This is a genomic window from Sulfitobacter sp. AS59, from assembly GCF_038899995.1.
Classification (GTDB): Bacteria; Pseudomonadota; Alphaproteobacteria; order Rhodobacterales; family Rhodobacteraceae; genus Sulfitobacter.
This window is the reverse complement of record NZ_JBBMQK010000011.1, coordinates 1-53,273: the sequence shown is the minus strand read 5'-3', so window position 1 is coordinate 53,273 and position 53,273 is coordinate 1. Positions and strand designations below refer to the sequence as shown.

Annotated in this window: 51 protein-coding genes and 1 pseudogene; 31 read left to right on the top strand and 21 right to left on the bottom strand. The window is 57.7% G+C overall.

The features are described from left to right. From WNY39_RS17210 to WNY39_RS17200, 3 genes and pseudogenes are all read right to left on the bottom strand, one after another. Positions 1-212, bottom strand: a pseudogene (locus WNY39_RS17210) (alpha-amylase); the annotation flags it as partial. A 146-nt stretch (positions 213-358) separates the two neighbouring features. Further along, positions 359-1,162 carry a CpsD/CapB family tyrosine-protein kinase gene (locus WNY39_RS17205; RefSeq protein WP_342847523.1) on the bottom strand — a complete coding sequence of 268 codons (804 nt, stop codon included), beginning with the start codon at positions 1,160-1,162 and terminating at the stop codon, positions 359-361. A gap of 9 nt (positions 1,163-1,171) precedes the next feature. Beyond that, positions 1,172-2,563: a lipopolysaccharide biosynthesis protein gene (locus tag WNY39_RS17200; protein WP_342847521.1), complete on the bottom strand. Its 1,392-nt coding sequence runs from the start codon at positions 2,561-2,563 to the stop codon at positions 1,172-1,174. A gap of 329 nt (positions 2,564-2,892) precedes the next feature. Between WNY39_RS17200 and WNY39_RS17195 the strand changes: the two genes are divergently transcribed. Both WNY39_RS17195 and WNY39_RS17190 read left to right on the top strand, forming a co-directional pair. Further along, the gene (locus WNY39_RS17195; protein ID WP_342847519.1) at positions 2,893-3,594 is read left to right on the top strand and encodes a sugar transferase; all 702 of its coding nucleotides are present in this window, start codon (positions 2,893-2,895) and stop codon (positions 3,592-3,594) included. After that, positions 3,584-4,522 (top strand): glycosyltransferase family 2 protein, encoded by a 939-nt coding sequence (locus WNY39_RS17190; protein WP_342847517.1) that lies wholly within the window; start codon positions 3,584-3,586, stop codon positions 4,520-4,522. Before WNY39_RS17195 ends, WNY39_RS17190 begins: the two co-directional genes overlap by 11 nt. Here the strand turns inward: WNY39_RS17190 and WNY39_RS17185 are convergent. Beyond that, on the bottom strand, positions 4,513-5,478 hold the full coding sequence (locus WNY39_RS17185; protein WP_342847516.1) for a NodZ family protein: 966 nt from the start codon (positions 5,476-5,478) through the stop codon (positions 4,513-4,515). The two genes, WNY39_RS17190 and WNY39_RS17185, sit on opposite strands and share 10 nt — an antisense overlap. Before the next feature lie 126 nt (positions 5,479-5,604). Here WNY39_RS17185 and WNY39_RS17180 point away from each other — a divergent pair, with 126 nt between their 5' ends. Beyond that, positions 5,605-6,225 carry a polysaccharide biosynthesis/export family protein gene (locus tag WNY39_RS17180; protein ID WP_342847514.1) on the top strand — a complete coding sequence of 207 codons (621 nt, stop codon included), beginning with the start codon at positions 5,605-5,607 and terminating at the stop codon, positions 6,223-6,225. Next, complete coding sequence (locus WNY39_RS17175; RefSeq protein ID WP_342847512.1) at positions 6,218-7,489, top strand: hypothetical protein; 1,272 nt, start codon at positions 6,218-6,220, stop codon at positions 7,487-7,489. The genes WNY39_RS17180 and WNY39_RS17175 overlap by 8 nt, the downstream gene beginning before the upstream one ends. Here the strand turns inward: WNY39_RS17175 and WNY39_RS17170 are convergent. Further along, positions 7,486-8,436, bottom strand: coding sequence for a glycosyltransferase family 4 protein (locus WNY39_RS17170; RefSeq protein WP_342847510.1), 951 nt, complete (start codon positions 8,434-8,436; stop codon positions 7,486-7,488). The two genes, WNY39_RS17175 and WNY39_RS17170, sit on opposite strands and share 4 nt — an antisense overlap. Next, a complete protein-coding gene (locus WNY39_RS17165) occupies positions 8,403-8,687 on the bottom strand; it encodes a hypothetical protein (RefSeq protein WP_342847508.1) in 285 nt (94 codons plus the stop codon). The genes WNY39_RS17170 and WNY39_RS17165 overlap by 34 nt, the downstream gene beginning before the upstream one ends. Positions 8,688-8,878: 191 nt before the next feature. On the opposite strand from WNY39_RS17165, the gene WNY39_RS17160 reads away from it, so the two are divergent. From WNY39_RS17160 to WNY39_RS17145, 4 genes are read left to right on the top strand one after another with little or no spacing between them, the layout of a single operon-like run. Beyond that, the gene (locus WNY39_RS17160) at positions 8,879-10,198 is read left to right on the top strand and encodes an HlyD family type I secretion periplasmic adaptor subunit (RefSeq protein ID WP_342847506.1); all 1,320 of its coding nucleotides are present in this window, start codon (positions 8,879-8,881) and stop codon (positions 10,196-10,198) included. A 58-nt stretch (positions 10,199-10,256) separates the two neighbouring features. Further along, positions 10,257-11,180, top strand: coding sequence for a glycosyltransferase (locus WNY39_RS17155; protein ID WP_342847505.1), 924 nt, complete (start codon positions 10,257-10,259; stop codon positions 11,178-11,180). A gap of 6 nt (positions 11,181-11,186) precedes the next feature. After that, entirely contained in the window at positions 11,187-12,584 is a 1,398-nt protein-coding gene (locus WNY39_RS17150) for an oligosaccharide flippase family protein (protein ID WP_342847503.1), read from the top strand. Beyond that, on the top strand, positions 12,470-13,654 hold the full coding sequence (locus WNY39_RS17145) for an acyltransferase (protein WP_342847501.1): 1,185 nt from the start codon (positions 12,470-12,472) through the stop codon (positions 13,652-13,654). The genes WNY39_RS17150 and WNY39_RS17145 overlap by 115 nt, the downstream gene beginning before the upstream one ends. On the opposite strand, the gene WNY39_RS17140 is transcribed toward WNY39_RS17145, so the two are convergent. Continuing rightward, positions 13,638-15,716, bottom strand: coding sequence for a hypothetical protein (locus WNY39_RS17140; RefSeq protein WP_342847499.1), 2,079 nt, complete (start codon positions 15,714-15,716; stop codon positions 13,638-13,640). The genes WNY39_RS17145 and WNY39_RS17140 overlap by 17 nt on opposite strands. Before the next feature lie 178 nt (positions 15,717-15,894). On the opposite strand from WNY39_RS17140, the gene WNY39_RS17135 reads away from it, so the two are divergent. Together WNY39_RS17135 and WNY39_RS17130 are read left to right on the top strand one after the other, a co-directional pair. Next, positions 15,895-17,319, top strand: coding sequence for an O-antigen ligase family protein (locus WNY39_RS17135; protein WP_342847497.1), 1,425 nt, complete (start codon positions 15,895-15,897; stop codon positions 17,317-17,319). Between the two features lie 105 nt (positions 17,320-17,424). After that, complete coding sequence (locus WNY39_RS17130; protein WP_342847495.1) at positions 17,425-19,167, top strand: type I secretion system permease/ATPase; 1,743 nt, start codon at positions 17,425-17,427, stop codon at positions 19,165-19,167. A 45-nt stretch (positions 19,168-19,212) separates the two neighbouring features. Here the strand turns inward: WNY39_RS17130 and WNY39_RS17125 are convergent, their stop codons facing one another. The 3 genes from WNY39_RS17125 to WNY39_RS17115 form a co-directional block, all read right to left on the bottom strand. Next, positions 19,213-20,058 carry a fumarylacetoacetate hydrolase family protein gene (locus tag WNY39_RS17125; RefSeq protein ID WP_342847493.1) on the bottom strand — a complete coding sequence of 282 codons (846 nt, stop codon included), beginning with the start codon at positions 20,056-20,058 and terminating at the stop codon, positions 19,213-19,215. A gap of 159 nt (positions 20,059-20,217) precedes the next feature. Continuing rightward, entirely contained in the window at positions 20,218-21,072 is an 855-nt protein-coding gene (locus WNY39_RS17120; protein WP_342847491.1) for a universal stress protein, read from the bottom strand. A gap of 27 nt (positions 21,073-21,099) precedes the next feature. Further along, positions 21,100-21,444, bottom strand: a complete 345-nt coding sequence (locus WNY39_RS17115) for a phasin family protein (RefSeq protein WP_342847489.1) — start codon at positions 21,442-21,444, stop codon at positions 21,100-21,102. Between the two features lie 292 nt (positions 21,445-21,736). Between WNY39_RS17115 and arcD the strand changes: the two genes are divergently transcribed. From arcD to WNY39_RS17050, 13 genes are read left to right on the top strand one after another with little or no spacing between them, the layout of a single operon-like run. After that, positions 21,737-23,206 carry an arginine-ornithine antiporter gene (gene arcD, locus WNY39_RS17110; protein ID WP_342847487.1) on the top strand — a complete coding sequence of 490 codons (1,470 nt, stop codon included), beginning with the start codon at positions 21,737-21,739 and terminating at the stop codon, positions 23,204-23,206. 26 nt (positions 23,207-23,232) lie between these two features. Further along, entirely contained in the window at positions 23,233-24,465 is a 1,233-nt protein-coding gene (locus tag WNY39_RS17105; RefSeq protein ID WP_342847486.1) for an arginine deiminase, read from the top strand. 15 nt (positions 24,466-24,480) lie between these two features. After that, entirely contained in the window at positions 24,481-25,482 is a 1,002-nt protein-coding gene (argF, locus tag WNY39_RS17100; protein ID WP_341236057.1) for an ornithine carbamoyltransferase, read from the top strand. A gap of 1 nt (position 25,483) precedes the next feature. Further along, the gene (arcC, locus tag WNY39_RS17095) at positions 25,484-26,407 is read left to right on the top strand and encodes a carbamate kinase (RefSeq protein WP_342847484.1); all 924 of its coding nucleotides are present in this window, start codon (positions 25,484-25,486) and stop codon (positions 26,405-26,407) included. Beyond that, entirely contained in the window at positions 26,404-27,798 is a 1,395-nt protein-coding gene (gene atpD, locus WNY39_RS17090; protein ID WP_342847482.1) for a F0F1 ATP synthase subunit beta, read from the top strand. Before arcC ends, atpD begins: the two co-directional genes overlap by 4 nt. After that, positions 27,795-28,205, top strand: a complete 411-nt coding sequence (locus WNY39_RS17085; RefSeq protein ID WP_342847480.1) for an ATPase — start codon at positions 27,795-27,797, stop codon at positions 28,203-28,205. Before atpD ends, WNY39_RS17085 begins: the two co-directional genes overlap by 4 nt. Further along, a complete protein-coding gene (locus WNY39_RS17080; RefSeq protein WP_341236061.1) occupies positions 28,202-28,489 on the top strand; it encodes an AtpZ/AtpI family protein in 288 nt (95 codons plus the stop codon). Before WNY39_RS17085 ends, WNY39_RS17080 begins: the two co-directional genes overlap by 4 nt. Further along, positions 28,486-28,785, top strand: a complete 300-nt coding sequence (locus tag WNY39_RS17075) for an ATP synthase subunit I (protein WP_342847478.1) — start codon at positions 28,486-28,488, stop codon at positions 28,783-28,785. Before WNY39_RS17080 ends, WNY39_RS17075 begins: the two co-directional genes overlap by 4 nt. After that, a complete protein-coding gene (locus tag WNY39_RS17070) occupies positions 28,782-29,471 on the top strand; it encodes a F0F1 ATP synthase subunit A (protein ID WP_342847476.1) in 690 nt (229 codons plus the stop codon). The genes WNY39_RS17075 and WNY39_RS17070 overlap by 4 nt, the downstream gene beginning before the upstream one ends. Then, positions 29,468-29,755 carry a F0F1 ATP synthase subunit C gene (locus tag WNY39_RS17065; protein ID WP_341236064.1) on the top strand — a complete coding sequence of 96 codons (288 nt, stop codon included), beginning with the start codon at positions 29,468-29,470 and terminating at the stop codon, positions 29,753-29,755. Before WNY39_RS17070 ends, WNY39_RS17065 begins: the two co-directional genes overlap by 4 nt. A 3-nt stretch (positions 29,756-29,758) precedes the next feature. Beyond that, on the top strand, positions 29,759-30,529 hold the full coding sequence (locus WNY39_RS17060; protein WP_342847474.1) for a F0F1 ATP synthase subunit B: 771 nt from the start codon (positions 29,759-29,761) through the stop codon (positions 30,527-30,529). Further along, positions 30,519-32,057, top strand: coding sequence for a F0F1 ATP synthase subunit alpha (locus tag WNY39_RS17055; protein WP_342847472.1), 1,539 nt, complete (start codon positions 30,519-30,521; stop codon positions 32,055-32,057). Before WNY39_RS17060 ends, WNY39_RS17055 begins: the two co-directional genes overlap by 11 nt. Then, positions 32,041-32,946: a FoF1 ATP synthase subunit gamma gene (locus WNY39_RS17050; protein ID WP_342847470.1), complete on the top strand. Its 906-nt coding sequence runs from the start codon at positions 32,041-32,043 to the stop codon at positions 32,944-32,946. Before WNY39_RS17055 ends, WNY39_RS17050 begins: the two co-directional genes overlap by 17 nt. 41 nt (positions 32,947-32,987) lie before the next feature. Here the strand turns inward: WNY39_RS17050 and WNY39_RS17045 are convergent, their stop codons facing one another. Next, positions 32,988-33,422: a hypothetical protein gene (locus tag WNY39_RS17045; protein WP_342847468.1), complete on the bottom strand. Its 435-nt coding sequence runs from the start codon at positions 33,420-33,422 to the stop codon at positions 32,988-32,990. A 295-nt stretch (positions 33,423-33,717) separates the two neighbouring features. Here WNY39_RS17045 and WNY39_RS17040 point away from each other — a divergent pair, with 295 nt between their 5' ends. Together WNY39_RS17040 and WNY39_RS17035 are read left to right on the top strand one after the other, a co-directional pair. Further along, a complete protein-coding gene (locus WNY39_RS17040; protein WP_341236069.1) occupies positions 33,718-34,158 on the top strand; it encodes a hypothetical protein in 441 nt (146 codons plus the stop codon). A gap of 112 nt (positions 34,159-34,270) precedes the next feature. Next, entirely contained in the window at positions 34,271-34,744 is a 474-nt protein-coding gene (locus tag WNY39_RS17035; protein WP_093917422.1) for a DNA starvation/stationary phase protection protein, read from the top strand. 30 nt (positions 34,745-34,774) lie between these two features. On the opposite strand, the gene WNY39_RS17030 is transcribed toward WNY39_RS17035, so the two are convergent. Both WNY39_RS17030 and WNY39_RS17025 read right to left on the bottom strand, forming a co-directional pair. After that, positions 34,775-35,020 carry a DUF1289 domain-containing protein gene (locus WNY39_RS17030; protein ID WP_341236070.1) on the bottom strand — a complete coding sequence of 82 codons (246 nt, stop codon included), beginning with the start codon at positions 35,018-35,020 and terminating at the stop codon, positions 34,775-34,777. Between the two features lie 152 nt (positions 35,021-35,172). After that, on the bottom strand, positions 35,173-35,364 hold the full coding sequence (locus WNY39_RS17025) for a hypothetical protein (protein WP_342847465.1): 192 nt from the start codon (positions 35,362-35,364) through the stop codon (positions 35,173-35,175). 332 nt (positions 35,365-35,696) lie between these two features. Here WNY39_RS17025 and WNY39_RS17020 point away from each other — a divergent pair, with 332 nt between their 5' ends. Continuing rightward, positions 35,697-36,566 (top strand): MBL fold metallo-hydrolase, encoded by an 870-nt coding sequence (locus WNY39_RS17020; RefSeq protein ID WP_342847463.1) that lies wholly within the window; start codon positions 35,697-35,699, stop codon positions 36,564-36,566. An 84-nt stretch (positions 36,567-36,650) separates the two neighbouring features. Here WNY39_RS17020 and WNY39_RS17015 read toward each other — a convergent pair whose 3' ends face one another. From WNY39_RS17015 to WNY39_RS16990, 6 genes are all read right to left on the bottom strand, one after another. Then, positions 36,651-37,574, bottom strand: a complete 924-nt coding sequence (locus tag WNY39_RS17015; RefSeq protein ID WP_342847461.1) for a hypothetical protein — start codon at positions 37,572-37,574, stop codon at positions 36,651-36,653. After that, positions 37,571-39,412, bottom strand: a complete 1,842-nt coding sequence (locus WNY39_RS17010; protein WP_342847459.1) for a glycosyltransferase family 2 protein — start codon at positions 39,410-39,412, stop codon at positions 37,571-37,573. Before WNY39_RS17010 ends, WNY39_RS17015 begins: the two co-directional genes overlap by 4 nt. Next, on the bottom strand, positions 39,409-40,980 hold the full coding sequence (locus WNY39_RS17005; RefSeq protein WP_342847457.1) for a cellulose biosynthesis cyclic di-GMP-binding regulatory protein BcsB: 1,572 nt from the start codon (positions 40,978-40,980) through the stop codon (positions 39,409-39,411). Before WNY39_RS17005 ends, WNY39_RS17010 begins: the two co-directional genes overlap by 4 nt. A 74-nt stretch (positions 40,981-41,054) precedes the next feature. Then, complete coding sequence (locus WNY39_RS17000) at positions 41,055-42,278, bottom strand: NAD-dependent epimerase/dehydratase family protein (protein WP_342847455.1); 1,224 nt, start codon at positions 42,276-42,278, stop codon at positions 41,055-41,057. Positions 42,279-42,625: 347 nt separating this feature from the next. After that, positions 42,626-43,750 carry a Hint domain-containing protein gene (locus WNY39_RS16995; RefSeq protein WP_342847453.1) on the bottom strand — a complete coding sequence of 375 codons (1,125 nt, stop codon included), beginning with the start codon at positions 43,748-43,750 and terminating at the stop codon, positions 42,626-42,628. Positions 43,751-43,871: 121 nt separating this feature from the next. Beyond that, positions 43,872-45,122, bottom strand: coding sequence for an ATP-binding protein (locus tag WNY39_RS16990; RefSeq protein ID WP_342847452.1), 1,251 nt, complete (start codon positions 45,120-45,122; stop codon positions 43,872-43,874). A gap of 340 nt (positions 45,123-45,462) precedes the next feature. Here WNY39_RS16990 and WNY39_RS16985 point away from each other — a divergent pair, with 340 nt between their 5' ends. Beyond that, entirely contained in the window at positions 45,463-45,891 is a 429-nt protein-coding gene (locus tag WNY39_RS16985; RefSeq protein WP_342847450.1) for a BLUF domain-containing protein, read from the top strand. A 7-nt stretch (positions 45,892-45,898) separates the two neighbouring features. Here the strand turns inward: WNY39_RS16985 and WNY39_RS16980 are convergent, their stop codons facing one another. Next, on the bottom strand, positions 45,899-46,597 hold the full coding sequence (locus tag WNY39_RS16980; RefSeq protein ID WP_342847449.1) for a DnaA N-terminal domain-containing protein: 699 nt from the start codon (positions 46,595-46,597) through the stop codon (positions 45,899-45,901). Between the two features lie 390 nt (positions 46,598-46,987). On the opposite strand from WNY39_RS16980, the gene WNY39_RS16975 reads away from it, so the two are divergent. The 4 genes from WNY39_RS16975 (at position 46,988) to WNY39_RS16960 (ending at position 51,664) form a co-directional block, all read left to right on the top strand. Beyond that, entirely contained in the window at positions 46,988-48,298 is a 1,311-nt protein-coding gene (locus WNY39_RS16975) for an AAA family ATPase (RefSeq protein WP_341236077.1), read from the top strand. Continuing rightward, a complete protein-coding gene (locus tag WNY39_RS16970) occupies positions 48,295-49,359 on the top strand; it encodes a ParB N-terminal domain-containing protein (RefSeq protein WP_342847445.1) in 1,065 nt (354 codons plus the stop codon). Before WNY39_RS16975 ends, WNY39_RS16970 begins: the two co-directional genes overlap by 4 nt. Positions 49,360-49,639: 280 nt before the next feature. Beyond that, a complete protein-coding gene (locus tag WNY39_RS16965; RefSeq protein WP_342847443.1) occupies positions 49,640-50,431 on the top strand; it encodes an HAD hydrolase family protein in 792 nt (263 codons plus the stop codon). A 12-nt stretch (positions 50,432-50,443) separates the two neighbouring features. Next, a complete protein-coding gene (locus WNY39_RS16960; RefSeq protein ID WP_342847441.1) occupies positions 50,444-51,664 on the top strand; it encodes a glycosyl transferase in 1,221 nt (406 codons plus the stop codon). On the opposite strand, the gene WNY39_RS16955 is transcribed toward WNY39_RS16960, so the two are convergent. Beyond that, the coding region (locus WNY39_RS16955) for an alpha-amylase family glycosyl hydrolase (RefSeq protein WP_342847439.1) at positions 51,657-53,273 on the bottom strand (1,617 nt) is incomplete at its 5' end. The two genes, WNY39_RS16960 and WNY39_RS16955, sit on opposite strands and share 8 nt — an antisense overlap.

The window sequence follows — 53,273 nt, the reverse complement described above, 5'->3', positions numbered from 1 at the left end:
TCAATGATCGAATTGCCGTAGGTGATGATTAATGCGTCTTTTTCAGACCACAGATTGTTGCCCGGGGCGCGGCCCCGTTTGCGGCGCGGGGCTTGGGCCGGCCAAAAGGCGTCAACAACCAGACTGGCAAGAACATTGGCGTCTTGATCGGGATAGATATCCTGAACGATCCGCGCGATTTTCACGCTAAGGGGCGGTGTCTTGTCTGCCATGAAGGGTTTGCCTGATTAATGAAATGTGCTGCGATTTTAACCAGACTGTGCAAAAAGCAAAAGGTTTCAAAGGGATCGCGCCGGAATCAGCGCGTTTATGCGGGGCGGATGGCCTAACGATTGGGCAGTTTGATCACGGGCGTTGGTTAATCATATCCACCATAGCCGATACCCGCCCCCTGATGGCGGCATTTGTTCAAGACCACGCCCAGCATTTGCGCCTGACCAGACAGTTCACGTTCGCATTGGGCGATCTCATCTGTTGTTGTCACATCGGCGGCGGCGACGATCAGGACGCAATCGACGTGGCTGGCAATGGCCATCACGTCGTGGCTTTGCAGCATGGGCGGGGTATCAAGGATCATCATCTCGGGGGCGTAAGTCTTCTGGATATCGTCGAGGGCGAGGGGCAGATAGCGGCTGGCCAAGATCGGTGCCGCATCGGGGGCGGGGGCGCTGTTGGTTGCGATGGCCAGATTGCTGCCAATGCGCATTGCGGCAGGGCCGAAAGCACGATCCCCGCGCAGAAAATGCGCCAAATCAACGGGCGGTGCGATGCCCATCATATCGGCAAGGGAGGGGCGGCGCATGTCCATTTCCAACAGAATGCTATGGCGATCGCGCAGGCGTTGCAGGCTTAGCGCGAGGTTCAGCGCAAGGGTGCTTTTGCCGCATTCTGCCGTGGGCGAGGTGATGGCCACGCGCCGCCAGCGGTTATCGCGCATATGCCGGATCAGGCGGCTGCGCAGCATGTCGTAAGGCATGGCATCCAGACCGGAGCCATGGGCAAAAATACGGTTTGAGGACAGGTGATCGGGGTCAAGCGTGCCGGGCGTCAGCGCATCCCAAGCGGCGTGAAAGGCACGGGTTTCCTGCACCGACGGAATGGGTTTCAAACGCAGGTTCAGGGGCAACCTTGGCGGAACATCTATGGGGCGCGGGGCGGTCACCTTGGGCGGTTATCCTTGTGGCTGGGCTGTGGCGGCATGGGCGCGGCTGCGTTGATAGGGCAGGGTGGCAAAAGGCGTGATGCCCAACGCGGCGTTGATGTCTGCGGGGCGGCGAATGCGTTTGCTGAAATGATCCCTGAGGACGACGAAAACCAACCCGCTCAACAGGCCAAGCGCAAGGCCGGCAGCCAAGGCGACAAACCGGCTGGGCCCTTGGGGGTGCAACGGGGGCACGGCCGCCTCGAACAGGGAAATATGCTGCCCTTGGCGCAGGGTTTCGATCATCTTGCCCGTTTGCGCGCGGACCTTGTTAGCAACGGCCTGATCATGTTGCAGGCGCGTATTGGCCTGCGCGCGTTCAAGGTTGCCAAGGGTGATGGCGTTCGATGGTGTTGCCTGGATCGACGACGCAAGTGCGGCCATCGAGGCATGTATGCGGGTTTTGCGGGCGGTCAGTTCGGCCAGATCGGCTTCAATCTCGGCGCGTTCAACGTGGTAACTGGTTAACGGATCAGGGGAGGTTTCATCGGGCGACGTGATCCGCTGGCGAAGCCCCTTTAACTGAGACAGTAACATTTTCACCCTCGGATTATCGGGCGACAGCAGGGCAGATTGGGTCGCGAGGTCTTCTTCAAGCTGGGCCAGTTGCTGGGCCTCGGTTGATGGGGAAACCGTCGGTGTTTTTGCGGCAAGAGCGTTCTGACGCTGCTGCACCTTGGCCTTGCGGTCTTGCAGGTCGCCGATTTGCCGTTCGACCTGTAGCAGACGTTCCTGACCGGTGGTTTGCTGGCTGCGACGAAACGCGAGGCTGTCTGGCAAGGCGTCTGCGTTTTGCTGCCGAAACGCCAGAATTTCAGCATCTTGCGCGGCCAGCTCTGCCTCCAGCCTGGCAACGTCTTGGGTGAAAAACGCCAATGTTTTGCGCGCGGTTTGCGTGCGCGTGGCGATGTCTTCTTGCAAGATCATCTGCGCAATATCATTCGCGACATCTGCCGCGAGCTGGGCAGATGGCCCCTGAAAACTGATGCTGACAAGGGGGGCTGCATCGCGGCCGGGGGCGTGGGTCATTTCGATTCTGGTGCGAAGATCGCGGATCAGATCATCGGGTGACAACGCGGCGGTTTGATTGATGCCCCGACGCGCGGCCAGCTGCAAAAGAGTGTCGCGGGCAAGAATGCGTTGCAAGGCAAGCTCCAACTGCGCAAGCGCTTGCAGACGGACGGTTGAGGGGGCGAGATCGCCGGGGATTTGTTCCGATTCCACCAAGATGCGCGCGGTCGCCACATAGGTCGGGGCGCGCAATTCCATGATTGCGGCAGCACCCGCCAACCCCAACAGACCGAACATCAAAACCCAATGCAGCTGTCGCACCAGCCGGGCCATATGAAACCAGATATCCACGGCCTAACCCTGAACCCGCGCGGGTCGGTGGGCGATGGGCAACGGCCGGTTGTTGGTCATAGGCGCGGGTGCTTTCGGTTCGGTGAAATGTGAACAAGAGGTGTACCAATCGCCCTTTAGTTGGGCCGCATAGTGTTAAATCGTAGTTAACGGCGCAGCGGCTTTCGGACCTCTGTCGGCTGACCTGCGCGGTGCCGGATTTACTTCGTTAATTTAACCTTCTGGTAACCGTCCTGCGCCTAGCAATCTGGCAGCGATTAACCACAACAGGGTCCCGATTGACCGGATCCAGGCTGGTCTTACAGACCTAAAAAGGAGGGCGCTGCGATATGATTTTTCAAGACTTTGACACTGCATCCAGCGCGTTTAGCATCGCCCGTGCGCACCCGCTGCAGCCTTACAAGGTTGGTGATGATGGCCCACGCGGTCTGTACCGGAATGGCGGGAAACGCCTGTTTGATATGCTGGTTTGTCTGGCCATCGCACCGCTGGTGATTCCGCTTGTGGGGCTATGTGCCGGGCTGATTTGGTTAACCGGGCATCGTCCGTTTTATGCGCAGTTCAGGGTCGGGCTGAATGGCCGGGTTTTCAAGATGTGGAAGCTGCGTTCTATGGTTAACAACGGCGATAAAATCCTCGCCCGACATCTGGCCCGCGATCCTGTGGCAAAGCTGGAATGGCATTGCCTTCAAAAACTGAAACGCGACCCTAGGGTGACCCGTTTGGGGGCCTTTTTGCGGCGCACGTCCTTGGATGAATTGCCGCAAATCTGGAACGTTATAAAGGGCGAGATGAGCCTTGTCGGGCCACGTCCGATGATGATTTGCCAAGAGCCGCTTTATCACGGGCGGGACTATTACGATCTGGTGCCGGGGATCAGCGGGAACTGGCAGGTGTCGGCGCGCAATCAGGTGGATTTTGCCGATCGTGCGGCGTTCGACAGCGCCTATTCCTCGACGCTGTCGTGGCGGGGCGATCTGGGGATTTTGGCCAAAACCGTTCGCGTGGTTCTAAGGGCCAATGGCCACTGAAACGCGCGCCGAGGTGACGGTGATTATCGTCAGCTACAACACGGCACGGCTGACGATTAAGGCGATCGAAACCCTATACGCCAACACGCGTGAGACGATATTCGATTGCGTGGTGTTCGACAACGCGTCGCAGGATAATTCGGCGGCGTTGATCCGCGCGGCATTCCCCCACGTGCGCGTCATCGCATCGGATCAGAACATTGGATTTGCGGCGGCGAATAACCATGTGGCTGGGGCCAGCGTGACGCCATATTTTCTGCTGCTGAATCCGGATACGGAAACCCACCCCGGCGCGGTGGATGCGCTGGTGAGGTTTGCCAAATCGCGGCCAAACGCAGGTATCTGGGGCGGGCGGACCGTCTTTGCCGACGGATCGCTGAACATCGCGTCCTGCTGGGCGATACCGTCCCTTCGCAGTCTGTTTTTCCGGGCGTTTGGCATCTCTGCGGTGTTTAGGCGATCCGCATTTGCGAACCCCGAGGCCTATGGCGGCTGGCAACGCGATTCGATCCGCGAGGTTGATATCGTCGTGGGGTGCTTTTTGCTGATTGGCCGCCCGCTGTGGCAGGAACTGGGTGGCTTTCAGCGCAAATATTACATGTACGGAGAGGACGCGGATCTGTGTTTGCGGGCGCGTGGTCTGGGCTATCGGCCTTGCATGGCGCCGGATGCGCAGATCACCCACCATGTCGGGGCATCCACCCGGCAAAGCGAGGAGAAAACGATACTGGTGATGAAGGCGCGCGCGTCGATCATTCGTGATCATTGGCCGCTTTGGAAGGTTGGGCCCGGGATCGCATTGATGTGGTTATGGGCCGCTTTGCGGTATGTGGCCTCGCGCCCATTCACGAGGTGCCGGCGCGCGTCGGCGGATCATTGGCGCGCGGTTTGGGCGCGGCGGGCGGAATGGTTGCAAGGTTATGCGTAGGCCTGAATCCACCGTTTCGCGATGACGGTCGGGGACCAGCGATCAACGTCATGCAGCTGTGCGCGGTTCATACCTCCCAGATAGGACGCGGTCACCGAAAAGGTCGAATGGCGCGAATAAATCAGGTGATCACAACGGGATAAAAGCCACATGTCGGTCAGGGCATTTTCGGCCTCGCGCAGTTTTTCGATATCGGATGTCGGCCAATGCAACCTGCTGCCATCGGCTGGCAGGTATTTGTCGATGTGCTGCACATTACTGAATTCCGACGCGATCTGTGTCTGAACCTCTGCGTTATCGGTGGCCAGAAAAATCGACGCGTCTGGCATGTGAAGTAATTTTTGTCTCAGCGCTTTTTTGACGGGGCTTAGTGGAATTTTACGATCCGTATACCGGATATGTACGCCGATATTGGGTGAGGTGAGAGTGGCGGTAGCGCTATCTATCGGTTGCAAAATCCGCCGGTTTGGCGTGAAAAATTGCGCAAGATACCCCGCGATGATGTCTTTTTCGGACCTTGTGGCGAAATTTGAGTCGCGTCGCAGATGTCTGGCGATCCGTTTGAATTTCGGCAGATAAGACCAGAACACAGCGACATCCTCGGGCGTGTCAGGCCGGGCGAGGTTTATGCAAAACCTGCGATAGGCGACGGGGTTTGAATGGCTGCGCGGCGCGAATTTTTCAATCATCTGTTGGGGGGTAAGGTCCAGATTTCCGGCCCAAATGGCGGGCGTGACCGAGGTCGCCACCCCGTCATATGTTTCGCATTTCTGGGTGATGGGCGTTTGAAAAAGAAGCGGATAAGCGTTGGTGCCAATGGGGGCATAGCTGCCATCGCGCCAATCGATGATCGGGGTGCGGCCGGTTAGATCGGCAAGGGCAAGGCCGCAGACGGCCGACAGCATGCGGTTGCCCAAGCCGCCTTTCCCCTTGATCAGCAATATTGGTTTGACCATTGCCCGCCCAGTTTTTTTCCCCGCGCAAGCCGCGCTTGGGGTCAGGATCATGGTTAACCATTTACATTTCTTTAACCGCTAAAGGGCCAAGCTAAGGCAATCACAGTCAGGTTATGGGGAGAGAAAATGCGCCGCTTCAGTGCTTGGAAAACAGACAATCTGTGGCGGATCGCCTTGCTGTGGCTTGTGATGGTTTGGGGGGTAAGCGGTGCTATGGCACAGCCCTATCACATCAGGCCGGGCGACGTTCTGCGGATCGAAGTGCTGGAAGACCCTGAGTTGAACCGGTCGGTTTTGGTGACGCCGGATGGGCGCATATCGGTGCCAATGGCCGGCACCATGCGCGCGTCGGGGCAACCGATTGAAGCTGTTCAACGTGGCTTGGCCGGGCGTCTGGCCGCCGCCTTTACCAACCCGCCCAATGTTTTCGTATCGGTCGAGCGGTTGGCCGATCCGCGTTTGGATGTGGGGCACGCAGGCGCGCCGGAGTTGATTTCTGTTTATGTCATGGGAGAGGCGAACAGCCCGGGCCTGTTGAAAATACCGCCCAATACCAGCGTTTTGCAGGCCTTTGCCGCGATGGGCGGTTTCACCAAATTTGCGGCGATCAAACGCATTCAACTGCGGCGGGCGGCGCAGATCGTGCCGCTGAACTATCGGCACATCGAAGCGGGGTCGCAAGCGGCGCATATGAAACTGCGCGAGGGCGATGTGATTGTCGTGCCCCAAAGACGGTTGTTTGAATAAGGCTAGCGCCGTGATCGGCTGCGTCTTGCGGCGTTGGGGGGCGGCGGCGTGCTTACTTGGGTTGCCCGCATTGGCGCAAGGGGCCGGGTCGGGTGGTATTGCGCTGGACATGGCGTTTGAAACCTTTGCCGAGGGGCGATCAAACCCCCAATTGGACGGGGCAAATCCGCAGCATTTGAACCAAATCGGCAGCGCGTTCAGTTTTGGTGTGTTGACCCAAACCCGCAGCCAGGAATTATCGTTAACGGGGGGCGTATCCCTGCACGCGACGGATGGGCCGGGCAGAGAGAGCATGGCAAATGGTGTCGTCGACCCATTTCTGGCTCTGCGCTATTCGCGGCAGGCGCGGGATGCGTCGTTGTCCTTTGATCTGCGGTTTCAAGAGACGGATCTGGTGGAGACGGCACCCGGTGCATTCGGGGCCAGCATCCAAACCGGCACGGCGAAACGGCGGGAGGTTGGCGCGGAAATTGGCCTGAAATGGAGAGAGACCGCGCCCCTTGGGTTTGGTGTTTTGGCCAGCGTTCAAAAGACTGCGTTCATGGATGGGACCGCCTTTGGCCAGGGGGGGCAGGTGTTGCGCGGGACCACGCGGCACCGGCTTGAAGCGCAGGCGCGGCTTGATCTGGATGCGGCACATCATGTGATCGCGACCATCGGATACCGTGCCTTTCGGCAAGAGGCCACGACGGGTCGCCGCGAGAGTTTTCACCTTGATAATATGTATCAGATCGACAGGCCGCGGGGGCCGTTCGCGGTTAATTTGAGGTATACCAAAACAGAAGCCGGGCACCGGTTCAGCGGGATGGTGCGCCGTGAGTTAACCTTGCCCGATGGCATTGCGCGCGCGGGTATTGGTGCCGCACGCGGGGCGACAGGGGGCCGATATGTGACCGGCAATCTGGGATACAAGACAGCGCTGGCGCGGGGAAGTTTTGAGGCGCGCCTGCGCAGAGATCTGACGAGTAGCGATCAGGATGACAGCGAACAAATCAACACCTCGATAGGGGTGCGGTATAAGTTTGATGCGACGCCTTTGGATGGGATCACCGTTGATATTGACTGGGCGGAGGCCAAAAACACCCAGTCGGGGTTAACCACGATGAACCGCGTTCTTGCGATTTTCTATGCCCGAGAGCTGAGCCGCACAGCGCGTTTCAACATCGGGCTGCGCCGGCGAGAGCTGCGCGATAGTGTTACCGGTGTGGGGCGGTCGAATGAAATATTCATGTCGTTCCGCCGCAAATTCAGCGCGCGGTTCTAGGGCGTTTTGTCGAACAGTCGCGCGTAGGCGGCCAACAGATGTGGTGCTGAATGCGCCCAAGACAGCTGATCAAGCACCCGTTTGCGGCCCGCCCACCCCATATCCCAACGCAGCGACGTATCATCGATCAACGTTTGGATTTTATGCGCAAAATCAATGGGGTCGTTTGGTTGCGCGTAGAGCGCCGCAGGCCCGGCAGACACGCGCCCCTCGGTCAGGTCAAACTGCACGACGGGTTTTTCCAGTGTCATATATTCCATCACTTTGTTCATGGTGGAAATATCATTCATGGTGTTTTTGGGGTCAGGGGCCACGCCTATATCAATGGCGTTCAGGGCATCCAAAAGGGCGTTGTCATACAGCGGACCGGCAAAGGTAAAGTGGTCTTGGAGCTTTCGGCGCGCCACGTCCTGGATCATGTCGTGGTGGGTGGGGCCGAACCCGATAATCAGAAAATGAACATTTGCATCGATTTTATTAACCAAGTGGTCGGCGGCGCGGACAAGCAAATCCATGCCCTCTTGCTGGCCGATGACGCCGAGATAACCGATCAGGATCGCGGCCCCTTTGCGATAGGTTTGATCCCCTGCGGCCGGTAAAAATTCGTCTGTCTTTGGGGCGGAGCGGACAGTGAAAACATCATCGGCGTGCATCCCGCCACGGGTGATCGCGATGGTGCGAAAGCTGTCGTTGGTGGCGATCGAAATATCGGCGGTCTTGAATGTCATGCGTTCCAGCAGGCGCATCAAATGGTAAACGGGGCCGCGTTTGGCAAGCTTGGCCTCGAACAGTTCGGGGCTGACATCGTGGTGATCAAAGACATAGCGCACACCGCGCGGACGGTACCAACGGGCAAGCAGAAACACCAAATCAGGGGGATTACAGCCTTGGATCGCGTCGTAGGGGCGGCGTTTCAGATGGTTCTGGCCAGTCTGAACCAGTGCCAAAGGGCGTGCCCGTATTCGTGCGCATAGGCGAGCGTACCGGAATGCGCCTCGGCCGGTTGGGGGTAGCGATAGATGTGGACGCCGTCGATTTGCTCATAGTCTTGATCCCATCCGCGCCCCATGGGGCAGATGACGGAAACCTCGTACCCTGCCTGCTGCAGGGTTGTCGCCTCGAGCCAGACACGGCGGTCTAGGGGGACAGGCAGATTTTCCACGACGATTAGGATGTGTCGATCTGGATGGTCCGTCATATGTCCAACGTGGCTGGGGCAGGGTGCGCCTATTGGGGCCTGAACCTATAAATTTTCGGTAAACCTGTGGCGACTTATTCATAAACTGTCTGAATAGGGCCTGTGTTTGACCGCTGTTTGCCGCGAAGTTGACACATCTTTGCGGTGCTTTGTCACGGCGCGGGACGACCGCCCAACCCAAGAGAAAACCCATGCAATCTGACGAACCGATCACCCCGAAAACCAGTCTGGCCACGCTAAGCGTTGTTGGGGCCATGGCCATTTTTCTGCTGGTTGTCGTGCTTGGCGGATGGGCGGCGACGACGAAAATCAACGGTGCTGTTACTGCAAAGGGCCAGATCGAAGTCGCAGGTAAGCCGAAGATCGTGCAAACGCTGGATGGCGGTATCCTTGCCGAGATTTTGGTGCGCGACGGGGATCATGTTGCAAAGGGGCAGGTGTTGGCGCGGCTGGACCCGACGCTGTTGCAGATCAATCTGGATATGGCGCGCGCACGCCTGGCAGCAGCACTTAGCCTGCGGGCGCGGTTGGAAGCGGAGCGTATGGGGGCCGCCGAATTGGTGTTTGACTACGCCGATTTCCCAATGTCCCTGCAGCATCTGGGGGCGGTTCTGCGCCGGGCCGAAGATCGCCAGCGCGATATATTCGAGGCCCGCCAGAATATGCGCCAAGGCGCTGAGACGCAGATGCGCGGGCGGTTGGCGGATTTGGACACTCAGGCGCAGGGGATTTCGGGACAGATGATCGCGCTGGAACGGCAGCTTTCCTTTGTTGAGGGTGATTTGGCGCTTATCAACGCGCTGATGGCCAAGGGGTTGTCGCGGCGGGACAAACTGACCGAGATTCTGCGCAGGCAAGCGGCGTTGCAAGGTGATCTGGCCGAGCGGCAGGCCGAACTGGCAAGCGTGAAAAATCGACGGCGCGAGATTGCAGTAAATGCCGATCAAGAGGCGCGCGCGCTGCAGGAAAAAACCACAACAGACCTGCGCGAGCTGTTCGTCGAAATAGAAGAGCTGACCCTGGCAATTATCACGCGGCAGGCGCAGTTGAAACGGGTGGAATTGCGCGCCCCGACAAGTGGTATTGTCCATGAATTGCAGATGACGACATTGGGCGGCGTGATCCCTGCGGGCGGCACGCTGTTGCAGGTGATCCCGCAAGATGCGGGGTTGGCATTCGAAGTACGGGTGCCGCCGCGCGACATTAACAAAGTGCGCCGCGAACAGCCTGCGCAGATTGTGATGACGGCCCTTGATCCTCAGAAAACGCCGAAACTTGTCGGGCGGGTCGGGGCCGTGTCGCCCGAGACAGTTAAGGATCCGGTAACCGGTCAACCGTTCTATCGCGTGGCTGTACATATCGCGCAGGAGGAGCTGGGCCGGTTGCCAGAGGCAGAAAGGTTGATCGCCGGAATGCCCCTAGAGGTGTTTTTGCAGACCCGCGAAAAAACCGTACTGAGCTATCTTACGGAACCGTTGATGGCGCAGCTGAGCCACGGGTTTCGCGAATAAATACGGGAGGATGTCACGCGTTAAAGAATAATTAACCTCGACGATGCCCTAAAAGGGGATGCAGTACACACATTTGCCCTCTGTCATCACCGTCGTGATCCCGCATCTTAACCAACGGCTTGCGTTGTTTCGGTGTCTGGCCGCCCTCGAAGCGGGCCACCGCCGCGCGGATGAGATCATCGTTGTCGATAACGGATCGACGCGGCCACCCACGGAAATCTGCAACCAGTTTGATAATGTTCGCCTGTTGCATCAGCCTGCTGCGGGTCCGGGACATGCGCGCAATCTGGGTGTGGAACACGCATCGGGGAATATTATTGCGTTTATTGACGCTGATTGCATCCCAAGCCCTGAATGGCTGGCCACGGCACAGCACGTCATGCAGTCAGAGCAAGCGCCGATTGCCGGCGGGGACGTGCGGATTGCCTGCGATGATCCCAAATCATTAAAGATGGTTCAGGCCTACGAGAGCATTTTTGCCTATCGCATGGATCGCTATATTTCGCGTCAGGGGTTCGCCGGAACCGGAAATTTGGTCGTGAGGCGTGAAGCCTTTGATCGAGTCGGGTCATTTGCCGGGCTGAACACAGCCGAAGACCGCGAATGGGGGCAGCGGGCGACGCGCATGGGCGAACCTATCCATTTTGCCCCTGATATGCGGGTTTTTCACCCCGCGCGCGCCAGCTTTGCCGCGTTGCAGGCCAAATGGGACCGGCAGATATCACACGACATGCGGCAGGGCACGGGCTGGCAGGGGAATGTCAGATGGGCGGCAAAGGCATTGGCGTTGGCCGTATCCCCTGTGTCTGAGATACCGCGCATTGTGACGAGCAAACGGATCGAAGGGCTGGGCAACCGTGCCAAGGCGTTTATCTGCCTTGCCGCTATCCGCATCCACCGGTCGGTGCGGATGCTGCAAATGATGAAAGACGGGAACGCGGGCTATTACGTTAGCCGCTGGAACCGATCAGATGCCGGCTGAGGCCGGATGCTGCGTTCTGCTGGTTTAATCCTGTCAGGTAACGTCGCAAGTGCTGCCCTGATGATGGCACGCACCTTGTTGGTATCGCGGTTGATCAGTCTTGAGGATTTCGGCACGGCGTCGGCATTTTTGCTGGCCGTGTCCTTGGTCGAGATGGCGTCGGCCCTAGGGTTTCAACAGCAAATGGCACAATCGGCCAATGGTGATGCGCCAGAGTTTCAATCAGCCATGCAGGGGTTTTCTGTCCTGCGCGGTATGGTTAACGCGGGGTTGCTGCTGGTCCTTGCCGCCCCACTTGCGGCGTTTTTCGCACTACCAGATGCGCTGTGGGCTTTTTACCTGATCGCAATTTTGCCGCTGATGTCGGGGTGCGCGCATTTCGACGCCTTCCGCTTTGGCCGCCAGATGGCGTATCGGGCATCGGTTTGGTTGACCGTGCTGCCGCCGATTGCGTCGCTGATTTCGGTGGTCCCGCTGTTTTATCACTTCGGCGACTATCGCGTGCTGCTTTATGCGATTTTGGTGCAGGCCGCGCTGTCTTTGGTGATCTCGCATGCGGTGGCGACTCGGCGGTATCGGCTGTGCTTTGACGGCGCATTCATTCGGCAATCGTTCAGTTTTGGATGGCCGTTGATGATCAGCGGTGGCTTGATGTTTTTCGTATTTTACGGGGAAAGGGGCATTATCGCGCGCCATTTCGGGTTGGAGATGATGGCGATCTTTTCAATGGCCTTGTCCCTGACCCTGACACCCGCGTTGGTTTTGACACGCAGCACGATGAGCCTTTTCTTACCGCAGCTATCGGCGGCGCGGGGGACCAGCCGCTATTCCGATTTGGCAGTAATCATTTTGCAGGTCCATCTGCTTTTGGGGTGCGCGATGGTTGTTTGCGTGGCGCTGTTTGGCGCGCCATTCCTGTTGGCGGTTTTGGGGGAAAAATATGCGGCGGCGCTGCCGTTGCTGGTCTGGCTGGCCAGTTTAATGGCATTTCGTGTGTTTGCGGGTGGATGCGCGATTGTGGCCCTTGCGGCGGCACATACGAAAAACGAGGTGATGGCGAATGTGGTGCGGGTGGCGCTGCTCCCTGTCGCGTGGGGGGCCGTGCAGGCGGGGGCTGACATCATGACATTGATCTGGATCGGTATCGCAGGAGAGGCGGCAGGCTATGCGATCGGTTTGGCCTTGGCCCTTGCCAAACAACACCTGCCGCTGCGACCGCTGGTGCTGCCAATCCTGTCTGCCATGGCGCTGCTGACCTGTGCATGTACGCTAGACGTTCAGGCGGATTGGTGGCCCAGCGGGGGGATTTTGACCGCGCTATTGGCCTTGGTATTCCTGAGCATGCCGCAGTTGGTGACCTATCTGCGCAAGAATACCGCGACGGGTTTCGCGGTGGGGTCATGAGGATGGAGGCCAATTGGGCCGCTGGCATCTGGCTGCAAGATGTGGCGCAGGGGCGTGACAATAATTTCAATCTGATCCGGTTTTGTGCGGCCACGGCGGTATTGGTCTCGCATGCTTGGCCCGTCACACTGGGGCCTGCGCAGATCGAACCGCTGAAAGCTGCGCTTGGGTATTCTTTGGGGCAGCTGGCACTGTATGTGTTTTTTACGCTCTCGGGGTTTTTTATCACGGCGAGCTTCGAACGGTCGAACTCAGCCGCCGTTTTCATCACAGCGCGCGCGGCGCGGCTGTTTCCCTGCCTTGCCGTATCGCTGGTTTTTGTGGCCTGCGTGATGGGGCCGCTGGTTACGGGCTTGCCTGTGTCAGACTACTGGTCTGATCCCGAAACAGGCACTTTTTTCTTTCGGAATATTGGATTGGTCTGGCCGCAATATACCTTGCCGGGGGTGTTCGCAGACAACCCCTATCCGAAGGTAGAAGGGTCAATCTGGACGCTGTCGCATGAGGTTGCGTGCTATTTCATCGTGCTGGTTCTGGGCGTGACTGGCCTACTGGCGTCGCGTGTTTTGCTGATGTGCATGTTGGTCCTGTACATCGCATTTTATGCTGCACCTGTCGAGTTTCATCACCGTGTTGTGCAGTTCCAATGGCTGTCGCTACCGTTCGTTATGGGCGTCATGTTTTGGAAGTGGCGTGGCTGGATAAACTTGTCTCTGCCGGTTTTGGCAGGGCTGAGCGTGCTTGCATATCTTGGCCACAACACCGCTTTTTCCTATCCGTTGCTGATTTTAGCGCTCAGCTATGGGGTGTTTTGGCTGGGCTACGCGCCGTCGGGGCATGTCAGGCAGTTCAACCGGCTGGGCGATTATTCCTATGGCATCTACATCTATGCCTTCCCGCTGCAAGGTTTGGCGGTTTGGCTGTGGGGGGCGGGATCGCCCGGCGGTAATATCCTGTTGTCCTTCCCGATGGTTTTGATCTGCGCGGTGATTTCGTGGCACTGGGTGGAGCGGCCCACGCTCGGGCTTGCGCGGGCCGCTAAGGTGCCGCTGTTTAAACGGGTGGGGTGATGGCCCCGATGCAAGATTGTCCGGCAATGATGGCATTCCCGACCAAATCCACCGGATAGGCGGCGCGACCGGCGGGGATGACCGGCAGGGTGGAGGCCGTCGTCGGGGTGTAGTCGCCGCCGCCTGTATCAGGTCCGAGGTGCGATCTGTCATCGACAAAGGCGGGTGGGGTGCCTGTAATCTCGCCCGCCGATGGGGTCTCTCCCAACCATGAAACGGGGCCATACCCTGCGTTATTATTCGACCCGCTGGCAATTGCGTTATGCGACCAGCCAACCTTGTAACGCACAGGCCAGTTGCCGGTATTTTCGCCCTGACTGGCGAACACATCGCTTTTGATATTCAGCCGCTCAAACAGGTTAAAGCTGACATGCGCAGATTTCGCGACATTTACGACACCATCAAGATACATCAGATTAATGCGTTCTCCGATGATGCTGTTGTGCTGGAACACCACGTTTTCGGCCGGGCTGGTATCACCGTCTGCATTCAGGCGCAGGGCCGCATTGCTGCTGGTGCCCCAGCTTTCAACGATATTCCCGACAAAGGCCAAGCCGCGCGGGCCGATGGGGGCGTTGATATTGATGATCGGGTTCGAGGTCGTGCCGTTGGTAAAGACATTCCAGCCCAGAAAAAGACCGTCCATCGCGGGCCGCGCAGTGGTGGGCGCGCGCCAGTTGAATTCAGACAGGTTTGAACAGCCCGCTGCCTGATAGGTGATGGAGCCCGCGCAGCGGTCACATCCAACAGCCGTAACCATTGTGGCTTCGGTTGAGAAAAAGTTGCCCTGCCGCGGGTCACCGCCCGCGCCAATCATGCAATTGCGTTGAAAGAACCGCCCGACGCGGTACACCCAAGCACCGTAATAGCTGGTGTTATTGGCGTCCCAAATGCAATTTTCGGTGACGAACAGATGGTTGGGCGATGCGGCACCACTGTCCAGAAATACCACACTGCCCCCGGTTTTGCGCAGGGTCAGATCGCGGATTTTCAGCTGGGCCGGGATGCCGTTAAACTTGCTACTGCCCCCGTCCGTCAGGATCGTGGTGTCGCGTTTGGCGGGATCAGCAGCCTCTACGACAAGCGGCACGTCGATGCTGGTGCCTTGGCTTTTGAAAGGGGTGAAATCATGTACCCCTTCGACCAGCCTGATGATACCGCCACCCGCATCATTCGGGCGCCCATAGGTGTTTGCGTTGAACGTCGCAATGGCCGCCGCGGCCGCTGCGATTGTGGCAAAGGGGGTGCCCGCCGCCGCCGCATCACCTGCCACAGTGCCTGTGCTGTCATCACCTGATGCGCTGTCGACATAGGCCAAGGCAGTGCCATATGCGCCTGTCCGGTCGTTCAACAAACGCAAGGTTGTCAGGTTGGGGGAGGGGTAGGGATCCGCATCGGTCGAGATGGTAAACGCGTCGCCGACCCACGGATAAATCACCGCATCGATTGTCAGCAACGCGCCTTGGGTCAGGGGCGTTAAATCCATGTCAGTCGCGAAATGCGGGACATGGAGGCTGGAGGCTTCGAACTGAGCGGACGTCATGGACGACACCGTTTGCGCCACGCTGGTCACCCCGTCGCTGGCGATGAATTTCACGGCAGCCACAGGACGGCCCAGCCTTGCAAACCCATGCGCGACGGCAAGGCGCAAGCTGTGAACCGGCCCGTTCGCATGTTCGCGGTCATGGTTCAGCCACATCGCGATGGGCTTGGGATAGGCAAGGGTGCTGGTGTTGGGGACCCCGCTGATGGTGTCACCCGCATAGATGAAATCAGACAAGGCAACATCGGTTTCAGTCAGGGTATCGTGATCCGGATAGGGGTCGCGGGTGCGGGTTGTGATTGCGACACTGTCGCTGTGCGTGGTCGAATTGCCCGATCCATCGAACCCCTGTCTGGTGACGATAATGGGGGGCGGCGCGGTGGTGACATCGGCAGCTTGCGGATGAAATGCCCGCCAACCGTCGCTTAGGATATGGGAAATGCCGGCGGCGGGGGTCGCCGCTTGGTTGCCCGTTGGTGTTTGTCCCAGATGCGTGCCGATCCCGATTGTCATTTGCATGGCAGACCTTCCCGTTACCAATTCTTCAAGACTGCCCGGTATATCAGCGGGCCCTTTGGCGTTGCGCGGGCAGGGGTTTGGTCGGCGGTGCCGTTAATCTTCACGGTATTTTAAGCTTGGCAGGGTTCACTCGTTGCCGGGCGTTTCGAGTGTTAGTGCCACAGGCAGGGTCTATTGGATGAGCATCGCGGACAGTGCATTTTCGCGCAATTTTGGCGGGTTGGATGCCCCAGGCACGCGTCGTCGTCGTTTTGTTGGCGTCGTGGTTGGCGTCTTCCTTGCACTGGTTATCTTGCCGATCGGGGTTAATATTGGGCCGCTTTATCTAAGCGGTACGCGTTTTCTGCTGATCCTGCTGATCCTCCCGCTTGCGGTGAATTTGATGCGGGGGTGTTACGGGCCGTTGATCGCGACCGATGCGCTATTTACGCTTCATTTCGTCTGGATGGCCTTGGCCTTGTGGGTGAACAACCCCGATCAAGCGCTGCAAAACGCTGGCGCGACGGGGGCGGATTTTCTGGGGGCCTATTTGTTAGGCCGTGCCTGCATCCGCGACCGCGACGATTTTCTGACGCTGATCCACGCGCTTGTTGCGCTGATCATTCTGTGTCTGCCGTTTGCATTGATCGAAGCGATCACAGGCACCTCGCCGCTGATTGAAATGGCAAGGAAAATTCCCTTTTTGACTGCGCCGCCTGATTTGTCGATCGACAGACGGTTGGGGTTGGAACGCGTCCAGATGGGATTTGAACATCCGATCCACTGGGGTGTGTTTTGCTCCCTTGGCATAACGATCTGCCTTGTGGGGCTGCAAACGATATTAACCCTGTTCACCCGCTTGGTGCTGACAGTTTTGATTGGCTTGTCTGGCCTATTGGCGCTGTCCAGTGGGGCAATTTTATCGGTCGCTGTGCAGATCGGATTGATCATGTGGGCCGCGGTATTTCGTGCGCAGGCCAAGCGATGGGTGATCCTGCTGTTGGGCCTGGTCCTGTGCTATTGCGTTGTTGATCTGCTGTCGAACCGGACGCCGCTGCGCGTTTTCATGAGCTATGCAACCTTTTCAGCCGAAAGTGCCTATTGGCGCGCCACCATTTTCGACTGGGGTATGGTTAATGTCTGGGCCCATCCGATCTGGGGTTTGGGTCTGAACGATTGGGTTCGCCCGGTCTGGATGCACACGCCCAGCATTGATAATTTTTGGCTGCTATCCGCCATGCGGTACGGCATCCCCGGATTTACCTTTTTGGCGGCCGGTTACGGCTATGCAATTTGGCGGATCGGCCTGCGGCCCTTGCGCGAAGACGACCCGATATGGCCTTTGCGGCGGGCATGGGTGTTTTGCTTTGTCGGGCTGACGTTGGCGCTGGCGACAGTGCATATTTGGGGCACGCTATATGCGCTGGTATTCTTTCTGTTCGGGGCTGGCATGTGGCTGTTCCCGGAAAAGCCCGCCGTGCTGCGCAGTCCGAAAATCTGGTACGTTCCCGAACGCCCGCTGCCAAAGTTTAGGAACGCACACCCGGTTCAATATACACAGTCCCTAAGGCCGAATTATGCGGGCGCGGCGGGGCGCGATACGCACGTCCGCACTGATACTTAGCCGAGTTGCCTAAATTTTTCTGCGCATAGATTAGGCGTGCTTTCGAAAGCGAAAGGTTTTGCCCCTAGCATCGGATCGATCCGAATTTTCCCAGGAGCAGCTGCAATGGTGGCGGCCGACGCGTCAAATAAATATGTTGCGGCCTTGCGCAGGCAAAGAACGGGGTTTGCATTCGTCCTGATCATCAGTGGGGTTATCAGCGTTCTGATGCTCACCGGGTCGATCTATATGCTGCAGGTTTATGATCGCGTTTTGTCCAGCGGATCGGTCGTCACATTGATGGGGCTTTTTGCCATCGTCATTGTTTTATATCTGTTTTTCGGGCTGTTCGACCTGTTGCGCCAGCGCATGCTATCGCGCATCGGCACACGGCTGGAATGTGATCTTGGCCGCAGCGGATTCTTTGCCCAACTGCAGGCAAAACAAGGCGGTAATGCCGACGGCTCTGACCCGCTTAGACATCTGTCGGGGATCGGTCAGTTTTTGTCGGGGCCCACGGCGGGCAACTTGTTTGATCTTCCTTTTGTGCCTGTGTTCCTGGCCGTATTGTTTTTAGTGCATCCGGTACTTGGTTTTATTGTCGTCGGCGGCGCGGTTGTTGCGGGGGGGGTCGCGTGGCTTGCAGGGTTCATTGCGCGCAGGTGGCAAGAGCAACGCAATCACGGGGCCGCCCGTCAATCCGAATTCGCGACCGAAGCGCTGCGCAATAGCGAAGCCGTGGTCGCCATGGGCATGCAAAATAACCTTGCGATGCATTGGCAAGCGATGCAGCTGGAAAGCCTGAAAACCCATCAGAACGCGGCGCAGGGCAGCGAAATTCTGGCGTCCTTTAGCAAGACATTTCGCATTTTGCTCCAGTCCTCTATCCTTACGGTTGGCGCTGTTTTGGTTCTGAGGGAACAGATTTCGCCGGGTATGATTATCGCGTCGTCGGTGTTGTCGGGCCGTGTCCTTGCCCCGATTGACCAAGCCATCGGACAATGGCGCGCCATTGCGCAGACGCTTTTCGCCCATCGCGCCCTAATGGGTTTTTTCGAAGATACGAAAGATCAGGATGGTAATATCGATCTGCCCAAACCTTCTGGTCGTCTGACCGTCACATCGCTGACGAAATTTGCCGCCGGTGCCAGCGCCACACGGCAAGAACTGCTGCTGCAAAGCGTTAGTTTTAACCTAGAGCCCGGCGATGGCTTGGGGGTGATCGGAAAATCGGCGGCGGGGAAATCAATACTTGCGCGTCTTTTGGTGGGCGCGTGGCAACCCGACCGGGGGGAGGTGCGCCTTGACGGGGCCGGTTTTGACAAATGGCCCGTCGGGGCGATTGGTCGTCACATCGGGTATCTACCACAGTCGGTTACGCTTTTGCCGGGCACAATCGGTCAGAACATCGCCCGGTTTGACCCGCATGCAACCGATGGCGATATCGTTGCGGCAGCGCAGCTTGCCAATGTACATGACCTGATTTTGCGGCTTCCCAACGGCTATGCGACTAGGGTGGGCGGTGCATTTGGGTTGCCTTTGTCCGGCGGGCAGATCCAGCGTATTGCCCTTGCCCGCGCGGTTATTTTCAAACCGGCGCTGATCGTGCTGGATGAACCGAACGCGCATCTTGACGGGGCAGGGGATACCGCGCTGGAAGATGCGATTACGCAGCTACGCGCGGCCGGCAGCACCGTCATCGTGATGGCGCACCGGCCAAGCGCAATTGCGGCTGTGAACAAGATTTTGATCCTTGATCAGGGGCGTATGACCAAATTCGGGGATAAAGATAAAATCCTAGGTCCGCCGCCCCAAGCGCAAAAGCCCCCGGTTCGGCAGCAGCTTTCTAATCACGCACGGCAGGGGTGATCCTGAGTTGATCTGGTCCATGCGCGCACCATGGATCAACAGATGTCAGACGTCTTGATCAACCTTTTGGCGCTGCTTCCCAAGGCCTTGAATGGTTAACTCCATCACGTCGCCTTTTTTCAGATAGACGGGGTTTGGTTTCATCCCCATGCCCACACCCGGCGGTGTGCCGGTGGTGATCACGTCGCCGGGGTGCAGGGTCATCAATCCGCTCAGATGTTCGATAATCTCGGCCACGGAAAAAATCATGGTGCTGGTATTGCCGGTCTGCATCCGCTTGCCGTTGACGTCCAGCGACATGTCCAGCGTCTGCGGGTCGGGAATTTCATCGCGGGTGACAAGCCACGGGCCGGTGGGGCCAAAGGTGTCGCAGCTTTTGCCTTTGGTCCATTGCCCGGTCAGCTGGGTCTGAAAATGGCGTTCGCTTACGTCATTAATCACGCAATACCCCGCGACATGGTCCAGCGCGTTCTCTTTCGAGACGTATTTCGCCTTCTTGCCAATCACCACGCCCAGCTCGACCTCCCAATCTGTATGGGTGGAGCCGCGCGGCATGACCACGTCGTCATTTGGCCCGACAATGGCGGAGTTCGCCTTGAAGAATAAAATCGGGTGTTCGGGGATCGCCGCACCGGTTTCTGCCGCGTGATCCGAGTAGTTCAGCCCGATGCACAGGAATTTACCGATATTACCAACGCAGGGGCCTAGACGCGGGTTGCCTTTTACTTCGGGCAAGGATGCCGGATCGATCCCGCGCAGTGTATCAAGCGTCGCGTCACTCAGCATATCGCCAGTGATGTCTGCCACGTGGTTTGATAAATCTCGCAGTGTCTCGCCGTCCATCAGACCCGGCTTTTCTGCACCGACCTCACCATAACGTACCAGTTTCATAGCTTTCCCCTTGTCTTAACCCTGCCGACTGGCGGGCATTTTCGCACAATGTCTCTGAAATCAGGAGGGGCGTCCAGCGTCATCGTGGGAAGTCTGATACGCTACGCCAGCGCGCCCAATCGCAGGGGTACGATCGGGCGCTAGATGCAGTCACCTTGGTTAATGGGCCAGAAACACCGGCAGATCTGTCTGTTCGATCAGCGTGCGGGTTGTGCCGCCAAAGATGGCTTCGCGGGCTTTGGAATGCTCATAGGCACCCATTACAATCAGGTCCGCACCGGTTTCCTTGGCGCGCTCCATAATGCAATGGCTCACGGTTTGGCCGCCGCTTGGATACTGCTGAACGGTGACGTTGCAGCCATGGTGGGTCAGCCATTGTGCGACATCGACACCGGGGTCCTCGCCTTCGCCAAACTCGGTCATAACCGGATCAAAGGTTCCGATAATCACTTCGTCGGCGGCACGTAGCAGCGGTAGCGCTTGTTGGACGGCGCGTGCGGCTTGCAACTGGGTGTTCCACGCGACGAACACCCGTTTGGGATCCGGCAGAACGTTCCCCTTCGGTGTGTTCAACAGAACGCCAACGGGGGATTGGAACAAAACACCGTAAAGCGCCTGTTTGAATAGCATCTTGGAGGGGCGCAGGCTTTCGTCAATCCATGCCATGTCGCACAGCATGGCGCGGCGGGCCACGTGATCTGCGATGGCCGCAGGTTCAGCAGCGACCGTGGTCACATCGCCGGACAGCTCGTGTTGCTGAAGCAAGGTTTCGACCTCGGTCTCTTTTGCATGCAGTGCCGCTTTGGTCGCGGTGACCTGCTGCTGCCACTCTGGCGAGATATCGGGGTTGCCAAAGGGTTCGACACCGACGGCGTAGTAGGAAAACACCGGCATCTCGGCCACGATAATGATGGCAGCATGGGCCGGAATGGCGCGGATCGTTTCGAGCTTTTGTGCCAAGGTGGTGAGCGGCGTATCTGTACCGATCACCAATAGGATTGTGCTATTTTTCATGTTGGGTTCCTAAGCGAGCGATGCAGTTTAAACCGGCACGGTATGTGCTTGAGGTTTCTCAATCACGGTTTTGCCGATTTCCAGCAGTTTGGCGTATTCGGCGGCATAATCGTCCATCGCTTTTTGAAAGAACGCGGTTTGTATTTTCTGGACGTCCGTCACCTCTTTCGCCTTCATCAGTTTTTGCTGGGTTTCCACGTCTTCTTTTATACGGGCGGCGGTAAAGCTCAGCATTTCATTGCCCATTTCGACCATCGCTTCCATCCAGTCTATCCCAGAGATCGAGGGCGCATGAAGGCCGGTTTCCTGCATGGATTTCATCAATTTGACCATTGAAGGGGCGAGATCCGTCGTCTTTGTCGTCGTGCTCATTGCGTGTCCTTTCCGGTTCACTTGAAGTTCGCCCGATTCTAGCGGTTTGCGCGGGTGCCGGATTGACCTGCATCAATCATCGGTTCGCCAGTCCGGAATGGTGGCTAAAAAACGCCCGGAGACACGCACTGAAGTTTCTGCGTCGATTGACCAAGATCAATCCGCCGGGCTGCCAATTCTGACAGTTCTGTTCCAGCTAACCGCGCTGAGTCGTCCAACAGACGGCACCGGGTTCAGCATTTTGGGACATTCGATGCGACGGCCCGAGCCGTTTGCGAAAAGGAGAGAACCGATGCCAGCAGATATAGGTGCAACCGACGCAAAACAGGGCGCACCTGCGTCGGGTAAGTTGGGGCTTTTGCCGCTGACCGCTTTGGTGGTGGGGTCGATGATCGGTGGCGGCGTGTTCAGCCTGCCGCAAAACATGGCGCGCGGGGCCTCTGCCGGCGCGATCACCATCGGTTGGCTGATCACCGGGATCGGGATGCTGGCCTTGGCCTTTGTTTACAAGAACCTGTCGACCCGCAAACCGGCGCTGGATGCGGGGCCGTATTCATATGCGCGGGCAGGGTTTGGTAATTTCGTCGGGTTCAACAGCGCCTGGGGGTATTGGCTCAGCGCGTGGCTCGGGAACGTATCTTATGCGGTGCTGATCTTTGGCGCGCTGAGCTATTTCTATGCGCCCTTTGGCGAAGAAGGAAACACATGGCAGGCCATTGTGGGTGCCTCGATTGCGCTGTGGCTGGTCCATGCGCTTGTGCTTATGGGGGTCCGGCAGGCGGCAATCGTTAATACGATTACCACCATCGCCAAGCTGGGGCCGATATTCTTGTTTATCGTGCTGGTTTTCGTTGCGTTCAACATGCCCACCTTTGAATTGGATTTCTGGGGCAAGGAAGCGCTGTCTCTGGGCAGTATCACGACCCAAGTGCAAAGCACGATGCTGGTCACGCTTTGGGTTTTCATTGGCATCGAAGGGGCCAGCGTCGGGTCAGCCCGCGCGGCCAAACGCAGCGATATCGGCAAGGCGACCATCCTTGGGTTTGTCAGCGTTTTGCTGGTTTATATGCTTGTGTCCTTGCTTTCGCTTGGGGTGATGTCGCAGCCTGAACTGGCGCAACTGCCCGCGGCGGCGTCGATGGCGAATGTGTTGGAATCCGTGGTCGGCCCGTGGGGGTCTGTGCTGGTGCGCATCGGGCTGGTGATTTCGGTGGCAGGTGCCTTCCTCAGCTGGACATTGCTTGCTGCAGAAATCCCTTTCCGTGCCGCGCAAGAGGGGATGCTGCCCGCGTTCTTTGCGATTGAGAATAAGAACGGGTCGCCCTCTGGCGCGCTTTGGATCACCAACGTCTGCGTGCAGGTCGTTCTGATCGTGACGCTTTATGCCAACTCGACCTACCTTGCGCTGTTCTACATCGCCTCGACCGCCATTCTTGTGCCTTACGTCTTTTCGGGGGCCTACGCGCTTAAACTTGCACTGACCGGCGAAAGCTATGGGTCGGGCGAGCGGCGCGGCATCGATATGGCGATTGGCGGGCTGGCGACATTCTATGGCGCGTGGCTCGTCTATGCCGCCGGGCCTACATACCTGCTGATGTGTGCGATCCTCTATGCGGTGGGCATTCCGTTCTACATCTGGGCGCGCCGTTCAAATCGCGAACGGGCATTCACCGGGGTCGAGCTGCTGACCGCGCTGGTGCTGGTCGGTGCGGCAATTGTGGCCGCCTACATGATGTGGACCGGCGTCATTAGCGCCCTCTGACTTATCCAAGAAAAAGGACCGTTCTCATGGAAAATTTTGGCAAGCTCGGTGTTTATTCGGAAACAGGGAAACTGCATCAGGTGATCGTCTGCCGGCCCGGTCTGGCGCATCGCCGGTTAACACCAGCCAACTGTCAGGAATTGTTGTTCGATGATGTGTTCTGGGTCAAGCAGGCCCAGAAGGACCACGATGTTTTTGTCCACACGATGCGGGGCGAGGGGGTCGAGGTGTTGGACGTCAACGACCTGCTGGCCGAGACGTTGGACATTCCCAAAGCCCGCGATTGGGTGCTGGATCACCGGCTTACGCCAGAGCAGATCGGCGTTGGCATGATGTCGGAACTGCGCGCGTGGATGGGCGAGCTGACCGGTGCCCAGCTGGCCGAATATCTGCTTGGCGGGCTTGCAACCGATGACCTGCCGTTCAAACCATCGGGCCTGTTCGGCAGCTATCTTGGGTCGCACGGGTTTATCCTGCCGCCACTGCCAAACGCGTTGTTCACCCGCGATAACTCTGCCTGGATCTATGGCGGGGTGTCCGTCAATCCGATGCATTGGGCCGCGCGGCGCCCCGAAACATTGCTGAACACGGCGATCTATAAATTCCATCCCAAGTTTGCCGGTAAAACCACGATCCACTGGGGTGATCCCACCGCCGATCACGGCCTCGCCACGGTCGAGGGGGGCGATATCATGCCCGTCGGTGACGGTGTGGTGCTTGTCGGCATGGGCGAACGGTCTTCGCCGCAAGGCGTCGGGCTGCTCGCCGAAGCGTTGTTTGACACAGGTGCCGCGCGGCGGGTTCTGGCCTTTGCCATCCCGAAATCACGTGCGGCCATGCATCTTGATACGATTTTCACCCTCTGCGGTGGCGATGTGGTGACCACCTTTAAAGAGGTGGCTGATGAATTGGTCTGCTACGACATACGCCCCGGCGATGGCCCTTTACCTTTGCAGTTTCGCCATGATCCGCGCCCGATCTTCGATATCGTCGCCGAGGTTCTTGGCTACAAAAAGCTGCAAATCGTGCCCACCGGCGGCAACACCGCCGAGGAACGCGCCCGCGAACAGTGGAACGACGGCAACAACGTGCTGGCGCTGCGCCCCGGCGTGGTCATCGGATACGACCGCAACGACGATACGAATGCCGCGCTCAAGGCGGCGGGGATCGAGGTGCTGGCCATTCCCGGTGCCGAACTGGGGCGCGGTCGCGGCGGCGGCCACTGCATGAGCTGCCCCACCATGCGCGACCCTGTGTAGCGAAAAGGACACCCAATGGCTTACAATCTAAAGAACCGGCATTTTCTGACGCTGCGCGATTATTCCCCGCGCGAGATTTCGTTCCTGCTCAAGCTCGCCGCCGATCTGAAGGTCGCAAAATATACCGGCACCGAAGTACCCAAGCTGCAAGGCAAGGACATCGCGTTGATCTTTGAAAAAGACAGCACGCGCACCCGTGTCGGCTTCGAGGTCGCGGCCTATGACCAAGGCGCGCGGGTAACATATCTTGGACCAACCGGATCGCATATCGGCCACAAGGAATCCGTCAAAGACACCGCGCGGGTTCTGGGCCGGATTTACGACGCGATCGAATATCGCGGCTTTGGTCAAGACATCGTCGAACAGTTGGCAAAATATTCCGGCGTGCCTGTTTACAATGGGCTGACCAACGAATTTCACCCCACGCAAATCCTTGCTGATTTCCTCACCATGCAAGAGCATGTGGAAAAACCACTGCACCGCGTAGCCTATGCGTTTTTGGGCGACGCCGGCAATAATATGGGCGACAGCCTGCTGATTGGCGGGGCCAAGATGGGCATGGATGTCCGGCTTTGCGCGCCCAAGGCCTGCTGGCCCAAACAAGCGATCATCGACGAAGCCGAGGCGATTGCCAAAGAGACCGGTGCCCGCGTCATGGTCACCGAAGATGTGGATACCGCCGTCAAGGATGTCGATTTTGTCTATACGGATGTCTGGGTGTCCATGGGCGAGCCCAAGGAAAAATGGGCCGAGCGTATCAAGCTATTAAAGCCCTATCAGGTGACGGCAGAGGTGATGGCCAAAACCGGTAACCCGCGTGCTTGCTTCATGCATTGCCTACCTGCGTTTCATAACACGGAAACCACCGTCGGGGCCGAGATCAAGGACACGTTCGGGCTGGACTGCATGGAAGTGACCGAAGAGGTTTTTGAAAGCGCCGCTTCGATCGTTTTTGATCAAGCGGAAAACCGGCTGCACACGATCAAGGCGGTTCTTGTCGCCACCTTGGGGGCCTGAAATGCTGGTTGTCGCAGCCATCGGGGGTAATGCCCTTTTACAGCGGGGACAACCCTTAACCGCCGCAGCACAGCGCGCCAATGTTGTCGTCGCGGCCAAGGCATTGGCCGAGATTGTGCGCGCCGGCCACCAGCTGATTGTGACCCATGGGAACGGGCCACAAGTCGGTCTGCTCGCCCTGCAAGCGTCTGCGTATAAACCGGAAGAAGCCTATCCGCTGGATGTTTTGGGGGCCGAAACCGAGGGCATGATCGGCTATCTGATCGAACAAGAGCTTGAAAACGCCCTTGGCCATGATCACGCGGTGGCGACCCTGCTGACCCAAGTGATTGTCGACGGAGCCGATCCGGCGTTCCACACGCCAACCAAATTTGTGGGCCCGACGTATTCCAAGCAAGAGGCCGAAGCACGTGCGAAAGCGGCGGGCTGGACCATTGCGCAAGACGGTGAATATTGGCGCCGTGTCGTACCGTCGCCCAAGCCCGTCGAAATCCCGGATCTGCGCGTGGTGCGATTGCTGTTGGATCAAGGGGTGATCGTCATTTGCGCAGGCGGCGGCGGCATCCCTGTTTTGCGCCGTCCTGATGACAGCCTGATCGGCGTCGAGGCGGTGATAGACAAAGACGCGGCCAGCGCGCTTTTGGCCGGGGATATTGGTGCAGATGCATTGCTGCTGTTGACGGATGTTGATGCGGTTTACGACGGGTTCGGCACTGACGCCGCCACCCGCATCGGGTCGTTGACCCCCGACCAAGGCCGCGCACTTGATATGCCCAAAGGGTCGATGGGGCCGAAATTGGACGCGGCATGCGGTTTTGCCGATCGGGGCGGGATCGCGGGCATCGGGCGTCTGGCCGATGCATTGTCGATCCTGAACCGCACCGCTGGCACGCTTGTGGCCCAACCCGCGGGGGCAAAACGATGACCGCCACCGCCGCTACTGAGGTCGCCACGACAACGGACGGCCGCATCGTCGCCATTCGCGGCGGCGTTGTTGATGTGGTCTTTGACGGGGTCGTGCCACGTATCCATGATCTGCTTTGTGCAGGCGATATTGCATTGGAAGTCGCGGGCCTGATTGGCCATGGCAAAGTGCGCGCTATGGCGATGGCCCCCGTGCGCGGGCTGGGCCTTGGCATGACCGTCACGGCCACGGGTGGCCCGATCAAAGTACCTGTCGGCGATGCCGTTTTGGGCCGCATGTTGGATGTGTTCGGTGCGCCGATTGACGGGCGACCAGCCCCCGTCGCGACGGAGCATCGCGCCATTCACCAGCCGCCGCCATTGCTCAGCGACCGGGCACCGCAATCAAAAATTCTGGAAACCGGGATCAAGGCCATTGATCTGCTCTCACCGATTGAGCGCGGCGGCAAGACCGGGTTGTTCGGCGGCGCTGGTGTCGGGAAAACCGTGCTGATCACCGAACTGATCAACAACACCGTGCAGCACCACAAGGGCGTCAGCCTGTTCTGCGGTATTGGCGAGCGGTCGCGTGAAGCTGAGGAGCTTTACCGTGAGATGGGCGAAGCGGGCGTGCGCGATAAAACCGTGATGCTGTTTGGCCAAATGAACGAGGCACCCGGCGTGCGCTTTCTGGTGGGCCACTCTGCCCTGACGATGGCCGAGTACTTCCGCGATGACAAAGGCCAAGACGTGCTGCTGCTTATCGACAATATCTTTCGCTTTGTCCAAGCGGGGTCGGAAGTGTCGGGCCTGCTGGGGCGCATGCCGTCGCGCGTGGGGTATCAGCCGACTTTGGCAACCGAACTTGCGGGATTAGAGGAGCGGATCACCTCAACCAAGCGCGGTGCGATCACCTCTATTCAAGCGGTCTATGTGCCCGCCGACGACTTCACCGACCCTGCCGCCGCGCATATCTTCTCGCATCTATCCGCCTCGGTTGTTCTGTCACGCAAACGGGCAAGCGAGGGGCTGTATCCGGCGGTTGATCCTTTAGCCTCGGCTTCGGTGATGTTAACGCCCTCGGTCGTCGGGCAGCGCCACTATGACATCGCGCGCGAGGTGCGCCGGACCCTCGCTGAATACGAGGAGCTGCGCGATATTATCGCGATGCTGGGGCTTGAGGAACTTTCCTCGGCTGACCGCGCCACCGTGGGCCGCGCCCGCCGGTTGGAACGTTTCCTGACGCAGCCGTTTTTCACGACAGGATCGTTCAGCGGGGTCGAGGGTAAGCTTGTCCCGATCGAAGATACTCTGACGGGTTGCGAAACGATCCTGAGCCAAACCGAGTTCGAATTTCCGGAAAGCGCCTATTACATGATCGGCGGGCTGGATGATCTGGGGGCCGCATCATGAGCATGACATCCAACATGACCGTGACGCTGCGCTTGCCGACCAGCACCTTGTTCGAAGGGCAGGCGGTTCAACTGACAGGGATGGCCCCGAACGGATCGTTCGGAATTTTGCCGAACCACATGGATTTTGTCACAGCGATTGTGCCGTCGGTCATGACCCTGCGCCTTGCCGACGGGTCCGAAGAAATATTTGGGCTGGATGAGGGATTGCTGGTCAAAAAGGGCCACCAGATCACCGTCTGCGCCCTGCGCGGCGTGCATGGTGATGATCTGAGCAGCTTGCAAGGCACGGTCGAGACGAGCTTTCTTCAAATGGACGAGGACGAGCGCCAAGCGCGGGCAGCATTGTCGCGGCTCGAGGCAGATATGGTGCGCAGATTTGCCGAACTACAAAGGCCGCAGCTATGACGCCAAAGCCAGATAAATCCAGCGGCGACATTATCCGTCAGGCCAAGAGGATGAAGTCGCACCGCGACAATCCCGGCCCCAGCCCGCTGCGTGGCATCGGCACCTTTGGCATGATCGGATGGTCCATCGTCGTGCCGACCGTTGGGGGCGCATTTCTGGGTCTCTGGCTCGACCGCGTCGCGCCGCAAGGGTTTTCGTGGACGCTTGCGTTGATTTTGGGCGGCGTGGTGATCGGCGCAATCATCGCCGCATCTTGGATTAACAAAGAAAGGGATGACAAATGACTGCTATCGATTGGAACGCGGTGCTGATGGGGGCGGCCATCGGGCTGGCCATGAGTACATTCTTCTTTGCCGGATTGGCAATCGGGATGCGGCAGGCACTACGTCGTGAAAATCCCGTTGTGCTGCTCGCACTCAGCGGTGTGATCAGGGTCGCGACCTTGCTTGGGGTTGGCTGGCTGGTGTTGGGGCAGGTCGGGCCATGGGCCGCACTTGGCTATGCTGTTGCGTTTCTTTTAACCCGCCTCGTTGCCACGACCTTTGCCCGTATTGGTTTGCCCGCACGAGGCACATCATGAACCTGTCCCCCGACCAAACCATCATGTTCGAGGTCTGGGGCCTGCCGATCAACGCGACGATTTTTTACACTTGGATCGTGATGGCATTGCTGACCGTCGTGTCGATGCTGATCACGCGTAACCTGCGCCCCGACGTGCCGCCAAACCGCTGGCGCACCACGCTCGAGGTGATCGTTCAAGGCATCCAAAGCCAGATCAACGAAGTCGCGCGCGGCTCCTCTCGCTATCTGCTTTATTATGCCGGCACGCTGTTTTTGTTTGTCGCGATGTCCAACCTATTGCTCGTTATTCCGGGGTTTGAACCGCCGACGTCGTCGCTGTCTACGACCACCGGACTGGCGATATCGGTTCTGATTGCGGTGCCGCTGTTTGGCATCACCAGTCGCGGCATTGGTGGGTACCTAAAAACCTACCTGCAGCCATCGTTCATCATGCTGCCTTTCAACATCATCTCGGAATTTTCGCGCGGCATATCGCTGGCCATCCGGCTCTATGGCAACATCATGAGCGGTGCGGTGATTGCGGCGATCCTGCTGTCGGTCGCGCCGTTTTTCTTTCCCGTGGTGATGGATGTGCTGGGTCTGCTGACCGGCATGATTCAGGCCTATATCTTTGCGATTTTGGCAACAGTCTACATCTCCAGTGCCACCGCACCTTCTTCACAGCCTCAAAAGGATACCCCATGACAGAACTTGCCATTATCGCCGCCATTTCGATTTTTACCGCAGGGCTGACCGTTGCATTCGGGGCAATTGGCCCCGCCTTGGGCGAAGGCCGTGCAGCGTCGACTGCGCTGAGCGCGATTGCACAGCAGCCCGATGCCGCACCGACCATTTCACGCACGCTGTTTGTTAGCCTCGCGATGATCGAATCCACCGCGATCTATTGCTTTGTCGTTGCTATGATTTTGCTTTTTGCGAACCCGTTCTGGATCGCCGCACTGGCCGCCGCGCAAGCCACAGGGGGGTAAGGCATGTCCATTGATTGGATCACTGTCTTGGCCCAGATCGCCAATTTTCTGGTGCTCGTCTGGCTTTTGAAACGGTTTTTGTACCGTCCCATTCTCGACGGTATCGACGCCCGCGAGGCCGAGATTTCCAACAGAATGAACGACGCGGTCGAGGCCAAGGAAAAAGCCGCAGCGGTCGAAGCCGACTATCACGAGAAACTGCGCGCCTTGAACGTCTCGCAAGCCGAGATATCCGAAACGATCCGCAAATCCGCAGAAGACCAACGTGATGCATTGCTGGCCGAAGCCGCGCAACAGATGCAAAGCGAACGCGAGAGTTGGCAGGCGCATCTTGGCGAAGAGGCCCAGAAATTTTCCGCGCATCTGCACCGTGTGGGGGCGGAAACGTTGTTGTCTCTGACGCGCAAGGCGTTGACCGATTTGGCAGACGAAACGCTTGAGGAACGTATGGCGCGTCATCTTGTTCAGCAGCTTAAACCGATGGCCGATGATTTGAAAAAGGCCACTGGTGACGCAACCGCCGCAACAATCGTAAGCCATAATGCATTGCCGACCTCAGTTCAGGACAGCTTAAAAGCCGAGATATTGACGCTGTTCGCCAAGGCCAATGTTACCTTCAAAACCGACGTCGCCCAAGCGCCGGGTCTCGTGCTTCGTTTGGGCGGTGCGCAGGTCGATTGGACGCTCGATTCCTATATCGAGGGGCTGGAAACCCTGATCGAAGACCGCCTGAACACGAGCGCCGGGCCAAAGGTGGCTGCCAATGCGCTTTGACGCCCATAAGATCGACACGAACCCCGACGCGTTGGTACAATCCCTGCTGGAATGCCCCGCACCCCCGCCCCGCCTAAGCGAGATCGGGCAAGTGGCCGAAATCACCGACGGCATCGCCATTGTGACGGGGTTAGAGCGGGCCTTGTCCGACGAACTATTACGGTTTGAGAACGGCGTGCAGGGCATCGTGTTGGATCTTGAACCCGGACGGCTGGGGGTTGTGCTGTTGGGCCCCTCGGAAGATATCGGCGTGGGGCAGAACGTGTTCCGCACCCATACCGTGGTCAGTACGAAAGTGGGTCGCGCCTTGCTGGGTCGGGTGGTTGATGCGCTTGGAAATCCTGCTGATGCAAAAGGCCCAATCAACACCGAAACCACCAAACCGGTCGAGGCTGAAGCCCCTGAAATCCTGAGCCGCAAGGCGATCACGCGTCCGCTGGCAACGGGGATCAAAGTGGTCGATGCTGCGGTGCCCATCGGGCTTGGCCAACGCCAGCTGGTGATCGGGGACCGGCAGACCGGCAAAACCTCATTGGCCGTTGATGCGATATTGAACCAAAAAAACACCGATGTGATCTGCATCTATTGCGCGATTGGTCAGCGCGGCGATGCAGTGGCCAAGGTAATCGGTGCCATCACCGAAGGTGGCATGCTGGACCGCACGATTGTCCTAGCCGCAGGCGATGCCGACGCAGCTGGCTTGGCCTATATCGCGCCCTATGCGGCGATGACGATGGCCGAGTTTTTTGCGGCGCAGGGTCGTGATGTGCTCGTGGTTTTGGACGACCTAACCCATCACGCGCGGTCCTATCGGGAATTATCACTGTTGCTGCGCCGCCCCCCGGGCCGCGAGGCCTTTCCAGGCGATATCTTTTATATCCACGCCCGCTTGCTGGAACGCGCGGGGCAGTTCGCCGACACCATTGGCGGCGGGTCGATCACAGTGCTGCCCGTCGTTGAGACGCAGGCAGAAAACCTGTCGGCCTATATCCCCACCAACCTCATTTCGATCACAGACGGGCAGATTTATCTGTCGCCCCGCCTTGTGCGCAAGAACCAGTTTCCCGCCGTCGATCTAGGGGTATCGGTCAGCCGCGTCGGGGGCAAAGCACAAAGCCGCGCCTTCCGTTCCGTCGCGGGCAACCTGCGCGTAACCCTGTCGCAGTTCGAGGAGCTTGAGGATTTCGCCCGCTTTGGCACGCGGCTGGATGACGCCACCCGTGCCCGACTGGCCCGAGGGGCGGCGGTGCGCGCATCGCTGCGCCAGGCCGAAGGCGACCCCATTCCCGCCGTCGAACAACTGGCCGTTTTGGTCGCCGCGATGGAGGGGCAGTTCGATGGTCTGAACGAGGCTGACATCTTTGCCGTGATGGGGGCCATCAGAACCGCCGCCGCGCGTGACTTGGACGACATTGCCAAACAGATTGCCCAGAACGAACCATTCGAAGACGCCGCGCGCACCCGCATGATCGCCCTTGGAAAACAAGCGCGCGCTACATTGGAAAGCCCCGATGGCACAATCGCTTGAGACCCTATCCCGCCGTATAACCAGCATGCAGGGCATTCGCGGCGTGGTGCATACGATGAAATCCCTGTCGGTGATCAACGCGGCCCCCTATGAACAAGCCGCCCGCGCGATTGAGGCCTATCATGAAACGGTTCTGACGGGGCTGCATGCCTTTCTTTCACAGTCCGGACCGGTCACGGAGGAGGGGCTGGGCAACGCCGCGCGCATCGTCGTGGTATTCGGGTCCGATCACGGGCTGTGCGGCAATTATAACGAGGCATTGGCCGCACATGTCGGTGCCCATATCAAAGCGGATACCGATGCGGAAACCACGGTTCTGTGCATCGGCGCGCAGATGGAAAGCGCACTGTCTGACCTTGGCCTCGCGGTGGAGGAGACGTTCTTCCCGCCCGCATCTGTTGATGGCATCGGGCGGCTTGCCAATCTGCTGACGCAGAAACTGGATGATCTGCGCCGCGCCCGTCGCCCCCACGACATATCTGTAACCCTTGCCTATTTCGCGCGCTCTGAACAAGGCGGACAGACCCCCAAGATTGACGCGCTGCTGCCGCTAAACCCCGATCTCGTGCGCGATTTGCAATCTAAACCTTGGGTCTCGCGTAGCTTGCCCCGGTTTTCGATGCAGCCGGGGGATCTGTTCCTATCCCTGATCCGCGGTCATCTGTTTGCCTCGCTTTTCCGGGCGGCCGCCGAAGCATTGGTCACCGAAAACGCTGCGCGCCTTGCGCTGATGCAACAAGCCGAGCAATCGGTCGATGATAAACTGGATGCCCTGAAGTCCGACACCCGCGCCCTGCGCCAAAGCGAGATTACGACCGAGCTTTTGGACGTGATCATCGGCTTTGAGGCGCTGAAGAACGACAGGCGATCTGGGCGGGATACCAAATGACCATAATGAGTGTTATGTAATAATTAGGGAGTTCTAACCCCTTACCCCAACACTTCAATCTCAGTCCGGCTTGATGGGCTGAATCCAGTTGTGCAGTTTTGTTCGGTCAGCCCGTCCCCTTCGCAGGTATTCGCACCGTTGAACAAAACGCGGCCCAGTTGATCGCAGGTGACCTGAGGTACCGCGAACTGGCGCACGCGGGGGCGTCCGGCAGGTAGTGCGCCAAAATCGAACAGGGTCAGACGGTTAACCTGACCCGAGGTATCGAACAGCACTGTTTCATAAACAACCTTGTCCAGATCGGCACCCAGATCATTGGTAATGACAAAGGTCAGCGTGCAGGATGCGTTGGCGGTTTGCACCGCATTCAGCTCGACCGAAATTTTCTCCGTTACGTCTGCTTCTTGCGCCATTACAGGCACCGCAAAAACCATCATCGCCAGCGGGAACAGGTATCTTAAGGCAAGCCGTTTCATGCGCGCATCCATCTCGTAAAATATGAAGGCGGCCTGGCTGTGTCCTGTCATCGGGGCGACATCTGGCTGGGGGCCGTTTGCCAAGTTTCTGCCCATTTTACCGAGCGGTTTCAAGCGTCTTGGCGAAGATCGGCAATGAAACGGTTTCCCGCACCGTCATTTACAGAACACCCATCGGCAAAAACCGCTCAGAAAAATTTCCCCGCTTGAATTTATGCTAATACCTTATAAGTATAGTCGGGAATAAGAGCGGGCGATTCATCCCGCAGCTTTGAACCAACGGATACCCATTTCTATGGCGCAACTTTCTACTCTGCCGATGATGGAACACGGCGCGTTTGAACGCCCTGCCCCCACATTCCAGATGACACTGGCGCAACGGGCGGTTCTTAATCATTTGCGTTTGGCTGCAATGGCCTGCCGGGCCGCCGCACGCACCGACCTTTACGAGGCATGCGCGCTTTTGACCCTTGATGGCGAAGACGCAAAACGGACGTTTGTCGAAACCTTTATCAAATGCCTGCCCGGTGCCACCCGCAAACCAATCACCTGGTTTGCCCCCGGCGCGGCAGAGCTGTCGTTCGACGAATCGTGGGTAATGCGCTGCTTGTTCTGTATTTGGGACGACGAAACCAGCAACCTCAGCTTTTTGTTAAAGTCGCGGATCACCCCCGCAGACCGTAGATATATAGGTTTTTTGCTGGGTCGCATTTCCGATCAATTCTCTCAGATTTAGAATAATTCTAAAAAGACTTGGCAAACCGATTTTGGCGTCTATGTTAATGGTCAGGCAAGCAAGCTGCCCGCCAGCCAGCCACATATTTTAACACCAAAATTGGGGTGAGCAGATGACTCAGACCGCAGCCGCGTTGACCACCGACGCCAAGACAGCAATTGCCGACGCATTGAACCAGTCCGTTGCAGAAACCGCCGTGACCACGATGCTTGCGCAAAATTTCCACTGGAATGTAAAAGGCATGGGTTTCGGCCCGCTGCACGATCTTTTCCAGAAGATTTACGAAGACCACTTTATCGGTCAGGACGATCTGGCCGAACGCGTTCGCGCGTTGGACGTACATGCAGAAGGCACGCTTGCCGGTATGCTGAAGCGTTCCAAAGTCAGCGAACATGATGGCCACGCCACAGACAAAGAGATGATCCGCATCATGATGGAAGCGCAGCAAACGCTGGCCTCTACACTTGCGGGTGCCGGCGAATTGGCGGCTGAACATGGCGACACACTGACCGAAGATCTGTGCATCTCGCGCGGCACGACGCATGAAAAATTCGCTTGGTTCCTGCGCGCACATCTCGCGGGCTGATAGAGACCATGTTACAAGACCAAATCGCGGCTAGAGAACCTTCTCGGCCGCGATTTTGCGTTTCGCCAGCTTTTTGCGATACGCCGCATCCCAATGCGTATACTTGCCCAACCGCTCTTGCTGCGCGGTTAACATCTGAATGAAGCCCGTGCGGTGTCCGTCCTTTTTCAGCGACTTGAACAGCGATTTTTGCGCCTTTGTCATCGAACAGCCGATGCAATGCCCTTCGCGTTTGAATTTGCAAACGTCAATGCAGGGACTTGGGGTTTTAGCCATGAGACACCTTGCTGATCCGTAATCAAGCTGGGGGGAAAAGGTACAAGAGGGAGATTCTGCGGAGTTCTAGGCGGACAGGCACCGCTTGCCAAGGCACCACAGGGTAAATTGCCCCCTGCCCCGCGTCACTTTACCTCGACCACATGTTTGCATCATTGTTTGCGCTCATCCAGCCAATCAAACAGGGCTTCCAAACAGGCCGTATCGCACACACCTTCGCACAGCGCATCGTACATCACTTCGCGCCTGCAACAAGTTGGTCTGGCCTCCAGATCCGCCGGATTAAACATCCGCTCACCCTCGGAACGGGTGCGGGGCGTCTGGGTTTGGGCGATCTCTGCCATATGTGCCTCCGGGTTACTGAATGCCGGGCGAGCCCGTTCGGGGCATAGCAGGCGGGGTAAATGAGTGTGACCCATTGCGGGACAGCACCCATCGTTACCATACGAGGATTCATGACCTCGCGCTATTCTTACTTAAACACTCAGATACTATCTGGCGCGATGGGTCAAGACGTCTTGCGGGTTTCGGCGGAAATTGACTTAGGTCAGATGACCACGCTGCCGCGCGGGTTACGGTTAAATTCTGTTATCACTGGAAATATATATTCAATATATTATATATGTTTTTAGACAGTATTTATAGGCCACACAAGCCGAGCATAAGGACGGTAAATATGACCAATCCAGTCGTAAAAAGTTTCTGGGACGAACCAACCGGAAGTTGGCAATATGTTTTTCACGACCCCGACACCATGAAGGGGGCGGTCGTCGATCCTGTACTTGATTTCGATCCGCTGGCCGGTGCCACATCGACCAAAAACGCCGAACAGATTTTACGCTATGTGCGCGAAACCGGGATCGATCTGGAATGGATTCTCGACACGCATCCCCATGCCGATCATTTCTCTGCCGGGCCGTGGTTGAAAGCTGAAACAGGTGCCAAAACGGCAATCGGCGAAAAGGTAACCGGCGTGCAGAACCTGTGGCAGGGCATCTATAACCTGCCCGATGATTTCCCCACAGATGGTAGCCAATGGGACCATCTGTTCGCGGATGGCGATACATTCATGGTCGGCAACGTGCCTGTGACGGTGATGTTTTCACCCGGTCATACGATGGCGTCGATCACCTATGTCGCGGGCGATGCGGCCTTTGTGCACGACACGCTCATGATGCCGGACAGCGGCAGTGCGCGCGCTGATTTTCCGGGCGGCGATTCGGGGCAGCTGTACAACAGTATCTCTGCCATTCTGGCCCTGCCCCAAGACACGCGTATCTTTGTCGGCCACGACTATGCGCCCGATCGCCCCGCCGCCTGCGAAGTAACCGTGGCAGAGCATCGCGCCAAAAATATCCACTGGAAGGACAACCCGACCAAAGCTGAATACCGCGCCGTGCGCGATGCCCGCGATGCAACATTGGCCCTGCCAAAACTGATGTTGGCCGCCCTTCAGATCAACATTCGCGGCGGTCGCCTTCCCCCGGCAGAGGACAATGGACGGTCCTATTTGAAACTGCCGCTCAACTACTTCGAAAGCCGCTAAACCTTGCGGCATGTGCCCATTGCCCTGACGCGTTATGCGATTGGGCAATGGGCCTGACCCGCCATCTGGGAGGATGGGCGGATTCTAGTTCCACGACATGCGCAGCCCAAGCCCGGCCACCGGGCCGCCGTAGGCACGCGCCACGATATTTGACTGGTTCTTTTCCCACCCGACATAGGCCGACCCGCGCAAACGGTTGGAAAACCGCCGGTCAATCTGCACCTTCGCCGAAAAACGCTTGTCCGCGCGCGCGACGTTGAACTGGTTGGAAAACGCCCCGTCATAATTGCGGGTAAATGCGGCGATACGGCCCGACACAGTGGTCTTTTCCGTCAGGGGCAGGCTGACAACCAAACGGCCGCCAATTTCATCATAGCTAAACTTGTGATCGTCAGCGCGCCGCGCCTCACCATACAGCGTCGCCGCGACCATCAACCGGTCCTTGCTGGGGCGATATTGGTGGGTAACACTCAGCAAAAGCTCCCCTTGGTCATACCCGGCCAACAGGTCCTCGTTTTGATTGCGGTGGCCGAAACGCATTTGCATACGGGTCGTGTGGGCCGGGCTATGTTTGTATTGAAGCCGCCCACCGATCCGGGTGCGGGAAAAGGCCAAGGTCCCCTGTGCGCGCGAAAACTTCTGTTTGAAAAACGCACGCGCCTGCCATTTCTTCGCAGCATCCAGGTTAAACTGATAGCTGCCCGTAAAGGCCAACGCGACTTTGTCGCTCGCGTCTTCTGACGGGTATGCGCTCGCCTCAAGCCCCACGCCAAAAGACAGCACCCGCCCTGCCCCGATACGATTGGTGAATTTCATCCGCGCGTCCACGCTTGCAACATTCGCAAGGCCCAGACGCTGTGCATCCCCCTCGCCCAGCAGTTTGGATTCAACGCCAATGGCCATATCCGCAACGGCGGTCATTTTGAAATCAGCCGCCGCTTGATGGCCCCAAAACCCAGCGCAAAACGCTAGCGCCAAAGCGCGTAGAATGTGATTTGAAGCTGTCATGCGACCCTCAATGGTGTGCTTGGGATGATGTCGCGCTTAAACGCGATCTCGAGGTTTTCACCCTCGGTCTTGATCAAGATGCTCATCATCGATTCAAGCGTGAAATAGGCCCGCAAAATCCGGAAAATCAGATACTCCGGCAGGCAGATCACCCCCTTGGGCACGCCGTTCAGAAAGGACGATATGACCGCAATGATCGCCGGTGCCCCCGTGGTGACCGCCACGATTGATTGCCAGACAAGCGGACTGTCAGGGTTAAACCCGAAACCGTATTCGATGCAGCCGAACAAGATCAGCGGCACCAACATCGCACGGCGCCCGGAATTGATCAGCATATAGGGCAGGATCATTTTGCCGCGCAGGGTCATCCAGTCTGAATAGATCAGATCACGGCACCGCGAACTGATGTGATAGATGGACCTGAACCAGCGCATCCGCTGCTCGCGCATATGCGCATAGGACGACGGCACTTCGGACACATATCTAAGCTTTGGGTCGACCACAGACCGAAAGCCCAATTCACCAATACGCAGGGAAATATCGGTGTCTTCACCGTTCATCCCCTCAACAAAACCGCCCAGATAGCGCGGGTGTTCTGTGCGGTAGACCACGAACATGCCCGGAATACCGACAACCCCGTTTACCGCCCCCATGGCAACGGAATAGAACCCGTGCTTGACCAAAACCTCAAGCAGGCGCGCGCGGTCGAACAAGGCGCCACCCGGAGGCACAGGCACGCCGCCCACCACCCCAACAGACGGGTCCGAAAAATAGGCCATGGCCCGTGTCAGGTTGTCTTCGCCCACCAAGGTATCGGCATCGACGCGCACCAGAAACTCAGTCTCTGTCGCGTCCAGCCCGGCGTTCAACGCGTTCGATTTGCCCGGTTTAGGGACGTTGATCACCCGCCCTTTTGCCGATGTACAGGCGGCCAGCGTCTCGCGGGCGATGCTTTCTGTGTCGTCGGTTGAGTTGTTGTTCATGATCAGAATATGAACCTCGCCCCGATAATGCGCGGCGGCTTTGTCCATCGCCTTGATCGTATTCTCGATGATGTATTGTTCGTTATGGGCCGGAACAATTATGCTGACCGGCGGCCTAAAATCGGCGCGTTTTGCGGTTTTCACATCGTAAATCGCCAGAATATACAGCTGGGCAAACAGCGTTGGCAGGAACAAAAACACACCCGGCCCGATCCCGCCCAGCAAGGTCAGGCTGCGCATTTTCTGCACGATCCACAGATCCATACTGCCCAAACTGGCCGACACAAGCGCCGCGATCAGCGTCACCACAGCCAGCCGCAGCATCGCCTTTTTGTTGCTTGTCGGGCGATGTTCAATCCGGATACGCATCGGCATACGCCCGCGTTCAAGCAGTTTGAACGAATAGACCGCAAACCCCAGCAGCCCCGACAAAAAGGCACTGAAATGCAGCGAATAGGCCACGGAAAGCGTATCTTCCAACACCGCATTGGCCAGATCAAAGATCCCGCAAACGAACCCGTATGTCAGCACCAGATCGAATGCGAACAGCGTTTTGCCTTTCCACCCCGCCGAAGAGAACACGGCGAACGAGATGAAAAACGAAATGATAAAGATACGCACCGCAACCGCGTGGCGCCCCTCGTAGGGGGAAAAAACAATATCGCGATTGGGGAACATCACGCTGCCGGTGGGCGTGTTCACCAACCACAGCAGCACCGCCGAAATGATGCAGAACACCCCCAGCATGGCCGGCCCGCGCAACTGCGAGACTGGCCCCGCAAATTTCTTCGGGGCGCTGTCGACCGACACGAACGTGATCTGATCGCGGTTGTCTGAGGATTCTACCGCTGTCATTGGCCCGCCTGCTTGGTTTGAGGGTTTGAAAACTGCACCAAAATGCCGGTGACCGGATTAAGCTTAAGCGCCGCAATCGCTGCGTCAGACACCGGCTGCGCAATAATTTCGTCGTCATCTTGATGCGTATAAACAAGCCAGCCGTTTGCGGTGCCGTCATCCTCAAGGCTCAGCACACCCAAATCAGCGCGGCTGAACGGGGTAATGTTGGCCCATTGCGGTGCCTTTTTGATTTTCATCTCTTCAGGCAACACCGCAGCAATCAGCAAGGCGACCGCCTCGGCTTCTGCGGGCGTCAGCGCGGGCACCTCAGGCATGCCGACGTTCGCGCGTTTGGCCAATGTCGCGCGCAGCTCGGACAGCTTGCCCAGATAGCTGGGACCGCCGCCAATCAATTGCGCATCCGATTGCATTTCCGCGATCAGCTCGGGCCCGTTGTTGCACACACCGACCAGCAGTTGCGAGGACGAGGCCGTGACCTCGATCACGTTCACCGCTTCATGCAGATCGGCGGGCAGATCAACCGTCGCGCCAAATGACGTATCGCCGACCGGCACCTTATCCATCTGAACAACGCGGCCATTCAGCGATGTTGTTACAGTCCAATACGCATCTGCATCCAAAAACCCGAGCAACAGATCGAAATCAAACGTCGCGGGCATTTCATAGGCTTCGTATTCCGTCAGATCATAGCGGGTGCGCCAGCTGACCCGACGCTGGAACCGGCGCAGGCCCGCATTCGGCCCTGTGGCGGCAACGGCCAATGGCCACTGTTTGGGCGGCTCGACGATGGGGCCTTCTTCGGCGGCCAGAATTTTCAGCTCGGGCGTGGTCAGCACGTTGGCCGCATTCCCGGCGACAAAGTTAACCTTGGTATTGCCGCGCACCAACTGCGCCGCTGCAATCATCTGGTTTGTTCTACGCGTGGCCGTAAACCACGGTGACCATCCCACAGTCGCGGCGCCGCTTGATGAAATCATCCGGTCACGTGCGCTCTCGATCGGGCTATCCAATGCAAGGAAAAGCGCGCTGCTCGGCTCGATCTCGACCGTGGCGACCTGGCTGGTTTCCGCGCTACATCCTGCGTTGGGCCGTGCACCGATCATGCTAAATGAAACCTCGATTTTGTCGCCAGCAAGGTCTGCGGGCGTAAGAATAATTTGGACGGATTTTTTAACCTCGCCCGGGCGCAGCAATACTTCGGCGCGGCGGGTCCCGTTCAGCGAGATACGCAAGGTGCCTTCGACTTCGCTAAGAACCTGATATGTCGCATCAATTTGAAGATAACCTTCGGTTGGGCGCGTATCGACGGGCAACCCGAATATGGCGTTTTGGTAAGCTGGCAAACCGGACAGAATGATGGGGGTTGCCGTGTCGCGGCGGTAAATCACGGTCTCGTTCGAGCCAAACTTTGATTGCAACGGGGCGCTGGTTTCAAACACAAGCTGCGGGCCGCTCACCAGACCCTTGAGGTGGTGCATACTGCGTTGCCAAGCATCAAGATAAGAAAGAGTAAAAGCCGCGCCCATCAAAACAAACGCTAACAATCCGATGCCGATCAAACGCATTTTTCAATTCCAATCTGGCCATCCGGGCTGCCAACATCGACGCTGGACGATGTCGACAGCCCAGTCCGCCTGGATTAAGCGGCCGCCACGGCAGACGAGGGGACCACGCCGGGACGTTGGTTTTCGGTCCAGGTCGAGACGCATGGGATCATGTCCATGCGGCAACGATCTGCAAACCGCTGTGCAATTTGCTGTGTTTCCTCACACAGACCTTCGGCCAAAGTGATCGGCTTTAGACCAAGTGAGATAAACGTTTTGTTGGATACACGCAGACCGTTCTCAGCGGCCTCATTGCGGGGGTTGTCGACATTGGCAACATGGGCACCCGTCGCTTTGGCAACCAACTCTGCCAAATAGCGTACGGTGTGTGTTTCGGTCATCTGGTTCAGGATTTTGACCTTGTTGCGTTCTTGCGGGGGGTTCGCGACAGCCAAGGCAAGGCATTTCACCGTGTCTTGGATGTGGATAAAGGCGCGTGTCTGACCACCGGTGCCATGTACCGTCAACGGGTGACCGACTGCCGATTGCATCAAAAAGCGGTTCAAAACCGTGCCATAGTCACCATCATAGTCGAACCGGTTCATCAGGCGGTCGTCCAGTTTGGTTTCTTCGGTTTGTGTACCCCAAACGATCCCCTGATGCAGATCGGTGATCTGAATGCGGTCGTTCTTGGCGTAGAATTGGAACAGGATCTGATCCATCGATTTCGTCATGTGATAGACGCTACCGGGATTTGTCGGGTACAGAATGTCGCGCTGGAAAATCTGCTTGTCATCGCCGGGGATGTAAACTTTCAGATACCCTTCGGGGATCTCCATACCGTCGTCGTCATAGCCGTAAACCCCCATCGTTCCCAAGTGAACGATATGTGTATCAAGGTTCAGGTTGGTGATCGCGGCCAGCAGGTTATGCGTCGCGCCGATGTTGTTATCGACAGTATAGCGTTTCTCGGTGATCCCCTTCATGGAATAGGGTGCTGCGCGCTGCTCGGCAAAATGGATCACTGTGTCGGGCTTCAGCGCACCAAGCAGTGCTTCGAACCGGTCATATTCAAGTGCGACATCGATATGTTCAAAACCGATGGTTTTGCCGGTCGCCTCGTGCCATGCGGCAATGCGTACGTCGATTGGCTGGATTGGGGTCAGGCTGTTCGCGCCCAGATCTTCGTCGATCCGACGGCGTGACAGGTTGTCAACGATGGTGATGTTGTGGCCCAGCTGCGACAGGTGCAGTGCTGTGGGCCATCCGCAAAAACCGTCGCCGCCAATTACCAAGATATTTTTCAGTTGCTTGTCCATCTCGTTCTCTTCCCGTTTTCTCGTTTGTGGCCGTTGATCCAGCCGGGGGAGGTGCTGTTGTTTCGCACCGGTCATGAGAAGCTTTTAAGAGAAGACCAGCAGCCGCGTCTTGGCCCCGGCTGGCTAGAAAATGGATGCATTTGGTTGTGGGGCTATCCCTCCGGATAGGTGTGTTAACCATTCGGCGTATGAGAATATGGCTTTTTCGTGAAGTTTCAGGTGGTACGGGCCGAATCTGCCAGCCCCCCTGCCCGCGCGCCGGTGAATGACCCGCTTTCCAGCGCATGCCTGACAGGCGATTCTAGGCGGCCTTGATTAGCGGGGCTGTCGCCCCTGCCCTCGCACCCCTATTGCACAAGGGGCCGTTGCCCCGTCACGCCGCCGCTCTTGTACATGTTGCGGATTCCTGCGCCACGCAGCAGCGTTTCCGCCTCGCGGCGGCTGATGGTGCTGCGCGCATAGGGGCCATATCCACGATCAGGGTCCGTCAGGACCGCGGGTCGCACCACGCCCACAATCAGCTTTTGCATCGCGGTCAGCACCTCCATACCCATACGACCGGGATAAAAGCTTTCGACCAGGGCGCCATTTGCCGTGATGATCTCGTGATTGGGCAGCAGCAATGTATGATAGGTAACCGACCGCGCCCCGCGCATTTTCCGCACCCCTGCCGCTGCGACAAACCCAAGCGCGGGGGCCAACACCTCGCGATGGCCATTGTGCATCAACATGCGGTGCTGCGGCGACACGACCAGCCTGCGTGAGGGGCGACCCCTGCCAAGCGTGTCGGGCTTAAACTCAATCGGCTGCTGCGGATGATGCGCCCCGACGGCAAACCTCAGCCTGCGCGCGCCCCGCCACATCAACGGCCGCGGCCCGTTGTCCTGGGTCATGATCATATCGCCGGGCTCCAAATCCTCGACCGCGCGCTCCCCCTCAAGCGTCGCAATCATGGTGCCCGAGGCAAAGCACACAAAATCGGTCTGAATGCGCGATATGACCGCTTCACCGACTGGTGAGTTTACCGAATCCAGCGACAAACTTTTGATCGCCTTAGCCTCCATCGCGGCGATATCGGGTCCGGCCTGATATTCCGGCGCAAGAAACAAATTCCCCTGCGTGTCCTGCATAATCACCGCCGTGATCCCTGCGGTGGTGCCGTCGGTATAGGTCAGCGTCGCATTATAGATCGAAGCCGCGTCAAAGATATTGGTCTGCAAACCGTTCCCGTCATCGGCATCAAACCGCAGTTGGTCATAGTTAAAATTGTTATCACTATCGAGCATGTTCGCCTGCCCGCTGTTGTCGATGGCCGTGACCGTAACAACGTGATCCCAAAGCGGGTCACCGGTCGAACCATAGGTTGTCCCGACCAACACAGCCGCGTTGTCGGCTTGTTCCCCATCGTTTTCAACTTCGTCGATATCCAGGGCAGTTTTGCCAAGGTAAAGCGCGTCCCAGGTTAACGGCATACTAGGTTCCTTCAGGCGGTCGGCCCGAGGATATAGGCACCGGTCCCTAACAACCTGTGAAACGTAAAATTGGCGACAATAGCGGCAGGGCCACGCGTGAAAACCAGCCCGCGTTAAACGGTCAGAGCGCGATCTCGCTCCACAGCGCGCTGACTGGCAGGGCATAATTCCCGTCGCCAAACGACAGCTTTTCGCGCCCCAAATAGAACACCACCCCGGTGCAGGATTTGGTCCGACCCGGCCCGTCTTTGGCAAACCACTTTAGATGCTTGAAATCATCCATGCTGACGGTGGCAGAGGATTTTACCTCAACATTAACCAGATGATTGCCCCCGTCGATCAAGATATCAATCTCCCGCTGGTCAGCACTGCGCCAATGGTACATCCGGTAATCAGCGTCCTGCAGGGGCAAGGCGCGCTGCAACTCTCCGACGACAAAGCTTTCCAACAACCCGCCCAACGCCTGCGGCGTGTTATCAATGTTAAAACTCGTGTCGGTAAAGCGCCGTAAGGCACAGGCGACCCCCGAATCCACAAAATGATATTTCGGCTGCTTAATCTCACGTTTGCCTTCGCCCGATGTCCACGCCCCCAGCTTGGTCAGCATCGAAAGACGCATCAGAACGTCCAGATATTGGTCAACGGTCACCCGCTGCAACTTGGTCAGTTTGGCCAACTCGGATGTATTGATCTCTTGCGCAGATCGCGCCGCCATTTGATCAATAAGAATGCGCAATGCATCCGGTTTGCGAACCGGCGTGATGTCGGCCACATCCCGTTCAACCACCGCGTCGATATAGTCGCGATACCCGCGCTGCCGCGCCCGCAGGGGCAGCGTTCTGGTTTCCGGAAACCCGCCCGCCAGAATAAGGTCGATGTACTCCCCCCGCCCAAGGGCCTCAGGCTCGGATATCTGTCCAAGCTGCGGCTGCTTTTGCATCGCCCAATCCACCAGACGGCTGACCGGCGCGCTTTTAATCTCGGCCACGGACAGGGGCCAAAGCTTGAGCGTCCGCATCCTGCCGGCAAGCGAATCCGCCACATCGGTGGTCGTGAACACGTTCGACGATCCGGTCAGAACAAATTGCCCTTTGCGGCGGTCCGCATCGACAACACGCTTGATCGCCAAGGCCAGCTTCTTTGACCGCTGCGCCTCATCAATAATCAGCGGGGCTGGCCCCAAATCCTGCATCAAACTGGCAAGCTGCCCTTCCGGGTCAGCCTCGATCGCGGACAGGATCGCGGCATCATCCAAGGTGATAAAACGGCCATGCCCGAACAGATCCCTGACAAGGGTCGTCTTGCCCACCTGCCGCGGCCCGATCAGGTTCACCACCCGCGCCGATGCCAACGCCTCTTCCAGCTCGGTCACAAGGTGCCGGGGTAAATATGCCTCTGTCTGTGTTATCGCCCTGCCCTCCGCTACGGCTGTTTTCAGCAGCACCTGTCAGGCCGCCACCATTTGTGTACTAAATCCCCCACCATTTGTCTATTAGAAGCATCACCATTTGATCATTAGGGTGTCCGGTATTTGCCCATTACCGGAAAATCGCACCAGCCGATGCCCGTGCTGCGCGGGCTATCTAAAAATAAATCGCCCAATGGAAAATATTTTTGGAACCTATTGGAACCTGCTGCGTTGATTGTTGAATTCTTATTTCATCAAAACACATTCACACATCAGCATCCCATCCAGAAGGATATCGCACCCAGTGGTTTATCAAATGATCTATTTCAGCACGACACCAACCCAAATGGATGCCGCGCAGATAAGTGATCTTTTGAAACAATCCAAAGCGAACAATGCCCGCGACGGCATCACCGGCCTTCTTGTTTATTATGACAAGATGTTTTTCCAAATTCTGGAAGGCGACCGCGACAAGGTCGAAGCATGCTATCACCGCATTGAAAAGGACCAACGGCACCGGAAACTCTTCTTGATGTGGGAAGGCGATGCTGAAAAGCGCGCCTTTGATGACTGGAAGATGGCCTATGAAAGCAAAGATATGTGCGAAGAAACGCGCAATTCCAGCCTAAGCATCCATAAGCTGAAACAGGACCCCGGCCAAATGATGGGTGGTGACCCCTATATCGCCTGCGCCATCCAAAACGTGTTGTCCGATTTCAGAGAGCTGCGTTAATCCCCCTCTAACTCTCGAACTCTAGCCGGGTGACCGGCCCCAACTCTGCCTCGACTGCCCTCAGCAGGGGTCGGGTCAAATGCGTCTCAATATAACGCTGTGCGAATTTGCTCGGGGTTCGCAGGGTCAAAACGCCGCCCGTAAACCCAATAAACTGCAACTGTGAAAACCACGCCTTGAACTGATCGGCGTTATCTTGTGCCAGCCGCGTCATCGCGCGTTGCCATGTGCCGGGGCTGCTATCCGGCATCTCCTCCCCGACCGGTTTCGAATAATCGCTCAGCTGCACCACCTTCACGGGTGCTTCCTCGCGGTAGCGGCCTTTCATGCGTTCGTCGAAATCCGGGCCAACCAACTGCCAGCAATGCTCGGACAGTTTCGCAATCTGGGCATAGTTCAACCGATAGGCGGCCACCCTGCCCCGCACGCCGCGCCGTTTGCAGATCAGAATCTCCGTATCCGTCAGCCGCTTGATCTCGCGCTTGACCGTACGTTCATTGACCGACCACATCCGCGCCAGATCCCGTTGACCGACGGTCAGTTCATCCATGCGCCAATTATATCTTGCCGTGACCGCCGCGATCAATCGCATCAATGACATCTGCAAGGTTGGCGTCCCGTTCAATCCGGCAACGCTAAGCGCCGTCAACAGATCGTATTTGATAACACTCGCTTCAGGGCCCGTAAGCCTTTGTGGGTTTATCACGCTTTTGCCCGCCCGTTTCCAACCTATAATTGCCTCAATGTCCGCCTCTGCCGGGCGATTCCATTTCTGTGTTTAGAAAGCGCTAAATCCCGTCTTCTGTCAACCCACAGGAAAATACAGGATTTCTGGTTCTCTTACCAATTAATCTAAATAGATTAAGGTTAATAGGTTAAGGGGGACAGCCTAGTGTCACCTTATCGGCTGCCACCTGTCACCAAAACACCCCCTGCCCGCCTGTATCTGTCACCATATTCCGGTAAGCCTTTGTAATATAGGCCGCCGCTAAGATGCGCCTCTGGTTGGTATTCAGGAATTCCCGAAATTAGCTTTTGCCAAATTGCGAAAATCGCGTTATCCCGAATGTGAGGCTAAAAAACGCGAGTAGAAAAAATGAGAGACCACAACGATCTTCTTAACATGAACGAGCGCAGCTTGGAACAACAGGCCGCTGTGCGTCGCGCGACCTTCTCCCCCGGAGAGGTCAAGACACTGCGCCCCTTCTCAATCTGGGAAATCAGCCAGTTCATGTTCGACGTCCCCGCCGACACCCTGCGCAAGAAACTGGCCGAGGACCCTACCCTGCCCCAAGGCCTGACCGAAGAAGACGGCCGTCAGCGTTGGTTCAGCCTCGAAGAGATTAACGAGCTGCGCCGCCGTGCCAAATTCCGGGGCCGCAAGCTGTTGCCAGATCGCCCCCGTGGCCGTGCGATGCGCGTCGCCGTGTCCAACTTCAAAGGCGGCGTTGGTAAAACCGTCGTCGCCCAGCATCTCGCTCATGCTGCCGCCCTGGATGGCTACCGCGTTTTGTGCATCGACTTTGATCCGCAGGCGACGCTGACCCACTCCATGGGTCTGACCGAGGTCAAGGAGGGCAACACCGTTTGGGGCATCATGTGCCGGGATCTGTGTCGCGAGGCGAACCGCATCATGGAAAGCTATGATGACCCCGACGATTGCCCCTACCCTTCCGCTGATGAGCTGCCCGAAGATGTGCAATCCATCGGTGCGCAGCGGTTTCAGGATTTCATTCAGAAAACCTGCTGGCCGACCATCGACATTATCCCCTCCTGCTCCAATGCCGCCTTTGTCGAATTTGCCTCGGCGCAATACCGGTCACTGCACAAAGCCTGGAGCTTTTTTGGCTGCGTCGCACGCTACTTGGATGAACTTCCCGACGACCAATATGACATGATCATCTTCGACTGCCCGCCCGCGATCGGCTACCAATCGCTGAATGCGGCGTTCGCGGCGGACATCCTCTATATCCCCTCCGGCCCCGGCTATTGGGAATATGACAGCACGACCAGCTATCTGGGTCAGCTCGGCGATGCGATGGCCGATATTTCTGACGGCTTTTCTGCCCTTGCTGCGGACGCTGGTATTACACTTCCTAAACAGTTCTCGGACATCCGTTTGTTGATGACCCGATTTGAAACCAATAACCCGTTGCACAGCGCCATGATGGACGCGTTCAAAAATGTCTTTGGGGCCGATGTCTGCGCGCATCCGATTGAAATGACCCGTGCGGTCGAACAATCGGGGCGGTTCCAGATGTCGGTTTATGAACAGGACTATCGCCAGATGACCCGCGAAACGTGGAAACGCGCGCGGCAAAGTTTTGACCGCGCCTATGATGAGTTTCTGGGCACCGTGCTTGAAGCTTGGAAAGCGAACGGCAAACGTAAGGAGGCCGCTGAATGAGTGGTAAAAACAAATTCGGATTTGCGCCTGTTGAGCCAACCGCCCCGGTTAAACGCCGGACCCGCGAGCCTGGCCCCATGGGCGCTGCGGTGCGTGACGTGGCCGAAAATTTGCAAGAGGCGACAGAAGCCAAGATTGAACAACGCCGCCGCAATGCGGAGGATGCCAAAACATTTCGTCAGGCGCAGGAAGAGGGCCGCGTACTTTACCAAATCCCGCTGGCCGAAATCTTTACCGATGATCTGCCGCGCGACCGTCTCGCGCTTGAGGAAGTCGCCCAATCCGATGAGATGGAAGAGCTGAAATCGTCAATCCGCGAACGTGGCCAGCGTGAGCCGGTCGAAGTTTATGTCGGGCCGAACGGGCGCTACCAGTTGAAAAAAGGCTGGCGTCGCTTCACCGCGCTGTCCCAGCTTTTCGCCGAGACCCGGGACGAGCAGTTCAGTGCCATTACCGCGCGGATCGAATCCGGAAACGAAGACCGCATTTCGCGCTATGTCGACATGGTCGAAGAAAATGTTGTGCGCGAGGATCTGTCCTTTGCCGAGATGGCGCAGGTCGCGATCACCGCGGCGCAAGATGAAAGCGTGAGCGAGGTCGACGCGGCGGAGCTGGTCAGTCACCTTTATAGCGCGCTGCATAAAACCAAGCGGTCCTACATCAAAAGCTTTGTGTTCCTGCTGAGCGCGCTTGGCGATAGCTTGCAGTGGCCCAAGGCGATTTCCCGCAATCTAGGCGTGGATGCCGCGCGTGCCTTGCAGTCGCCAGAACAAGCGGAAAGCCTGCGCGAACGTCTGGCGGGGTGCGCATCAGCCGAGGCGCAAAATGATGTGCTGAAGCAGTTCATCGAAGGGTCACAAAAACCGGGCACCAAGGCGCAACCGCGTTCGGAGCCAAAGCAGAAGTTCGAGTTCTTTGTGGGGGAGACAAAGGTGACGGCCCGCCACGGCGAGGTGCGTTTGGTCAGCGAAGTCGACTTTGCAACCTTGCCCAAGAAGCAGCTTGAAGAAGCGGTTCGCGCCTTCGAGGAAGCCTTGAAAGGTGGTCCGCGCATTCGGTAACCCAGCGGGTTACCCATGGGTAACCCGCCCCGATGGTTACCCATGGGTAACCGGGGCAGGGTACCCCGATAACCTAGAGATATAGGCTCTATCATGCGGATTAGAGACTGAATGTGATCCTGTGGTGCCCACGGGCGTGAAAGCAGCGATATCGTCTCAACACATTGATTTTGAAATATAATATGGATAAGTGCCCAAATATTGAGCGCCTTCCGTCCATTTGCCTGAAATTGTTGCTTTCGCTGTTGTGCCGCCGGCATCTACGCGGCAACTATTACTAATGGTAGCAACGCCCCCGATCCCGATCTTAGTGTTTTCCGATCTCGACGGGACGTTGATAGATCACGCCAGCTATGACGCTTCGGCGGCTGGGCCTGCGCTGGATGCTTTGCGCGCCTGCGGTGGTGGGTTGATCATGGCAAGCAGCAAAACCGGCCCCGAAATTGCCCGCATCCGCGACACACTTGGCTGGGCCGATTTCCCCGCCATTGTGGAAAACGGCGCAGGTCTGTTGCCCGCGGGCGAGGCGGGGCAGGGGGATGCGACGCAGTATGAAGCGCTGCGCGGCGTGTTGGATAAGGCACCGCAAAACCTCCGGCAGGGCTTCCGCGGTTTTGGCGATATGAGCGTCGCCGAGGTATCTGAGGTTACCGGACTTTCGACGGATGAAGCAGCGCTGGCAAAACAGCGCGGGTTTTCGGAGCCGGGGCTTTGGACAGGTGACGACCCGCAGCTTGAACAGTTTTTAGAGTATCTGGCGGGGCAGGGGGTGACGGCGCGCGAAGGCGGCAGGTTCCTGACCCTGTCTTTCGGCCAAACCAAGGCCGACAGGATGGCGGATTTGATCGCACAGTTTAACCCCGCACATACGGTCGCCTTGGGCGATGCACCGAACGACGTCGAGATGCTGCAGGCCGCAGATACCGGCGTGATTGTCGCGAACCCGTACCGGGCCGCGCTGCCCCGGTTGCCGGGCGAAGAAACCAGCCGCATCATTCGTACAACATTACCCGGACCGCAGGGGTGGAACGCTGCACTCCTAGAACTACTCTTAGAGTTGAAGCTTAGATAGGAGCGACCAAGCATGTCAGATTTTCATCAAAACGGTAATATCGCGACGTTGCATAATTTGCGCACCCGGTCGTTGCGGGAGCTGACCCACGAGCTGGAGACCTTCGCACAGAGCCGCAAGATGACGCTGATTTTGCCCTGTCTTTATTCCGAGCTTGAAACCGATGCGATGCCCAAGATTCTGGCAGAGCTTTCCAAGGTCACCTATCTGCACCGCATCATCATTGGCCTTGATCGCGCGGACGAGGCGCAGTTTCGCCACGCCAAGAAATTCTTTGAAGGGTTGAACCAGAACCATATCGTGATCTGGAACGACAGCCCGCGGATGCTGGAACTGGGGGCGCGGCTTGATGCCTTGGGGTTGGCACCGTCCGAGCCGGGCAAGGGTAAAAACGTCTGGACCGCCTTGGGATATCTGATGTCGTGCCAAGACAGTTCCGTGATGGCGCTGCATGATTGTGACATCGTGACCTATACCAACGAACTGCTGGCGCGGCTGATTTACCCCGTGGCAAACCCGCATTTCCCCTATCAGGTGGCCAAGGGGTTTTACGCGCGGGTCGGCAATAACAGCATGAACGGGCGCGTGACGCGGTTGCTGGTCAGCCCGCTGTTGATTGCGCTGAAAAAGGTGGTCGGGGATCGCGATTATATCGATTATCTGCGGTCGTTCCGCTATCCGCTGTCGGGCGAATTTGCGATGCGGACGGGGATTTTACCAGATCTTCGCATCCCGTCCGACTGGGGGCTCGAGATCGGGGTGCTGTCCGAGGCATGGCGCAATCTGGCACCGCATTCCGTCTGTCAGGTCGAGATTTGCGATAACTATGATCACAAGCACCAAGATCTGTCTGCCGAGGATGCCTCGGCCGGGCTAAGCCGCATGTCGACTGATATTTGCAAGGCGATTTTCCGCAAACTGGCCGCGGACGGGACCGTGTTTTCCAACAATATCTTCCGCACACTAAAGGCCACATATTACCGCACCGCGCTGGATTTGCTTGAGGCCTATCACACGGATGCCGTGATGAACGGGCTGCACCTTGACCGGCACAAAGAAGAGCAGGCGATCGAGCTTTTTGCCGAAAACATCATGCGCGCGGGCAGCCATTTTCTGGAGAACCTGAGCGAGACGCCGTTTATCCCTGCTTGGAACCGGGTGCATTCTGCCGATCCTGAGTTTTTGGCCGATTTACATGCCGCCGCAGCGGCGGATGAGGCCGACTTTAACTAGGGTGGTTGGTGATCCAGCGGCACTGATAGGGGGCCAGCGATATGGTCTCGATCTCGGGATGCAGGGTTTCACCTGACAGCAGATCAACCCATGTTTCGTCTTCGATCATGTTCAGCGCCGCACCCTGGATCGCGACAGTCTCATCGCTGACATTGTGCAGGGCAAAGATTGATTGCCGCCGGTCCAGACTTTGCCGCCAAAGGGCGAAAACCCGTGCGTCTTCAAGGTTAACGGTGAATTGCGTCGCATTGGGGTGAAACGCAGTTTGCCGCGCGCGCAGTTTTAGCCGGTCGGTCAGCGCGGCCATCACGGCGGCCTGCGGGCTGGTCGGATCGGCAAGCAAGCCCTGAAGCGTGGGGTAATCCCAGCGGTGGCGGTTGATGGCGCGATTCATGCCCCGATGTTCCACGCCCGCATGATCGTTTGGCGTGGCGAGCAGCGAATGGATGTAGAACGCCGGAATCCCTTCGAGGGACATCACGATGGTTTGCGAACAGATGAACCGGTCGAAATGATAGGCATCGGTGCCTTTGAACGTGCGGCTCATCGCGTCGTAAAACGTGGTGTTCAGCTCGTAGGGGGATTGCCCGCCATCCGGCAGGGCGCGCATGGACACCAGCCCGCCCAAGTCGCGCACGGTTTCAATGACCTTTTCTTTTTCGTCCTCGGGCAGCAACCCTTCGGCGGGGCGCATTCCGATGCCGTCATGGCTGGCGGTAAAGTTAAGATACGCACAGCCCAGCGGGGCAGGGGGCATGGCGCGCTGCCATTTGCGCAAATACTGGGCCGAGCCCGACATCATCGCGTGCAAAATCAGCGGCGGCAGGGGGAAGTTATAAATTGCATGTGCTTCGTCCCGATTGCCGAAATAGCTTAGGTTTTCGCCCTTGGGGACGTTGGTTTCGGTCAGCAGAATGATCTTTTCGGGGGTGTAATCACACAGCAGGCGCATCAGTTTAATGATGGCGTGGGTCTGGGGCAGATGCACGGACGGGCTGCCGACGACCTTCCAGACAAAGGCGACGGCATCAAGGCGGATGATCTGCACGCCGTTGTCCACATGCAGCCGGATGATCCGCAGGAATTCGAGCAAAACCTCGGGGTTGCGGAAATCCAGATCGACCTGATCATGGCTGAAGGTACACCAGACGTGACGCGGGCCGTTGGTGGTCTCGATCTCTTGCAGCAGCGGGGTCGTGCGGGGGCGCACCACCATACTGAGATCGTCGGCTGGATCAGCCTCGAAAAAGAACCGGTCATAGGGCGGCTGGCCCTGACGGTAGGCGTTGAACCAGTTGCTTTGGCTTGAGACGTGGTTCAGCACCAAATCCGACATCAGCGAGAAATCTTTGGCGATACGGTTAATGTCCGGCCAATCGCCCAGTTGCGGGTGCACCGATCTGAAATCGGACACGGCAAAACCATCGTCAGACGTATAGGGAAAAAACGGCAGGATATGAACGCTGTTCACGGCCCCTTTAAGATAGCGGAGCAAGAAATCATGCAGCAAATCCAATGGCTTGTACGCACCATCAATGATCGAATTGCCGTAGGTGATGATTAATGCGTCTTTTTCAGACCACAGATTGTTGCCCGGGGCGCGGCCCCG

What these genes read in the sequence shown, in the direction of transcription:
- WNY39_RS17195 (WP_342847519.1), top strand. Translation starts at nt 2,893, where the DNA reads ATGATTTTTCAAGACTTTGACACTGCATCCAGCGCGTTTAGCATCGCC.
- WNY39_RS17190 (WP_342847517.1), top strand. Translation starts at nt 3,584, where the DNA reads ATGGCCACTGAAACGCGCGCCGAGGTGACGGTGATTATCGTCAGCTAC.
- WNY39_RS17185 (WP_342847516.1), bottom strand. Translation starts at nt 5,478, where the DNA reads ATGGTCAAACCAATATTGCTGATCAAGGGGAAAGGCGGCTTGGGCAAC.
- WNY39_RS17180 (WP_342847514.1), top strand. Translation starts at nt 5,605, where the DNA reads ATGCGCCGCTTCAGTGCTTGGAAAACAGACAATCTGTGGCGGATCGCC.
- WNY39_RS17165 (WP_342847508.1), bottom strand. Translation starts at nt 8,687, where the DNA reads ATGACGGACCATCCAGATCGACACATCCTAATCGTCGTGGAAAATCTG.
- WNY39_RS17160 (WP_342847506.1), top strand. Translation starts at nt 8,879, where the DNA reads ATGCAATCTGACGAACCGATCACCCCGAAAACCAGTCTGGCCACGCTA.
- WNY39_RS17155 (WP_342847505.1), top strand. Translation starts at nt 10,257, where the DNA reads ATGCAGTACACACATTTGCCCTCTGTCATCACCGTCGTGATCCCGCAT.
- WNY39_RS17150 (WP_342847503.1), top strand. Translation starts at nt 11,187, where the DNA reads ATGCTGCGTTCTGCTGGTTTAATCCTGTCAGGTAACGTCGCAAGTGCT.
- WNY39_RS17140 (WP_342847499.1), bottom strand. Translation starts at nt 15,716, where the DNA reads ATGCAAATGACAATCGGGATCGGCACGCATCTGGGACAAACACCAACG.
- WNY39_RS17135 (WP_342847497.1), top strand. Translation starts at nt 15,895, where the DNA reads ATGAGCATCGCGGACAGTGCATTTTCGCGCAATTTTGGCGGGTTGGAT.
- WNY39_RS17130 (WP_342847495.1), top strand. Translation starts at nt 17,425, where the DNA reads ATGGTGGCGGCCGACGCGTCAAATAAATATGTTGCGGCCTTGCGCAGG.
- WNY39_RS17125 (WP_342847493.1), bottom strand. Translation starts at nt 20,058, where the DNA reads ATGAAACTGGTACGTTATGGTGAGGTCGGTGCAGAAAAGCCGGGTCTG.
- WNY39_RS17120 (WP_342847491.1), bottom strand. Translation starts at nt 21,072, where the DNA reads ATGAAAAATAGCACAATCCTATTGGTGATCGGTACAGATACGCCGCTC.
- WNY39_RS17115 (WP_342847489.1), bottom strand. Translation starts at nt 21,444, where the DNA reads ATGAGCACGACGACAAAGACGACGGATCTCGCCCCTTCAATGGTCAAA.
- arcD (WP_342847487.1), top strand. Translation starts at nt 21,737, where the DNA reads ATGCCAGCAGATATAGGTGCAACCGACGCAAAACAGGGCGCACCTGCG.
- WNY39_RS17105 (WP_342847486.1), top strand. Translation starts at nt 23,233, where the DNA reads ATGGAAAATTTTGGCAAGCTCGGTGTTTATTCGGAAACAGGGAAACTG.
- argF (WP_341236057.1), top strand. Translation starts at nt 24,481, where the DNA reads ATGGCTTACAATCTAAAGAACCGGCATTTTCTGACGCTGCGCGATTAT.
- arcC (WP_342847484.1), top strand. Translation starts at nt 25,484, where the DNA reads ATGCTGGTTGTCGCAGCCATCGGGGGTAATGCCCTTTTACAGCGGGGA.
- atpD (WP_342847482.1), top strand. Translation starts at nt 26,404, where the DNA reads ATGACCGCCACCGCCGCTACTGAGGTCGCCACGACAACGGACGGCCGC.
- WNY39_RS17085 (WP_342847480.1), top strand. Translation starts at nt 27,795, where the DNA reads ATGAGCATGACATCCAACATGACCGTGACGCTGCGCTTGCCGACCAGC.
- WNY39_RS17080 (WP_341236061.1), top strand. Translation starts at nt 28,202, where the DNA reads ATGACGCCAAAGCCAGATAAATCCAGCGGCGACATTATCCGTCAGGCC.
- WNY39_RS17075 (WP_342847478.1), top strand. Translation starts at nt 28,486, where the DNA reads ATGACTGCTATCGATTGGAACGCGGTGCTGATGGGGGCGGCCATCGGG.
- WNY39_RS17070 (WP_342847476.1), top strand. Translation starts at nt 28,782, where the DNA reads ATGAACCTGTCCCCCGACCAAACCATCATGTTCGAGGTCTGGGGCCTG.
- WNY39_RS17065 (WP_341236064.1), top strand. Translation starts at nt 29,468, where the DNA reads ATGACAGAACTTGCCATTATCGCCGCCATTTCGATTTTTACCGCAGGG.
- WNY39_RS17060 (WP_342847474.1), top strand. Translation starts at nt 29,759, where the DNA reads ATGTCCATTGATTGGATCACTGTCTTGGCCCAGATCGCCAATTTTCTG.
- WNY39_RS17055 (WP_342847472.1), top strand. Translation starts at nt 30,519, where the DNA reads ATGCGCTTTGACGCCCATAAGATCGACACGAACCCCGACGCGTTGGTA.
- WNY39_RS17050 (WP_342847470.1), top strand. Translation starts at nt 32,041, where the DNA reads ATGGCACAATCGCTTGAGACCCTATCCCGCCGTATAACCAGCATGCAG.
- WNY39_RS17045 (WP_342847468.1), bottom strand. Translation starts at nt 33,422, where the DNA reads ATGAAACGGCTTGCCTTAAGATACCTGTTCCCGCTGGCGATGATGGTT.
- WNY39_RS17040 (WP_341236069.1), top strand. Translation starts at nt 33,718, where the DNA reads ATGGCGCAACTTTCTACTCTGCCGATGATGGAACACGGCGCGTTTGAA.
- WNY39_RS17035 (WP_093917422.1), top strand. Translation starts at nt 34,271, where the DNA reads ATGACTCAGACCGCAGCCGCGTTGACCACCGACGCCAAGACAGCAATT.
- WNY39_RS17030 (WP_341236070.1), bottom strand. Translation starts at nt 35,020, where the DNA reads ATGGCTAAAACCCCAAGTCCCTGCATTGACGTTTGCAAATTCAAACGC.
- WNY39_RS17025 (WP_342847465.1), bottom strand. Translation starts at nt 35,364, where the DNA reads ATGGCAGAGATCGCCCAAACCCAGACGCCCCGCACCCGTTCCGAGGGT.
- WNY39_RS17020 (WP_342847463.1), top strand. Translation starts at nt 35,697, where the DNA reads ATGACCAATCCAGTCGTAAAAAGTTTCTGGGACGAACCAACCGGAAGT.
- WNY39_RS17015 (WP_342847461.1), bottom strand. Translation starts at nt 37,574, where the DNA reads ATGACAGCTTCAAATCACATTCTACGCGCTTTGGCGCTAGCGTTTTGC.
- WNY39_RS17010 (WP_342847459.1), bottom strand. Translation starts at nt 39,412, where the DNA reads ATGACAGCGGTAGAATCCTCAGACAACCGCGATCAGATCACGTTCGTG.
- WNY39_RS17005 (WP_342847457.1), bottom strand. Translation starts at nt 40,980, where the DNA reads ATGCGTTTGATCGGCATCGGATTGTTAGCGTTTGTTTTGATGGGCGCG.
- WNY39_RS17000 (WP_342847455.1), bottom strand. Translation starts at nt 42,278, where the DNA reads ATGGACAAGCAACTGAAAAATATCTTGGTAATTGGCGGCGACGGTTTT.
- WNY39_RS16995 (WP_342847453.1), bottom strand. Translation starts at nt 43,750, where the DNA reads ATGCCGTTAACCTGGGACGCGCTTTACCTTGGCAAAACTGCCCTGGAT.
- WNY39_RS16975 (WP_341236077.1), top strand. Translation starts at nt 46,988, where the DNA reads ATGAGAGACCACAACGATCTTCTTAACATGAACGAGCGCAGCTTGGAA.
- WNY39_RS16970 (WP_342847445.1), top strand. Translation starts at nt 48,295, where the DNA reads ATGAGTGGTAAAAACAAATTCGGATTTGCGCCTGTTGAGCCAACCGCC.
- WNY39_RS16965 (WP_342847443.1), top strand. Translation starts at nt 49,640, where the DNA reads ATGGTAGCAACGCCCCCGATCCCGATCTTAGTGTTTTCCGATCTCGAC.
- WNY39_RS16960 (WP_342847441.1), top strand. Translation starts at nt 50,444, where the DNA reads ATGTCAGATTTTCATCAAAACGGTAATATCGCGACGTTGCATAATTTG.